Genomic DNA, 57671 nt, shown 5'->3' with positions numbered 1-57671 from the left:
TGTAAAGAGGGGCGATGCCGGCGATGAAAATACCTACGAATGCGTGGGTATGAATTTTCCGAAGGCCCTCACTCCACCTTACCGTGCCCGGCTGGTGCAGTCGGTGCGGCCGTGGTATGTGTGGGCACTGGACCAGCATAAAACCCGCAACCTCAGGAACGTCCCCACAGAGCTGCCGATCAGCATCGTCGTAGCCCGTTTCGGCGATGTGGGATTTGTCGGGTTGCCTTACGAACCTTTCGTAAAAACAGGGTTGAAAATCAAGCAGGAAGCGGCATTGCCTTGCGTGCTTACCGGTGGCTACACCGACGGCTCGTACGGCTACATTCCCGACGCCACCGCTTGCGACGACCCGGCTACTTCCGTTACCGCGGCAACGTACCGCCTTATAAGGCCCCGGGCGGCGATGCCTGCTCGGTGGTGGCTATTAACAAACTCGCCCAGTTTGCCCGGTGACCGCCGTCGAAACCGACGTGAAGGATTCCACAAAGATTTAAGGTCCGGATTTACCGTGGGGCCACAAAATGCTAATGAGATGCAAAACGTCCCGGAAATGAGAAATTGCCGGATCGGCCCTGATGCGGGAATCGAGCCGAATGTAATGCTGGGTTATCGATACCCGGGCTGGCGCAAGCCGCTGGTAATCGGCGCCGGGGTGCGCGTGCACAGCGGAACGGTCATTTATGCTGATACCGTTATAGGCGACCATTTCACATGCGGGCATAATGTGCTCATACGCGCGGAATGCGAAATTGGCGACAGGGTAGTGATCCTCCATGGTACGACGCTGGAAGGAAGGCTGCGGATCGGGAAGGGCGTGAAGATCATGGCGCACGTCTACATCCCGAGCCGTACGGTCATCGGTAATATGGTATTTGTTGGTCCGGGTGTCAATTTTCTGAATGCCATGATGCCGATGCGCGGGCCGGAAGTGACCGGTGCGATCATCGGTAACCATGCGGTGATCGGCGGGGGCGTCACGATCGGGCCCGGAGTGACCATCGGCGATAACGTTTTCGTAGGGGCCGGAGCGGTGGTAATGAGCGATATCCCGCCGGATTCCCTGGCTTATGGCGTTCCCGCCTCATATCGTCCGCTCCCGGAGAAGTTCGGTAAAGGGAATGATCCGAGGCAAATCTTCGAAGGCGCCGATCTGTGGGACAACCGCCCGGGCGATGGCTCGTGGCAGGAGGAGGATTGGCCGGGTAAGCGACTTTTTTAGAGGATTGTTCGAATTACAACAGACGACAGATGAGGTATATCTTAAAAAAAGAACTGTTTGCTACATTAATGCTCGCCTCGCAAATGGCGATGGCCGGCATGCCCGCCGACAGCGTACCGGGCATTCGAAAGGTGCGTGATGTGGTTATTTACGAAGACAAGCAATTTTACTCCACATTTCCTTCGGTAGTAAAGAAAAAAGACGGAGAAATCCTTGTCGCATTCCGGCGTGCGCCGGAGCGACGGCAATTCGGCGAGAAATCGAGCAGTCACGTCGATCCCAACAGCTACCTTGTGACGGTAACGTCCAGGGATGGCGTCAACTGGTCGAAGGAGCCCGGTTTGCTGTACGCACATGCCTGGGGTGGGTCGCAGGACCCGTGTTTGCTGCAATTGCGCGACGGCACGCTGCTCTGCGCGAGCTACGGCTGGGCATTCCTGCGCCCCGATGGTATGGAAAAACTGAGACAGCCGTATTTTGAAACCGGCGGAGCAGTTTTCCTTGGCGGCTACCTGCTCCGTTCGACCGACGGCGCCAAAACGTGGAAAGGGCCCGTTTATCCGCCGCATATCGAGCCTGAAATCAATCTGGACGTTTTTGGAAAACCGGTTGCGGCTTATAACCGCGGAGCGATGTACGAAGGAAAGAACGGACGTATTTTCTGGGTAGTTGCGGCAAGCGAGTCCAATAAACCGAAAAGAACCTCCAATCATCTGCTTGTGTCGGACGATAAAGGCCTTACCTGGAAATATTCGTCCGTGGTGGCCTCCGACGAGAAAGCGTCATTCAACGAAACTTCGGTTTACGAGACACCGAAGGGCGACCTGGTGGCCTTCCTGCGCACCGCCGACCTGGATGATCAGGCTTGCATCGCACGCTCTGCCGATGGGGGCAAAACGTTTGGGAAATGGGAAAAAATGGGCTTCCAGGGCCATCCGTTGCAAGCCATGCGCCTGCCAGACAAGCGCGTATTGCTGGTTTACGGTTACCGGCACAAACCATTCGGGATTCGGGCACGTGTGCTGAACGCCGAATGCACCGACTTCGCGACTGCAAAGGAAATCGTACTGAGGGAAGATGGGGGTGGTTACGACATCGGCTACCCGTGGGCCGTTCAGTTGAACGACAAGCAGGTGCTGGTAACCTATTACTTCAACATCGATAATGGTACAAGGCATATTGCAGGAACGATTCTCGAAATTGGCAAGTGATTGATTTCTAAATTAATAATCAAATGAAAGAGCTGTTTGACCTGACCGGGAAGCGGATCTGGGTTTTCGGTGGGGCCGGTTATCTGGGCCAGCCGGTCGTAACGGCATTACACGGGCTCGGCGCTGAGGTTTTGTGCGTGGACCTGGATGATCGGGCGGGTACTTTTGCCGGACAGGCGGGGCTCGAAGGAAAAGTGGCAACCGCCGGTGCGGATGTGGCCGATATCTCCGCCTGTGAAGGTCTGGTGCGGGAATGGATCGCGAAAACGGGCGCGCCGCACGGGCTGGTAAACCTGACCGCATTTACTACGGCGAAGGCTATGGACGCATTGACCGAATCCGATTTCGACCGCGTCAATCATGGCAACCTGACTGCCACATGGGCGCTTGCACGACAGGTAGGCGATGCGATGGCCGCGGCGGGAAGGGGTAGTATGGTGTTGTTTTCGAGCATGTACGGGTCGGTATCGCCTTATCCCGAGATTTATGAACAGCCCATGCACCGCAATCCGGTCGAGTATGGCGTCGGCAAGGCCGGTATCATCCAAATGACACGCTACCTGGCCGTTCATTACGGTAAATCGCAGGTTCGCTGCAACTGCATTTCGCCCGGACCGTTCCCTAACCCGAAGGTACAGGAAGAACACCCTGGTTTTATCGCCCGGCTCTCCGCCAAATCACCGCTGGGCCGTATTGGCCGCGCACCCGAAATCGCCGGGGCGGTGGCATTCCTGCTTTCCGGTGCTTCGACTTATATTACCGGGCATAACCTTGCGGTAGACGGCGGCTGGACGAGCTGGTAATGCGAAAAAACATGCGCTTCGGTATCATCTTCCTGGTTATGGTTATTTCAAACAACGTTGTCGCGCAGGAACCGGTAAAACCCGAAGCCTGCGTAGCGCTGCTGCGCAAAGTGCTGAACGAACAGGCCGAATGGGTAAAAGTTCACGCAGCGGAATACCTGCTTTGGGCCGGTTATCCCGACGGTGTGAAGCAGGTGTTCCTGAATGAGGAAAAGTACCATGGAACGGAGCCGCCATACCGGGTCGGTATCTGGCGGGTGTTGTTTCAATGTGCTGATAGCGAGTATGAAAGGGTGGTTTGGTTAAACCGGATCAAGGCGGCTTTTCTCGATGAAAACGGCCCGGACCGTATTCATGCGGCTGAAACGCTGGCTAAACTCCGCACTTCGGTGCAAGCCGAAGCGCCCGGTGTTACGATGCGGGCGCTCGGGGGCAGTCAACCGGCCCTGGCGATCTATACTCTGTGGAGCACCGCATTCGACCCGGCGCTGCGGCCCGATGTGGTGAAGAATGAATTGATAGAAAATTTAACACCGTTATCGGGTTCGGATTGGACAAAAAAGTCGATCTCTGCCTACGCGCTCCGACAGTTTGGAGACCTGAATGCGGCACAATGGGAACGGCTGGCCGAAGCCGCGTCGAGGGAGCCGGAAACTTCGCCTGCCCGAGTATTCCTGCTGAGCGCAGCATGGCTGACGGCGTCAAATGCAGCCGGGGCGGCCGTTTCGGCGATCAGGTCGTCCGTTTTGAAATACCATTCAGCCAAAACAAAAGCAGAACGCTCCGAAATGGCCATGGCATTAGCCGCTAAGGGAAACAGGGATGATCTGCCCTTGTTGGCAGGGATGTTTGAAAACAGAGACCCGTTAGGCGATACCGTAGCTGATTACGATGTAATGGCTGCGGCGGCCTATGCGATTTTGAAAATTGAACAACGCTAATATTCAATTTGTTTGGCTTGGACCATTGATCAGCACGGATTGCAGGGCGCTGCTACCCATGATTTCTTCCTGTTTATAGTGCCGGCTATCACATCTTTATAGCCTTTGTAATACTGCGCTTCTCCCTTAATTACTTCGCGGATGAGGTCGTTGGAACATTCACTGTGCCGCTCCTCGGCAAACCTGGAAGCGGAACCGTCATGAACGTGCGATTTGATACTATCTTAAAGTAACGGATTTGCAGCGCATTCGCAAATGTGAAAGATAGTATCAGAATCAACCATAAAAGTAATAGCGGACCAATTGGCGAGCCGCTACTTTTGGGTTACATTACATCCGATTAATATTAATCCGAACATCCATTGAAAATGCGTGCGAGCCGGGTACTGCGCAAATTGCGGGCAGGCGAAACTGTCAGTTGCTTCAAAATGAATCTTTCCGAACCAAGGGTGGCCGAAATTGCTGGATTAAGCGGTTTCGACTGCGTTTGGGCCGATCAGGAGCATATCGGGCTCGACTGGTCGACGTTGGCGGCGTGTGTGTGGGCCTCGAAATCGCAGGATACGGACCTGCTCGTTCGCGTGCCGCGCGGGAGTTACAGCGATTATGTGCGACCCCTGGAAATGGACGCCACGGGCATTATGGTACCGCATATCATGGGTCTCGAGGATGCCCGTAAAGTCGTTGAGATGACCAGGTTCCATCCCGTCGGCCGCCGGCCGATAGATGGCGGTAATGCCGACGGCGCCTATACCGCGATGGATTTCAATGCTTACCTCGACGAAGCCAACCGGGAACGGTTCGTTATTTTCCAGATCGAAGACCCCGAACCGCTCGAAGACCTTGAAGCGATTGCCGCATTGGATGGTTACGATATGCTTTTCTTTGGTCCCGGTGATTTCAGCCAGGGCATCGGCGCGCCGGGCCGGTGGGACCATCCCAAGTTGCTCGAAACGCGTAGGCGCGTCGCGGAGGTGGCGCGTAAATACGGCAAGTTTGCGGGAACGGTAGGCGGCCCGGGCAATCTCGGCGACCTGGTTGCGATGGGCTACCAGTTCGTGAGCGTGGGCGCGGACGTAGTGGGACTTACGAGGTATTGCCAGGAATTGGCAAATGCCTTCGGTTCGTCGGCCGCCGCGCGATCTTCTTCCTATCTCGAAAACCAGAACGCCGAATGAGACGCAAGGCATTGGGACGGACGGGTCTGGAGGTCTCGGAAATCGCCTTCGGCGGTGTGGAAATCGGTGTTCCGTATGGCATAGGCGTTCGCAGTCACGCGGATATGCTTTCGGAGCGCGAGGCGATCGCATTGTTGCACGAGGCGCTGGAAAAAGGCATCAACTTCTATGACACGGCGAGGTTATACGGTAAGAGCGAAACCATTATGGGCAAGGCCTTTGCCTCGAAACGGAAGGATATCGTGCTGGCGACCAAATGCAGGCACTTCCGCGATTCAAGCGGCGCCCTTCCGCCGGATCATGCACTCAAAAATTTTATTCAAAACTCACTAAAAGAAAGCCTCCACGAGCTGCAAACGGACTTTGTGGATATTTACATGCTGCATTATGCCGATTTGGAAATACTTGGAAACGAGGCGATTGCCGATGCTTTTCAGGATTTGAAAAAACAGGGCGTTATCCGTGCGACGGGCGTTTCGACATATCTGGCTTCGGAAACCGCCTCAGCTATCGCCAGAGGGCATTGGGATGTGATCCAGCTGCCGTTCAACCTGATGGACCAGCGGCATGCGGCCTGTTTCGGGGATGCCGGCAAAAGCGGGGTGGGCATTGTGGCGCGGTCGGTGCTGATGAAGGGTTTGCTGAGCGATCGTGGAAAGGGCCTGCATCCGGCTTTGGCGGATGTAGAGCGGCATATTGCCGGCTACCATTCGTTATTGGGCGGTTCGTTTTCCGACTTGCCTACGCTTGCCACCCGTTTCGCGCTGTCGTTCGAAGGTATCGCCTCGGTGCTGGTAGGGATCGACAAGCCGGAATACCTGTACCAGGCGCTGGCGACCGCAGGCGGCCCGGACATGGACCACCAGACCTTGCAAACCGCCAGCCGCATGGCCTACCCCAACCCCGAGTTCCTGGACCTGCCGCATTGGGACAGGGAGGGGTGGCTTAGGTAGCCTATAAGCTTTAAGCTGTATGCTTAGGTAGATTTTATTCGGAGAATTTTTATTGTGGACAGTTTTAACCGTGAGCATAAGTTTAGAGCCTATTGCTTAAAGCTTATTGCCTAAAGCCCAACTATGAACATTGGCATCATCGGCATGAGCGCCGGCAATGCGCATCCTTACTCCTGGTCGGCGATTATCAATGGGGTATTTGACGGGGAGGAAATTGCCCGGGTAGGGTATCCGGCGGTGACGGCTTATCTCGAAGCTAACCGCGATACGCTGGGTATTCGCGGGGCGCGGGTCACGCATGTGTGGGCGCAGGAGGCGGAAATCGCTGAAAGCATCGCGAAGAGCGCGGGCATCGAAAACGTGAGCGAGAGCCTGGCGGAGATGGCCGGCGAGGTCGATGCGGTGATCCTGGCGCGCGACGACCCTGAAAACCACCGCGAAATGGCGCGGCCATTTCTCGAAGCCGGTGTGCCGGTTTTTATCGATAAACCCCTGGCTTATTCCCGCGAGGACCTTGCCTGGTTCGCGGAGCAGCACCGCGCCGGGAAGTTCCTGATGTCGTGTTCGTCCATGCGTTACGCAAACGAATGCCGCATTGCGCGGCAGGAGATCCGGTCTTTCGGCAGGCTGGAACTGGTGACGGCGGTAGGAAAGAAAGACTGGAAAAAGTACGGTGTGCATTTACTGGAAGGCGTTTTCGCCATTCTCGGCGATCCCATACCGCATTCGGTGCGACATATCGGCGGACCCGACAGGGAGATTATTCAGTTAAGGATACAGGACGGGCCTGACATTATGCTGCATTTATTTATGAACATAACAGGCACCTTCCAGATTTCGCTTTTCGGAGAAAACAGCTGGAAACTGATCGATATCCGCAATTCCTACTCGATGTTCCGCGACACTATCATCGAGTTTGTCCGCTCGCTGGAAGAGGGCAGGCCGCGCCTGGATTTCGAGAAAACCGAGCGGATCATGCAGGTGATTATCGGAGCGAAGGAAAGTCTGGAGCGAGATGGACAGGAGGTTTTTGTGGGGCTATAAGCTTTAAGCTTTAAGCATTAGGCTTTAAGCGATTCCGGGGCCGTTCAAGATCGTCCAAGAATTAAATTACTATAAAACTTACAGCTTACAGCCTACGGCTTACAGCTTACAGCTAATTCCAATGAACGTCAAACAACTACTAAGCCTTAAAAACAAAGTTGTACTTGTTACGGGCGGTTCGGGAAATTATGGGAAGTGCATTGTGGAGGGGCTCGGGGAGGCCGATGCCACGGTGATTACGACGTCCAGGGAGCTGGCATCGGCGGAGAAAACGGCGGCGGTGTTCCGTGGGCGCGGGCTGGATGTGCACGCGATGGAGGCGGATCAGGGCGTGCATGAATCGGTGATGGCGTTGAAAGCCGGCGTTATGGAGAAATTCGGAAGGCTGGATTGCTTCGTGAACAACGCGGTGTCGCGGCCGATGAGGGGTTACCATGCGCCGCTGAGCCAGTTTGAGGAATCGATGCAGGTGAATGCGACCGGAATGGTCGACATCCTGAGGGAAATGACGGATTTGATTGTTCGGAGCGGAGGCGGAAGCGTAATCAGTATTGCCTCGATGATGGGCATGTTCGGTCCCGATTTATCCAACTATGAAGGCATCGCAGGTATGGGCGATCTGCCGCCCGACTACTTTTTTCATAACGCCGGACTCATCAATCTTACGCGCTACATGGCGCAGATGAATGCCGGAAAAAACGTGCGGTTCAACTGCATCAGTCCCGGCGGGCTGTTCAACAACCAGCCGGAAGCGTTTTTAAGCAACTACTGCAAAAAAAGTCCCGCTTCGTCGGATGGCGAATCAGGACGATATCAAAGGACTGGTGGTACTGCTGGCGTCCGATGCGGGGGCCTACATCAATGGCGAAAATATCCTCATGGACGGCGGTCTGAACGCCTGAAAGCGGGTAAAAAATAGTATCAGTAATCCAGCGAAAAGTAGGAGAACGCGAAGAGGGGTGATATGTACTTTTGTGAAGATGATATTTTATAGAATTATATTTTGTTTTCATGAAAAAAATAGCTCATCCTGATCGTGATCCCGACTTCGCAACCGGCGCCTATTCCGACGGCGTGGTGGTGGATGGCTTCCTGTTTGTCAGCGGCCAGGCTTCGGTCGATTTCAAAACGTCGCAGTTCATTCTCGGCACGATCGAAGAGGAGACCGCACGCACACTGGACAACATCGCGGCGATTATCCGTGCAGCCGGAGGAACCATAGAAAATGTGGTCAAATGCACGGCACACCTGGCTGATATCGATGACTTCGACCGCTACAATGCGGTTTACGCCTCCTATTTTCCGGGCATCAAGCCGGCCCGCACGACGGTCCAGTCGGTGCTGGCCGAAAATATCAAAGTCGAAATAGACTGCATCGTCAAACTGCCCGCCTGATCCATCGCTATGAACGAACCGTCGAAATTGGCTCCGGTGGGCGTGGTGGGGCTGGGGCTGATGGGTAGCAGCATTGTCGCGGCGTTGCTTGCGGCGGGGCACCCGGTCAAAGCCATCGCGCCCATCGCGCCGGAAGCCGGGGAAGCGCCGGAGCGGATTGCGGCCCAGCTGCGGCAATGCGTCGGAGCAGGGCTGATCGGTTCGGTACAACCTTGCCTGGACGCTCTGACCGTTTCGGAGGATTATTCGGTTCTGAGCGACTGCGTTCTCGTGATCGAATGCGTGATCGAAAAGCCTGAGATAAAATCTGCTGTGTATCAAAAAATTACCGGTTCGGTCGGCCGCGACTGCGTTATCGGCAGCAACACTTCGGCGATACCGATCAGCGAGCTTCCAGAAGTATGTGGAGCACCCCGCACGGTTCCTCGGTATTCATTGGGCCGAGCCGGCATTCATGACCCGCTTTCTGGAAATTACCTGCGGCGGACAAACCGATCCCCGGTTCGCGGAGCAGGTTTTTGAAATGGCGCACCATTGGGGCAAGGAGCCTACATTGCTGAAAAAAGACATCCGGGGCTTCATTACCAACCGCCTGATGTACGCCGTTTACCGGGAAATATTTCACCAGCTCGAAGCCGGAAATGCCACCCGTGAGGAAATCGATAAGGCCTTCCGTTACGATGCGGGTTCGTGGATGACGCTCATGGGTATTTTCCGGCGCCTGGATTACATGGGGCTGAATGATTATGAAAAAATACTCGCCCGGATTTTCCCGCAACTCGACAACAGTACCGACGTCCCGGCGGTCATGCAGCGTATGGTACGGGAAGGTGCGCGGGGTGTTCACAACAATCTCGGACTTTATCCCTACGAAAATGGGGAAGGCCGCCGGTGGGACGAAGCATTTGCCCGGTTCAACCAGGAGATCCGTGACCTGGCGGAAGAATACTCAGCCGAAAAAGTTAAAGCCTATTTGCAATGAAAACCTACCAGAAATCCGCCGAATTGCTTGAAAGGGCCAAAAAAAGTGCTCGCCAGCGGCGTTTCTTCCGAATTCAGGAAATACAACCACCCGCACGCACTCTTTTATACGCACGGGCGCGGGAGCCTTATATACGATGTCGATGGTAACGAGTACCTCGATTTTACGCTCAGCCAGGGGCCCCTCATTCTCGGACATTCCCATCCCGAGGTGCTACGGGCCGTAGAGGAATATTCCCGGGCGGGACAGCTCTTCGCCGGTCAGCATATCCGCGAAGTGGAACTCGCCGAAAAGCTGAACCTGCTGATCCCCTCGGCGGAGATGATGCGGTTCTGCCTGGACGGGTCCGAGGCTGTACAAACCGCTTTTCGCGTGGCGCGCGCCCGGACCGGTAAAAGCAAGTTCTTGCGTTTCGAGGGGCATTACCACGGCTGGATGGACAACGTCTGCTGGGGCGTCAGTACGCCGTCGGCGGAGGCGTTGGGCAGCCGCGAGCAGCCTAATGTCTTTCCCTGGACAGAGGGGTTGCCGGAAGGTGTGGAGCACGAGTTCATTATTTTACCCTGGAACGACCTGGCGCTGGTTGAGCGGACCGTCGCCCGGCGGGGCCACGAAATTGCGGCCGTCATCACGGAGCCGGTGATGTGCAATAACGGATGCATCGAACCAGGACCCGGCTTCCTGCAGGGATTAAGGGATATTTGTTCCCGGAATAATATCGCATTGATTTTCGACGAGGTCATTACCGGTTTCCGGTTGTCGCTTGGGGGCGCGCAGGAGTATTTTGGCGTCACACCCGATCTCTCGGTTTTCGCCAAGGCCATAGCCAGCGGCTACGCTATCAGCGCCATTGTGGGTAAGTATGAGTGGATGCGGCTGATCGAGCAGGCGAAAGTGATCCACGCGGGCACAATGAATGCCGGTAACCCGACGGTCGCCGCGGCATTGGCTACGATTTCGGTGCTGGAAAACGACCGGCCTCACGAACGAATGTTCCGGCTGGGGAGAAAGCTCATGGCCGGTTTGCGGAAAGCCGCAGCCGAAAGCGGGCACCCCATGCTCGCAGAAGGGCCGGGACCGATGTTTGCGACAAGTTTCACCACCCTCGAAAAAACCAGCGATTATCGCGACACGCTGACTGCCGACAAAGCCAAACTTGGCAGATTCATCGCCGCCATGCACGAGGAAGGCGTGCGGGTAATCGGGCGGGGGCTTTGGTACATCAGCGCTGTACACACCGACGAAGATATCGAAACGGCGATCGCCGCCGCCGGAAAAGCATTGAAACAAATCTGAAAACCGGGCCGCGGGCCTGTCAGCCGATGAAAGAAAGCAGCCATGAACCGGCGCTCCTGCTGGGGACACATCCCATTGCGGACAGTATCGCAAGCTGCCTGAACGGGGCCGGGTTTCGGGTACTGACGGAGTTGAAAGGAGAGCGGTTACAAGAGGCCGGCCTGGTGATCCTGGTAACCGAAGAAAACGAAGCCGTTAAAACGGACTGGATTCGGGCGATCGAAGGAGCGGTGCCCGGCGAAACGCTGATCTGCGTGAATACGGAGTCCATCGGCCTGGACGTGTTGCAGGAAAACGCCTTGTATCCCGAACGCATCATAGGTCTGAACTGGACGGAACCTGCCGATACGACGTTTTTTCTCGAAATCATCGCCAACGACATAACCGGTACTTCCCGGGCCGCCTGGCTCGAAGAACTCGCGAGGCGGCATTGGAACAAAGACCCTTACGTGATACGCGGGAACACGGGCATACGTATGCGTCTCCTGGGCGCGCTCATACGCGAGGCCTTTTTTCTGGTGCAGAATGGCTATGCCAATGCAGAGGACATCGACCGCGCCTGCCGGAACGATGCCGGGTACTATCTCCCTTTTGCGGGAAACCTGCGTTATATGGACCTGATGGGCACCTATGCCTACGGAATGGTAATGAAAGACCTGAACCGCGAACTGGCAACCGATGCCGTATTACCGGCTTTTTTCAGTGAAATGATGGAAAAGGGTAAGTGGGGAATGGCGGAGGGAGAGGGATTTTATAGTTACCGGCCCGGTGAAGCGGACAAATGGAAAGCGCTGCTGGGCAAATTCAGCCTCGAAATCCGCGACCTGATCGGCAGATACAACCAACCCGAAGAAGTAGCCTTACAACTTAAAAACGGATCGAATTGACGATGGGCCGATGGATATTCGACGCTCACCTCGACCTGGCGATGAACGCGATCGAGTGGAACCGGGACCTTACGCGCCCGCTGGACGAAATCCGGCAGCGGGAAATGCACATGACGGATAAAAACGACCGCGGAAAGGGCACCGTTTGTCTGCCCGAACTGCGAAAAGGCAATGTAGCCATCGTCGTGGCGACGCAGTTGGCCCGGTACACACCCTTCGGCAGCGCGCTGGCAGGCTGGCATTCGCCGCAACAGGCATGGGCGATGACGCAGGCGCAACTGGCCTGGTACCGCGAAATGGAGGCGTTAGGCGAAATGGCGCAGATTACCGATCTTACCGGCCTGGAAGCCCATTTAAAACTTTGGGACAAACCTTTAACAGAAGGCGAGAAACGGCCTGTTGGCTATATTCTGAGCCTGGAAGGCGCCGACTCGCTGGTGGATGTATCGTACCTGCACCGTGCTTACGCGTACGGTCTGCGGGCCGTCGGGCTTTCGCATTTCGGGCCGGGGCGGTATGCGCCGGGGACCAAAACCCGGGGGCCGGTAACGCCGTCGGGTTTTGAGCTTATGCGCGAAATGTCGAAGCTCGGCATGATCCTCGACACCACCCATTTAACGGACGAGGGCTTTGACCAGGTGATGGATTTTTATGAGGGGCCGGTCTGGTCGAGTCACCATAATGTGCGTAAAATTGTGCCCAACCAGCGGCAATTGACCGACGAGCAGATTAAACGGCTGATCGGCCGCGGCGCGGTGATCGGGGGGAATGCTCGATTGCTGGGCAATGGATATCCGGTTTATCGATATGGTTTCCGATCCGTGGCAGCTGGATATCCGGCTGGCCAATCTGATCGACCACTGGGACCATATTTGCCAGATTGCCGGGAACAGCCGGCACGTGGCTATCGGGAGCGACCTCGACGGCATTTTCGGAACCGAGCAGTCGCCCTGGGACCTTAACTCCATCGCCGATCTGCAAAAATTCGAAAGCATGCTGGCCGACCGGGGGTACAAGGACGAGGACATCGATAACATATTGAATCAAAACTGGCTTCGTTTTCTGAGAAATGCCTGGAAATGAGTTAGAAATCCTGTTTTAGTTAAACCAAATGAACTTCGTAACCCCATTCCTGGCCGGCGCCGCCGAGGTTAAAACCACGCCACCTCTCGGCACGCGCATCAATGGCGATTTTATAACACATTACGCAACGCACATTCATGACGATCTTTTTGCGAAAGCGCTGGTCATGAAAAGCGGAGAAGAGACGGTCGCGCTCGTGATCGTCGATATTTGTGTAATGCCGAAGGAATTTGTAGACGGTGTAAAAACGCTGATCGCTTCCCGCACGGGCATTGCCCATTCCCATGTGCTTATAGCGAGCACGCATACGCACGCGGCGGGCTCCGTGGCGGATGTACATTTGGGCAGCCTCGATCCCGCTTACGAGAAAATGCTGCCCGGGCGTATTGCGGAGGCTGTTCAGGCGGCCTTGCAGCAACTTCGCCCTGCCCGGGTCGCGTTCGGCTCGGTGGCGGCGCCGGAGCACCTGCGATGCAGGCGTTACACGATGAAGCCCGGCTACATGCCCCTGAACCCGGTAACCGGCGGGACCGATCAGGTAAAGACCAATCCGTTCGGCGTGGAGGCATATATCGACCATAGCGTGGCTCCCACCGATCCCGAGCTGGGTTTTCTGGCTGTTCAGGGGCTTGACGGCCGGTGGATCGGCATTTTGGGAAATTATTCGCTGCATTATGTGGGAGATTGGGAAAACGGTAACATCTCCGCGGATTATTTTGGTTGCTTTTCCCACCGTTTGCGCGAGCGGCTGAATGCCGGCGGGGAGTTCGTTGGAATGATGAGCAACGGTACCAGCGGAGACGTCAATATTTGGGATTTCGTGGATGGGGGGCGTTACCCGCAGGCACAGTTTGAAAAAAGCAAGTTCATCGGCCACGACCTGGCCGACCGGCTGGTGGATAGCCTCGGCAGCCTGGAATGGCAGCCCGAACCCGTATTGGAGGCAATATTCGAATCCATACCCTGCGAAATCGTAAAACCGTCGGCACAAGAACTGGAAAATGCCGCCCGGATGATAGCGGGGGCGCGTTTTGAAACCATTGACTGCGACGACGAAGGTTTGAAGCGGATTTATGCACGAGAACAGCTGTTGCTGGCCGAAATGCCGGCTATCCGCGAATGCCCGGCGCAGGCGATCAGGATCGGAAGCGGGATTATAGGTGGCTTAGCGGGCGAATTTTTCTCCGAAACCGGACTCTACCTGAAAACACAGGCCGGTACCGGCAGCTATTTTACCATTACGATGGCCAACGGGAATGCCGGCTACGTGCCGCCCCGGCATGAAATGGAACGCGGCGGCTATGAAACCTGGCGTTGCCGGTACAGTTGTATGGCGCCGGGAACGGAGGCGAAAATCCGCGAGAAGCTGCTGGCAATGATCCGGACGCTGCGAGCCTGATACTATATTTCACAATGCCTCCCCGGCCGTTACCGGATGATAAGCGTCTTCCGGTAATCGCTGGGCGTCATATTTTTGAGTTTCTTGAACTGGCGGTTGAAATTGGCCAGATTGTTGAACCCGCATTCGTAGGCGACTTCGACGACATTGCGGTCGTGCTGGGAAAGCAGCTTGCAGGCGTGCCCGATGCGCACGGTGGTGAGGTATTCCACAAAAGTGACGCGGAACTGTTCCTTGAAAAAGTTACAAAAAGCGGTGACGCCCATATTGCCGACGGACGCGATTTCGGCGAGGCTGATGTCCTTGTCGAAATTCTGCATAATGTAACCCGTGATTTTTTTAAAGCGATCCGACGAGCCGAAATGGAAATTCTGGACGAAGCGCGGGCTGGCCAAAAGGTCGAATTCGGTGGTGCCTGACATGATATCGAAGATCAGCATCAGCGACGATAACCTTTGCAGGCCATTCTGTGCGGGCATTTGGCGGATCAGCGCATTGATTTTGTCCCTCGTTTCCCCTCGCAAAGCCATACCGCGGTCGGCCAGTTTGAGCACTTTTTTAAAATCATCGATTTCCGGAATATTCATAAAATCCTCTCCCAGGAAATCGTCCGTGAAGTGGATCACCAGGGCATCGGCTTTTTCCGGTGCGCGGCGCTCGAGGTAGATCGGATCGTTGACCCACACATGCGGCAGCAACGAACCCATAAACACAAGGTCGTTTTCCTCGAAGTATCCGATATGGTCGCCCACCATCCGCCTGCCCGTGCTTTTGTTGACCATAACGAATTCGTAGTGAGCATGATAATGCCACGGTGCAGGGAAGAAATCGCCCGTTTCGCGAAATACAATGAAGGACTTGTCGACGTCCTGTGGCAAATGGAATTCAACAGCTTTCATAAGGTGGGTTTTGGATTGTATTGTAAACTAATACAATTTTTCAAAACCTGCTATTTTGTGAAAGATAGTATCATGATTGAGCAGGAAAGTAGCACTGCCTCAATGATTTTTGGGGTTTGAAAAATTGTATTACAAACCGCTATAAAAGTAATAGCAATGCGGCGGCGGGAATTTTACTTTTGAATACCAAAAATACAGTTCCAAATATGGCAACCATTATAAAAGCGGGCAAAAGCGCCGCCGAGCAGCATGAGGCCGACGAAAAGGTGAAAGCAGTCGTGGCCGGGGTTATCAGGGATATCGAAGCCAACGGCGACGCCGCCGTCCGAAAATATTCCGGGCAGTTCGACAACTGGTCGCCCGGTTCGTTCAAGCTGAGCGAAGAGCAGATCGGCGAAATTATAGCGACGGTCCCGCGGGAGGTGATCGACGACATTGCCTTCGCGCAACGGCAAATCCGTTTTTTTGCCCAACAGCAGCGCGAGTCGATCCGCGACATCGAGGTCGAGACTATTCCCGGTGTCATTTTGGGGCACAGGAACATCCCTGTCGCCAGTGCAGGCTGCTACATTCCTGGTGGGCGCTACCCGATGGTCGCGTCGGCACATATGAGCGTTCTTACCGCCAAAATAGCAGGTGTAAAGCGGGTAATCGCCTGTACGCCGCCTATCAAGGGGCAAATCCCCGCTGCGACTGTCGCCGCGATGCATATGGCGGGTGCGGACGAGATTTACCTGCTCGGCGGCATGCAGGCTATGGCTGCCATGGCGTTGGGAACGGAAACGATCCCTGCCGTGGACATGATCGTCGGACCGGGCAACGCTTACGTGGCAGAGGCCAAGCGACAACTTTACGGCCGCGTGGGGATCGATTTGTTTGCCGGACCGACGGAAATCCTGGTCATCGCCGATGAAACCGCCGACGCCGAAATGGTCGCCTGCGATCTTCTGGGCCAGGCCGAGCACGGGCCAACGTCTCCGGGCGTGCTGATCACCACTTCCGAAAAACTCGCCCGGAAAACGCTGGCCGAAATAGAGCGGCAACTGGAAACCCTGCCCACTGCCGACATAGCGGGCGTAGCATGGCGGGACAATGGTGCGGTAATCCTGGTTGCTGACGAAGCGGAGGCACTTGCGGAGGCCGACAGGCTCGCTTACGAGCATGTGGAGGTGCTCACCCGCAATCCCGACTATTTTCTTGAAAATATGACCAATTACGGGGCGCTTTTCCTGGGGCCGGAAACGAACGTGGCGTACGGGGATAAGGTGATCGGTACAAATCATACGCTCCCGACCCGCCAGGCGGCCAGGTATACCGGCGGACTGTGGGTCGGAAAGTTTCTGAAAAACTGCACTTACCAGCGTTGTACGCCGGAAGCGAGCGTGGTCATCGGGGAATATGGCATGCGTTTGTGCGAAATCGAGGGATTTATGGGGCACAAGGAGCAGGCCGCATTGCGCGTAAGACGTTACAAAAATGCGGCTACTCCGCAATTTTGATATTTTTGATCTTCATGGGCAGCCACACCTGCATCGGGCTCCGTTCGCGGTTGGCCCAGGTGTAGTAGGGGATGGCCGTTACCGTTTGCGGCTCCGTTCTGATATTTAAACCGTCCGGTGCGGCTTTGACAACTTGCAGGTTGGCCTGAATCGTGACGACCGGTTCGTTGAGTACCCGGCCTGTTCCTGTAGTAAACGAGGCATTTGCCGGAACGAGCAGGTTCCACACCTCCCCGGCGTTGTCGACGCCCTCCACACAATACACGATCGGCCCGCGTTGGAGTGCGATGCGGTCTTCATCGGCCTTGACCTCCTTGCGCGCCCTGATTTGCCGGACGTCCATCGGCAGCCGCACTTCGATCTCGTCGCCGTTCTGCCAGGTGCGGTCGATCACCGCGTAACCTTTATCCATTTCATAATTAACCGGTTTTCCGTTCAGCAGGATCTCCACTTTTCCATTGCCGGCGGCCGCGAAATTGTACAACCCGCCGGGTACGGGCGTGTCCGTGGCCCAGCCCGGAATGCGGAGATTCAATGCATACTTTACTTTTTGCGCCGGCGTAACCCTGATTCTGACGTTGCCCTCCCACGGATAATTCGTCTCCATTTTCAGCGGCACCGTGGTTTTCCCGATCCGGAAATCGGTATTGCTTCCGATAAACAGGTTTACCCATATCCGGCTTTCTGATTTTCCGTAAATATAATCGCCCACGGAAGCCACCAGCCGGGCGACGTTCGAAGGGCAGCAGGCCGTTCCAAACCACGCGCTCCGGGCATTGTTGCCGGCCGACGATAGCGGGTTACCATAGAAAAAGCGGTCGCCGCCAAGGCTCAGGCCGTCCAATGCGCCGTTGTAAAGACTTCTTTCCAGAACATCGATGTATTTGGCGTCGCCGGTGAGCGAGTTCATGCGCTGGTTCCAGAAAACCATACCTACCGAGGCACAGGTTTCGCTGTAAGCCGCGCCATTGGGCAGGTCGTAGTCGTCGGTGAAGCCTTCGTTATGGCCCGATGAGCCGATTCCGCCGGTAAGGTACATGTTGCGGTACACCACATCTTCCCAAACGGCCGTCATGGCGTTCAGATAGCCAGGGTCTCTGGTCACGGAGGCGACGTCGGCCGCGCCTGTGTACTGGTACATCGCGCGCACGGCGTGACCAGTGATTTCTTTCTGTTGTTTGACCGGCACATCGTCCTGGCAGTATTTGGGATCTTTCCATTCGTCCCAGATCTTGCCTTTGCCGTGGCCATGCCCGCGCTGTTCGAGAAACCAGTCGGCGAGTTTCAGGTAACGGTCTTCCCGCGTGAGATGGTAGAGTTTCATCAATGCCAGTTCGATTTCCTGGTGTCCTGATACCCACGGGCGGTTGGCGACGCGGAAAGTGGAATCGATATGGTCGGCGAAGCGGATCGCGACGTCGAGTAACTTCCGTTTGCTGGTTGTGTTGTAATAGGCGACGGCCGCTTCGATCAAATGTCCTGCACAGTAATCCTCATGCTTTTCCATGTCGGTCCAGCGTAGTTTGAGGTCGGTCAACGTGTAATAGGTGTTCAGGTACCCGTCCGGAAGCTGGGCAGCGGCGATTTTGTCGATCCATTCGTCGGCTTTACGTTCCAGTTCGGCGTCGGGGCGGTTTTTGAGCGAGTAAGCCATGGCTTCGATAGCCTTATACACATCGCTGTCGTCGTAGTAGATGCCTTCGTGTTTTTCGCCCTGCCTGCGGCCCGCTTTTTCGAAGTTCCGGATACGGCCCGACTTCTCCTCTGTCTGGATAATACAGGCATTCAACGTCGCGGTAGCGACTTTCTCCTGTTTGGGTTTCCAGAAATGATCGGTAATGGTCACTTCCGAGAAATGCACGGGCTGGACGCGCTGCTGTGCTTCGGCCGGGAATACCTGAATGCACCATGCGACGGTCGCGCCAAGGTATATTTTAATGGTATGCTGCATATGAGATTCTGTTTAATCAAAAATCCTGCTTTTTACGGATAACCGGGAATTGCGAAATGCGAAGGTTGGTACAACCGTAGGGGATGAGCACGATATCCTCCTCCTTGTCTTCGGTTTCGAGCTGATAAGTAACGCTGTACGGGACCGGGCCGGCCATTTCGTTGTACAGTCCCCACGACGGAATGCGCCGGGCCCTCGTTTTGATCCGCGAAGGTGCGTTTTCGGGGTTCCACGGATAATGGGAAAACGGTTTGACGACCTCCCATTTATATTGCTCTTCCAGCTTGCTGTCGGGCGTGAGGATCAGTCCGTAATTCCATGGGGTCGTCGGGCGAATCTCCGTATAACTGGCGCCGTAGTCGACAGGGTCTTTGTCGTTCTTCACCAGTTTCGACGTTTCCCCGATTTTCAATGCATACGTAAGCGGCCCGCGTTCCACGGAAATTGAATTTTCCGCCCACGTGCTTTTGAAAATGTGCATTGGAAGCGTCAGCTCCACGATGTCGCCTTTCTCCCATTCGCGGGTTAATTTCACAATCTGGTTGCCTTCCGGTTCCAGCCAGCGCTTTCCGTTTACCTTTATCGCACCTTTTTTACACCAGGCCGGAATCCGCAGATGGAAAGGGAATACGGCTTTGGCGGTTGGATTCACGGTAAATCTGATGGTCTCTTCAAAAGGATAGGAAGTCTCCTCCTTTACAGCTACCCGGACACCGCCCGGCAGGTCGATATTCGCTTCGCTCGCCGAATAGGCCAATGCGGCAATGCCCTTGTCGGCCGTGGCGTACCAGAGGTTTTGTACAAATTTCGGCCAGCCCTGGTGCATGTTGGAAGTGCAGCAGGGATAGCCGGTAAGCAACCCCATGCAGAGGTCGGTGCCGCCGTGGTTTACGTCGAAATTGCGCTGGTGCCGTGTCATCATCACCTGGTTGGCCTGCTGGAAGTATTGGCGCGTCATGAAATCGTCGGAAGCCTGCGTCGGCAATGCATTGAAAGCTACTTTTTCGAGCATGTCGGCATAACCCGCGTCGCCGGTGATTTCGAGAATACTTTCCAGGGAGAACATCATCTCTACGGCGGAGCACAGTTCGGAGCCTTGCGTAGGGTCGTTGCCGTGCAGCGCCTCGTCGCCGCCGTACAGCCCGTGCGCCATGCCGTTGAATTTGCGGATGTCCGCGAAACCCTTTTTTGTGGCATCGAGATACTTCTGTTCCGGGTGATGCTGGAAATAAATCAGCGGCGCTTTGATCCCCTGGGCCAGGTTTACGCAATGGATGCTGCCCGTGGTCGAGAGCAGGTCGGTGTTGAGAAAGGCATGGGTGTAATCGAAAGTCTGCCGATGGATTAGGTCGCCCAGATCTAACAAAAACTCCTCGCCGGTAATGTTGTAGAGCCAGTAAACGACCATCAGGTTGTCGGCCCCCCCGGTACTTTGCCCAGAACGTCCAGTTATCCAGCGGTTTCGAGGGCAGTTCCCGCAACTGGTATTTGAAGTAGTTGGTCATCAGCGCGATCACTCTTTGATCGCCCGTAGCCGAATAGTACTGTTTCAGGATTTTGAGCATGACCATTTTGGGCCACCAATCGCGGCTGTTATCGCGCTGGACGCCCGGTTCATGGCCATAATCTTTCGAAGGACCGAAATAGCCATCTGGTTGCTGACTGGCGATGGCCCATTCTATCCAGGGTTTCGTTTTGGCGATGAGTTCCCGGTCGTCGAGGATGTAGGCGAGGGGAAGAAGGCCGTCGATCCAGTAGGGGCCACGTTCCCACTGGTCGCCGTCTCCGCCGAGCCATCCATTGCGTTTCCCCATCACGAGCGGGTAAAGCTCGTCGAGTTTGCCGGTGGCGCCGTTTTTCTGGCGAATGAGCATTTCTTTAAGCCAGCCGTGGGGTTTGATGGTGCCCAAAGGCAGCTCGCTGTAAGGGTTGGAGCGCAGCGGGGCTTTGGCCGGGGTGTAACCGGCTTCTCTCTGGGCGGTGGCTTGCAGGGTGATCAGCAGGGCTGCGAAGAACAGGCGTTTTTTCATTGCGGTGGTTGCGTGTGGTCAGGTTTGGTCAGGTGTTGTCAGGTTTGATCGGGTGTTGTTGGAGGGGATCAGGGGGGTGTTTTGGGCTCGTAAATCTTTGGAGGTGGCTAATGCGATGACGCGGCCCTGATCTCCTACGGCGTTATAGAAATGGTATACGACGCCGTTCCATTTGATAACCCAGGGCTTGTGGGCGTAAGTTTTATCGTAGGGCTCGGTGGGGGAAATGAGGTCGGGACCGGTCCAGTCGGTCCAGTTCACGAGGTCGTACGAGCAGGCGAAGCGTTCGAATGCGCCCGGTTTCCAGAATGCCCCGAAATAGAACATCACATAAACAGCTCCGATCCCGGCGATCTGGGCGTCGCCGCAAATGCCGGTATTCCGGGTGATCAATGGCTTGTCGCCGAAGCGTTTCCAATGCTTCATGTCGTCGGAAACAGCCATGGCGATACTTTCGAAACCCTGGCCTTTCGCGTCGCCCTTTTCACCCTTGGCATTGTAATACATCACAAACGGATGGCCGGTTTTGCGAACTTTGTCGCGGATGACCAGACTTTTGTAAATGGTTTTATCGTCATACCAGCGGGCATCTTTATCTGCGGCGGACAGTACCGGTCCGGGCAGGCGCGTTACTTCGCCCGCTTTGGTCAGATCCGTGCTCGCGGCGACGCCAATGCCGAGCCGGCCCGCTTCGTAGCCTTTTTTCTGAGCCGCCGAGATATGAGAGCCAGTATTTGTTTTCAAACCTTTCGGCCTCGTAACTGCCTCCCCATTGCGTATCTACCAATGCTACATAGCCGGCTTTCTGCGTAGCATCCCAGGTGTCCTCGGTGAATGACATGATCCTGCCGAGCTGCGTCCATAGCAACAGGTCGTCGCTTTTGGCGAGCCAGGTTTCGTAACCCTTACCATCGAAAACGATGTAGGTCATGTACCAGACGCCGTCCTTGCGGAACACCGTCGGGCTGTCGACCATCCTGCCGCTGTCGGGCTGGGGGATTACTACGCCGTATTTGTAGGGTGTCTTGATTTCCTCGAATATTTCCTGCATTACCTTTTGGGAAACTTCGGTGTTGCCGGTACTCTGCGCAAAGCCGAAGCCCGCGGTGGTCAGCAAGACACATGCCGTCAGCACTCGTTTCATATTGCTAGTTGTAGTCGGGGTTTTGTTTGAGTTCGGGGTTTGAATTGATGGCGATCTGCGGGATAGGGAATACCGCCCTGAAATCGCCGTTGGGCTTGTGCGACAGCCAGCTTTTGGTTGTATACACTCCGAAGCGGATCATATCGCGGCGGCGGAAGCCCTCCCAGGCAAATTCCCAGCCCAGCTCGTCGAGCATCCTGCCGTACTGTACCGCCGCCGTGTTGCCGGGATCGACCACTTTGTAATTTTCGACATAACCATAATGGTAAGTGCTGCCCTCCTGCAAATCGGCTCCGGTAACCGTTGCTTTGGCGGGTTCGGCGAATGCCCGTGCGCGCACCTGCGACACCACCATGGCGGCATCGTTTGCCTTGCCTGTGCGCAGAAGGCATTCGGCTTTCATCATTAGTACCTGTGCGTAACGGAAAACCGGGAAGTCGTTACCCAAACTGCCCTGGGCCTGCACTTTTACTTCGAATTTATTCATCCGGTAACCTTCCGCCTCGCCGGTATAGAGGCCGTCGGGGAGTGCGTTGGTGAGTACCACATCCTTGCCCGCCTGGTCGTACGATCCTTTCAAGGGCGTGATACCGTCGGCAGCAAACTGCGGGCCGGTCATCCACGTGGCCTTTAACCGTTGATCGTCGGCGTCATAAGTATCGATAAACTGCGGAATGCCTTTTGCCGAGCCCGCACCCCAGGGTGTGGCCAGCATATTGACCTTCGCTTTCAGCGCCGCGTGCCATGAGAACATGTGCGCGCTGAACCCCCCGGCCAGGTTTTCTTCAAAAGGAATGGCAAACACGATCTCCGCGGAATTTTGGTTTTCAGTCACAAAAGGCGCGGAGAGGCTTGTTTCTAACCGGTATTTGCCGGAAGCGATCACCTCGTTGCATTGGGCGAGGCATTCCTCCCAGCGGGTTTCGCCTGCGTATACGCTCGCGTTCAGGTATACGTTCGCGAGCAGCGTTTTGGCCGCCCATTTGTTGAAACGCCCGTACATCAGCGTGTTGCGCTCTTCGCTCAATGCAGGGATGGATTCCGTGAGTTCTTTTACGACGAACTGGTAAATTTCCTTTCTGCCGGTTTTCCCGGGAAGGCCCTCGGACCGCGTGGTGATAAGCGGCACGTCGCCGAAATTGTCACAAAGCATCCAGTAAAAGAATGCCCGCACCGTCCGCATTTCGGAGATCAGAGCTTCCCTCGTGATACCCGCAGGGACCGTGATTTTATCGTTCTGCAACTGGTCGATCACCCGGTTGGCATTGATCACACCGGAATAGAACGTGTTCCACATGCTGTTGATCTGCGGGTTTTCCGAATTCCAGGTGTGCAGGTGCATGCGTTTGTAAATGCCGCCGTCGTCCCAGCCCGAAGCGTTGGCAGGCATCACAATGCCGTCGGCGGTGGATTCCTGCGCCATGTACCAATGCGTGTGGGAGATCAGGTTGCGCATGTTCGCATAGGCGATGCTCATTGCCTGGTAAGCATTGGAATAGTTGTAGGTGTCTTCCGTCACCTCTGAGTAAATTTTTTCGGTGAGGTCGTTGTTGCAGGAACTCGCGCCGATGGTCAGGAGCAGAGCCGTTCCTATGTATGTTTTCAATGGTTTCATCGGGATTGACATTTGGAATGGAACAAGTACTAGAATGTGAGCGTGGCGCCTGCCGTGAAACTGGTAGTGGCCGGGTAGCGGTTCTTGTCGTCGACGCCCGGCGCGAGGCCGCTTATACCGACTTCCGGATCGATGCCCTTGTAGCCGGTGATAGTGTAGAGGTTGGCTACGGCCAGGTAAATGCGCGCATGACGGAGGTATTTGTTTTTCAACCGGAGATTGTACCCCGCCGTAATGTTGTCGATTTTCCAGTAATTGCCGTTTTCGATGTAATAGCTCACATAGTTCAGCGACTGGTCGTCGGCGAGCGGGCGTTTGCCGTAAACCGGGTCGTAGGCGTTGGCCCGCAGGTTACCTCGGGTAAGCATTACCGGCGCGCTCCAGAACATTTCGGTCATATTCAGGATCTGGAAGCCGAACGCGCCGCGCATGGTGATGTTCAGATCGAAATTTTTGTAAGCCAACGTATTGTTCCAGTTGAGGTAGCGTTTCGGCAGGCCATTGCCGATCACCTGTTTGTCGTCCGCCTGCTGCTGCGCAATGGGTTTCGGCTCGCCGTTTTTGCCCTCGATGATCCAGTGGCCGGTTTCGTCGATGTCGATGGTTTTGAAACCCCAGAAATTGCCGAGAGGCTGGCCTACCTGGACGCGGTGGGTGGTTTGCTGGATAGGCTCCCCCGTATTGCCGGTATCGAAATAGCCGCTTGCCAATGCAAACTTTTCGTTCGAAAGGGAAAGGATCTTGTTGGCATTCGTCGAGAAATTGACGGAGGTGGTCCACCTGAAAGCCGCCGTTTGCAGTGGAATCGCATTTACCTGTATTTCAACTCCCTTGTTTTCCATCGAAGCCGCATTGGCCGTGATGGTGCTGTACAGGTAAGGCGGGGTCGGCACCGGGAAATTGGCGATCAGGTCGCGGGTGGTGCGGCGGTACAAATCGACCGAGCCCGAAAGGCGCTCGTTCAGAAAGCCATAGTCGATACCCACGTTCACTTCCTCCTTGCGTTCCCAGCGGAGGTCGGGGTTTGCGTTGTTGGATGGGTTGATAGCCTGCACCCACTCGCCGTCGATGAGCACATTGGTATTGAAATTGATCTTGTTCAAGGAAATATAGGAACTGCCGGGTTCGGTACCGGTTACACCGTAACCTGCCCTGAGTTTGAGGTTCGAAACGGCGCGGGAGTTTTCCAGAAATGCCTCTTTTTTCAAATTCCAGCCTACCGAAAACGCCGGGAAGCTGCCCCATTTGTGATTGGCCCCGAAGCGCGACGAACCTTCATGCCGCAAACTGGCCATCAACAGGTATTTGTTCATGAAGCTGTAATTGACCCTGAAAAAATAGCTGATCAGCTTGTTCTCCGATTGGAGCGAATACTCCGGCGCTTGTCCCCGGCGCAGCGCGAGCCCCGCGCCGATATTGTTGTAGGAAAAATTGTCGGTCGGGAAATCCCAGTTCTGCATCCAGTATTCCTCCGTGTTGTAGCGCCGCCAGGTATGGCCGGCCAGGATCACGAAATTGTGGTCCCGAATGGATTTGTTATAGTTGGCAGTGAATTCGAACAGGTCGTCCTGTGAGCGCGTGGTCCCGCGCGAAGCGAAGCCATTGCGCCCGTTTCGGCTGGTGGAATAGTGGTTTTTGGTTTCATAGTAGCCCCGGGTGCCGTTGAACATGTCCCTTGCAAACAATGCCTTGACTTCCAGCCCTTCTACCGGCGTCAGCGAAATGGTGCCGTACGTCCGGAGGTTGTTGTTCCGGTTCTGTCCGTGCGACTCCTCGATGAGGGCCACCGGATTCATATAGTCGGTTTTGTCGGTGCGCTCCGTCCATTTTCCGTTGGCGTCTTTCAACGGCTCGGTCGGATTGAATGTCAGCGCGTTGCGATAGACCAGCCCGGAGTAGGGACCTCCGTCGACCGAGAAGTATTTCTGCTGGTAACCGCTCAGGTTCGCATTGATTTTCAGCAAGCCATTGAACATCGAATGATTGACTTCGATACGGGGAAATACGGTGGCATTGTCGGATTTTTTCATAATCCCGTTCAACCGGCGGTATTCCATACTGACGATGTAGTTGGTTGTCCGGGAGCCGCCCCGGAGGCTGACATTGTGGACCTGCGACAATGGTTTCCGGGTGACCGCTTCAAGCCAGTCGGTGTTGTGGCCGTAATCGATTGCGCCGGGTTTGCCCTGTGCCGCCAGGGCGCGGTATTGGTCTACATTCATGAAATCGAGCTTGCGGGTAAGTCTTTGCGTGGTGAAGTAGGAGTTTACTTCCAACGTTGCCGGCGTTTCGCCTTTTACTTTTCTGGTGGTGATGAGGATTACCCCGTTTGTCCCGCGGGTTCCGTAAATAGCGGCGGCGGAGCCGTCTTTCAGCACGTCGATGGACTCGATGTCCTCGGGCGCAACGGTGTTCAACGCGCCCGGAACACCGTCGATCAGCACGAGCGGTTCGGAACTTGCGTTGATGGTCGCATTGCCTCTTAGCGAAATCTGCGCAATGGCAGTGGGGTCGCCACTGGGCGTGATCACACTCAAACCGGCGACTTTGCCCCGGATAAGCTGGGCTGCATCCTGGACTGGGCCTTTTACAAAATCCTCCGCCTTGACGCTCGCGATAGCGCTTGTAATCTGCTCGCGCCTTTGCGTACCGTAGCCCACCACGACCACCTCTTCCAGGCTTTTCAGGTCGGGCAGCAGAGTAATATCGATGGTCGAGCGCTTACCGACGGCCACTTCCTGATTTTGATAACCCACATAGGAGAATACGAGTGTGATTTCCGCTTGCGGGTCGTCGCCGATGGAAATGCTGTATTTGCCGTTCGCATCGGTGGTGCTTCCGCGCGTGGTGCCTTTGATGAGCACGCTCACTCCGGGCAGTACTTCTTCGCCATCGCCTTTCACCACGCCGCTGATCGTCCTGTCCGCAATTGGGTCGGCAGTTTCGGCGCTAAGCGTATGGCGGGTGCCGGAGTTGAAAAGCGCGGGCTGCGTTGCCGGCGGAGCTTCTTCGGGCGTGCCGGGCTGCGTTTGTTGCATGGTTGATTTGGGTTCGCCGACCGTCGTAAGGATAAGATAGGTCTGTTTGCTGACCTTTTTATAGCGGAGGCCGGAAGGCGCTAGGACACTGTTCAGCTTATGCTCGACGGTTTGCCCCGACTGCACCTGCGCCGGTGCGACAAAGATGCCTTCCAGCAGCTTTTCCTCGAACAGGATATCCACTTTATATTGCTTCCTGACCTGCATAAGCGCATCTCTCAGGCTAAGCCTGGAAATCGGCACAGAGGTACGTTTCGGGCGGTTTTGGGCCATTAACTGGGCTTTCAGCGGCGCCACGTCCAGCAGGCAGCCTGCCATCAGGATGACCAGCATTTTAAAGTGTAATAGTTTCGTCATGGTTTATAATGGATTAAGGATAATACGGATGGTTGACATCGAGGATGAAGGTTTCGGGGCCGTCGTCGTCCGCCGCCGACCGGGTGACCCGTGCATTCAGGACGTCGGACAGGACTTTCAGGACATTGGCGGGATCACTCGCATTGAATGTGCCGCCGATGGTTCGTCTGGCGAGGGTCGAGTCGGCCACCACCACATTTACGCCGAAGTATTCGCTGATCTGATATGCGATTTCGGAGACGGGAGTATTTTCGAACATAAACCTGCGTTGTTTCCAGGCCTGGTACGCCGACAGGCTCTGGCTGCGGCGCAGGGTCAGTTTTCCCTGTGCCGACATTGTGGCGATGTCGCCGGGTTTCATCAGGACGGGCCTTGGTTCGGCTTCATGGAGCGAGCGCAACTGTACGCTTCCCTGGCTCAAAACCACCTTTGAGCCGCGCTCCCGGCTGTAAACAATAAACTCCGTGCCCAATACCCGCACTTCCAGCTGATCGGGCGTGCGGACGATGAATTTGCTGTGATTGACGGTGTGTTTCACCGCGAAATCGGCTTCTCCCCGCAACTTCACTTCGCGTGTGCCCCCGCCGAAACCGAACCGCGGGACGCTGAGGACGGAGTTGGCATTCAGTGTAACGCGGCTGCTATCGGGCAATACGATCGTCCTGATCTCCCCATAGCCCGTCTCGTATTGTTTATAAAGCCAGAAATCGGAAAGAAGGTATGCACCGAGGATCAGCGCCACGGAAGCCGCCGCCCATTTGAACACAAAAAGCCGCCCGGCGGGCGCACCGGGGAATGACCTTCGCGGAGCTGGTTCCGGTACCGGAAAACCGGCGCCGTCTTGAACGGTATGCAATGAACGTTGGTAGGCCAGTTCCACATCGGGCGTAAACTGCGGATTTTCTGTTTCCCATTCGTCCAGCCATTGAAAATACAGTTCGCGGTTGGCGGGGTTTTCCAGCCACTCGCGGATCAGAATATTCTGCATCCGGGTAGTTTTTCCTTCGAAGAAGTTCTGGATCACCTGTTTGGAAAGTATTGATTTTTTCATGTTCATGGAAGTTCTGTATGACATATATTGATGGCCGTGGGCCCTCAAATGAATAGGAGTAAAATCTGGATAAGCGAGAGCAGCCCGTGGTCTTGCAATGCTTTCCGCAGGACTGCCAGTCCCTTGGTAATATGTCCTTCCACTGTCTTAACGGAGATTCCCAGTTCCTCGGCGATGGCGGCGTTGCGTTTTCCCTCGAACCGGCTCATCAGGAATACTTTCTGATTTTGACGAGATAGCGAGCGGATCACTTGCTCGATTTTGAGCACCAGTTCCTGAAACTGCAATTCCTGCTGGGGCGAGCTCTCGGGAGTGGCCAGATGCAGGTCTTCCAGTTCTCCGGTAACCGCCTCTTTCCCGAAGTTCCGTCGCATATAATGGAATGCCGCATGCCTGACCGTCGTGAACAGGTAAGCCCTGAATGACGTCGTTACAGAGGTATGGAGCTGTTTGGACCAGAACTGACTGAAAACTTCCACCACAATGTCCTCGGCGACATCCCGCGCATACACAAAACGCACGGCATGGCTGCAAAGCTGCTTGTAATAGCGTTTGAAAAGCAACTCGTATCCCCGCACCGGATCTGTGTCAAATGCTTGCTTGATAAACAGTTCCGAATCGACAAAATCCGTCTGTATTTTCTTGACGTCCGGGAATTCGGGATACGGACCGCCTGTGTCGTTTGTGCCTGTTTTGCTCTCTAAGGTATACTTGTGATTCATGCGGACGTTGAAAATAGGTTATTCACAAGAGTATGTTCTACCGGGCATACCCTCGCCTGTTTGTGAAATTTTTATGTTTTTTTGTGACTATCGGGGATGTATTGTTCAGAAAGCCATAGTCCGGGTGCGTACATGCGATGTCCGGATACGGACACCCGTTCGGGCTGCCGGGAACCGAAATTTTGTGCTCGGGGCTAAAAACGCGTTAGCCATAGCACAGGCCTGCTTTTTTAGCATGAAGAGCTACCGCCGACCGGCTATTCCCGAACTTCTAAATTCCTCGAGCCATGCTACACAATTACCTGAAAATCGCCTTTCGTCAATTGGCCAGGAACCGGGCCTATTCGTTTATCAATATCGGCGGCTTAGCTGCCGGAATGGCCGTTGCCATGCTCATCGGTTTGTGGGTTTACGACGAACTGTCGTTCAATACCTATCACGACAACTACGACCGCATTGCACAGGTACGTACGCGCGAGTTCGGCGAGCATGGGGTAGGGATCAATTCCTCACTGCAGTACCCGCTGATGACCGAGCTCAAAGCCCACTATTCGGCATATTTCAAACATATTGTGAGTGTTTCATGGGATGTCGATATGGTACTTTCCGCGGGTCAGACCAGGATTTCCCGGCCGGGGCTGTTTATGGACCCCGGCGGGCCGGAGATGCTTACGCTCGGAATGGTGTACGGCACCCGCGCCGGTCTGAGCGATCCGCATTCGGTGCTGCTTTCCCGATCGACGGCCCTGGCACTGTTCGGGGATGCCGATCCCGTGAACCGCGTGATGCGGCTCAACAACAAACTCGATGTGACTGTAACCGGGGTGTATGAAGATCTCCCCGAGAACACCCAGTTCAGCCGGGTCAAATTCGTGGCTCCGTTCGCGCTCTGGGAGCTCGATAACCCCTGGATCCGGGAACGGGCCATGACCGACTGGCGAAACCACTTCATGAAAGTGTACGTCGAACTTCGTCCGGATGTGGACCTGGCGCGGGTTTCGGCGGATATTAAAAATGCGGAAATGAAAAATCTCGCCGACTTTCCCGAAGTGGCCAAAAACAGGCCCGAGGTCTTTCTATTACCTATGCGCGACTGGCATCTGCGTAATTTTAAAAGGGGAGAGCCCGATACAGCCCCAATGCAAATGGTATGGCTGATCAGCATCATCGGCGCGTTCGTGCTGTTGCTTGCCTGTATTAATTTCATGAACCTTTCCACTGCCCGTTCGGAAAAGCGCGCGAAGGAGGTCGGCATCCGCAAGTCGATCGGGTCCGTGAAGGCGCAACTGGTCAGCCAGTTTTTCAGCGAATCGTTCCTCGTGGTGGGCTTTGCATTCGTGCTTGCGGTCTGGTTCACTTCGCTCGCTTTGCCGTGGTTCAATCAGATCGCCGCCAAGCAGATGGTTATACCCTGGGCGAATGCATGGTTTTGGGCCATCAGTCTGGCGTTTATTATGGTAACGGGCATCCTGGCAGGCGGATACCCGGCATTATACCTGTCGTCGTTCCAGCCTGTAAAGGTGTTGAAAGGCACATTCCGGGCGGGGCGTTTTGCGTCCTTACCGCGGAAAGTACTGGTAGTGGTGCAATTTACAGTTTCGGTTACCCTGGTAATCGGTACGATCGTCGTCTTCCGACAAATACAATTTGCCAAAAACAGGCCCGCCGGATACACGAGGGAAGGACTTTTGATGATCGAAATGAAATCGGCCGACTTCTACGGCAAACATGAGATACTTAAAAACGAGCTCCGCCGGAGCGGGGCGGTTACCGATATCGCCGAATCGATGGGAAAAGTGACGGAGGTGTGGTCGGGTAACGACGGCTTCGAGTGGCGTGGAAAGAATCCCGCCGCCAATAAGAGTTTCGGAACGTTGATGGTTACCTCCGAATACGGACGTACGGTCGGCTGGCAGTTTGTACAGGGAAGGGATTTTTCCGAAAACCTCTCTTCCGATTCCTCGGGTATGGTCATCAACGAAGCAGCCGCACGTTACATGGGCCTGCGTAAGCCGGTCGGAGAACCCGTGAGCTGGAAATTCCAGGACCGGCCTGTAATGCATTACCGCATTCTGGGGGTCATCCGGGACGTGGTAATGGAATCGCCTTATGAACCTACGCTCCCGACCATTTTCATGATCAAAGCACACGGAGGCCCGAACTGGATGCATATCCGCATTAACCCGAAGATGAGCATCGGCGAAGCGCTGCCCCGGATCGAGGCCGTATTCAAAAGGCTGGTCCCGCTGGCACCATTCGAATACAAATTTGCCGACCAGGACTACGCATTGAAGTTTGCCGCCGAGGAGCGTGTCGGTAAGCTGGCCTATTTCTTCGCGGTGCTGGCGATCGGTATCTCCTGCCTCGGGCTTTTCGGATTATCCTCGTTTGTCGCCGAGCAGCGCACACGGGAAATCGGTGTAAGGAAGGTGCTCGGCGCCTCGGTTGCAAGTGTCTGGCGGCTCCTGTCGAACGAATTTATCTTGCTCGTTACGATAGCGTTCGGTATCGCCACGCCGCTTGCCTATTATTTGCTGAATACCTGGCTTCAAAAATATACTTATCGGATCGAGCCTTCGTGGTGGGTTTTCGCGGCGACGGGCGTCGGGGCGATGGCGATCACGCTGGGTACGGTGAGTTTCCAGAGCATCCGGGCGGCGCTCGTCAGCCCGGTCGTTTCGCTGCGAACGGAGTAGAGGACCGGGCCGCGGATGCGCAACGCCGGCCGGGGCACCTGCGTTGCGCGAGAGGGCGAAAAGCGAAGGGTAAGCGTAAAAATTGTGGCGATCAGAATCCGAGGGTTTCCGTGTTTGGATATGAACCGGAACGCAAATATCTTTGCAGCTAAGATATTTAGCTTTTGAGATATAATGAAAGAGGAACTGGTAACGCGGGTACGGAGGCTCAGCCAAAGGTACGCATACGACTCCATTCGAATGCACGAGGCCGTCGGCCGCAGGGCGGGACTTTCGGGTACCGATCATAAATACCTTGGGTTTTTAATACAAAAAGGACAAATGTCGGCCGGCGAGCTTGCCGGTCTGACTGGCCTCACTACCGGCGCGGTTACGGGTTTGATCGACCGTTTTGAAAAGAAAGGCCTGGTTAAGAGGCGTTTCGCGGAGGAGGACAGACGAAAAGTGCTTGTCGAGCCGGACACGGAGAAGATCATGGCCTTGCTGGAACCTCTCTACCGGGAGTTTCGAAGGCAGTCGGAAGCCCTGATCGCCTCGTTTTCGGAGGAAGAAATGCGGGTTATCGAGACCTATTTCCTGAAAGCGATCGATCTGATGAATGAGACAACCGCAACGCTCAACAAACAATAACCGCAGCATGGACAAGTATGTAATCGATCTTCGGGAGATCGGCAAGGAAATGCTGCCCGAGGCCGGAGGAAAAGGCGCGAACCTAGGCGAATTATGCCGCATCGAAGGGATACATGTACCGGCGGGATTCTGTGTTTCCACGGAGGCTTTTCAAACAATAATGCGGGAAGCGCGGGTACAGGCGGAACTCGATCGGCTGTCGGCTCTGACCGCCGAAAACAGCGACGAGATCGCCGAACTGGGCGCTAAAATCCGCCGGACCATCGAGGCGACGCCTGTTCCGGATGCGATCCGCGACGGAATCGCTCACCAACTCGCCGGTTCCGGCCCCGATGCGGCCTATGCCGTGCGTTCCAGTGCAACGGCGGAGGATTTGCCGGGTGCATCATTCGCCGGGCAGCAGGACAGCTATCTGAATGTCGTCGGAACAGAGGCCGTTTTGAAGCATGTCGCCAAATGCTGGGCTTCGTTATTTACCGACCGTGCCATCATTTACCGGATACGGAACGGTTTCGATCATCGCAAGGTCCGGCTGGCGGTGGTGGTCCAGCGGATGGTTTTCCCCGAATCGGCAGGGATACTGTTCACGGCCGACCCCGTTACCGGGAACAGGAAGGTAGTGTCTATCGACGCCGGTTTCGGCCTCGGAGAGGCGTTGGTATCCGGCCTGGTGAACGCCGACAGCTACAAGGTTCGCGACGGCAGGATAGCAGAAAGGCAAATTTCCACCCAGAAGGTGGCGGTTTATGCAGCAGCGGACGGCGGTACCCGGATAGAAGAGGTCGAAGCCGGGCGGCAAACCAGGCAGGTGCTGACGGACATGCAGATTCTGGCGCTTGAAAGGGCAGGCAGGCGCATCGAGGCGCATTTTGGCTCTCCGCAGGATATCGAATGGTGCATCGCCAACGATGTCATATACATAGTCCAGAGCCGGCCGATCACAACTTTGTTTCCGGTTCCCGAGGCGGGCGACGACCAAAACCATGTGTACATTTCCGTAGGCCACCAGCAGATGATGACCGACGCAATGAAACCGCTCGGCTTGTCGATATGGCAACTGACGGCCACCAGGCCCATGAGCATTGCCGGTGGAAGGCTGTTTGTAGATATTGCGCCCGAACTCGCATCGCCCGCGCGCCAGAGCATGATGATGAACGCCATGGCGAAATCCGATCCCCTTATGCATGGCGCATTGACGAGCCTCCTCGAACGGGACGATTTCATCCGGTTGAATGAAGAGGAACCACCGGCGGGCGCCGGTAAGGAAGTCCCGCGGCCTATCGATTTCGATACGCTTATCGGGTACGACCCCGCTGTGGTCACCGAGCTGATTGAAAACAGCAGGGCGTCCATCGCAGCACTGAAACAAAACATCCGCTCAAAGTCGGGGCCGGAGTTGATGGATTGTATCCTGGCGGAGATCGGGCAATTGCGGAAAGATTTATCGAACCCCAAAACGCTCGGGGTGATCATGACGGCTATGAACGCCGCATTCTGGCTGAACGACAGGATGGACGAATGGCTGGGTGAAAAGAATGTCGCGGATGTGCTTTCGCAATCGGTCCCGAACAATGTTACGTCCGAAATGGGCCTCGATCTGCTGGACGTCGCCGATGCGATCCGTCCCTATCCGGAGGTAATAGACTACTTGCAAAATGTGAAAGAGGAGCTGTGCCTGGATGATTTGACACATTTGCATGGAGGCGAGGTCACGCGGGGAGCTATCGCAGGCTTTCTTGAAAAATACGGTATGCGGTGTGCGGGCGAAATCGACATCACAAAAAGCCGGTGGACCGAAAAGCCCGCGACGCTCGTACCGGTGATTCTGGGCAATATCAAAAACCTGCCCCCCGGCACCAGCAAACAAAAATTCGAACATGGAAAGCGGGAAGCGTCGAACAAGGAGGGGGAGTTGCTGGACCGTTTGAGGCATTTGCCCGACGGTGACTGGAAAGCCGCAGAGACAAAGCGGATGATCGATCTGCTCCGAAACCTTGCCGGCTATCGAGAATACCCCAAGTACGACATCGTCAGCCGTTATTTCATATACAAACAGGCGCTGCTGGAAGAAGCCGCCCGATTGGAACAAAAAGGCGTGCTCCGGGACCGGGAAGATATTTATTATCTTACTTTCGGAGAGCTCCGCGAACTGGTAGAGACACAAGAAGCCCGCGATACATTGATCGCCGAACGAAAAGCACTGCAACAGATTTATGAACGGCTATCGCCTCCTCGTGTGATAACTTCCGAGGGCGAAATCGTTACCGGCAAATACAGTCGCGAAAACCTCCCTGCCGGCGCTATCGCGGGACTGCCCGTTTCATCCGGTGTGACCGAAGGCCGGGCACGCGTGATTGTGGATATGAAAGACGCGGACCTGGAAGAGGGGGATATATTGGTTACCACGTTTACAGATCCCAGCTGGACGCCGTTGTTCGTGTCGGCCAGGGGCCTGGTTACGGAAGTGGGCGGGTTGATGACGCATGGCGCTGTAATCGCCAGGGAATACGGCTTGCCGGCCGTCGTAGGAGTGGAAAACGCCACCCGCCTGATCAGGGACGGGCAGCGTATCCGGGTAAACGGAACGGAAGGATTCGTCGAGATTTTGCAGGACTAGTTTTTAAGCCATGCCTCGTTCAATTTCCGTTTGGAGTCGTCGCCGAAACGGAAGCCGTCACCGTCTTTATAATTGAGTTTGACCGTGCCTTTCAGTTCCATGTCCTGGCCGTTTCTGTTGACCTTGACGGTGACCGGGCTGTCTTCGTCGAGGTCGTAACCGAGGTAAACGACCGACATCAGGTTTTTCGGGTCCACCGGAATGCCGTTGAATTCGAGCAGGACGTCGTCATCCTGAATGCCCAGGTTATTGTAAAACGCGTTCTTGTTATCGGCTACATTCGCGAGCACGTGGGTGCGGGAAGCATCGGGTTTAATGTAAATGACTTCCTCGCGCAGGAAGACGATCGGCTCGGCGAACGGGACTATCTGTTTTTTCAGGCCCACCTTGGCGAGGAAGTTTTCATAAGGGATCGGTTCGCCCTGCACCACGTGTTTTTCGAGAAATGCCCCGGCTGCCGAGCCGGCGATGCGGGTAATCACCGGGATCAGTTCGGCGTCGTCGAAGGGTTTTTCCGGACCGAACTGCTTTGATAACTCTCCCATTAGCCATAGCAGTCCCCGTTCCCCGTTAGTCTGTTCGCGGATCACGATATCGAGGCACATTGCAATGAGCGCTCCCTTTTCATACACATTAGGATATTGGGATTTCAGCTTGGGGTCCAGGATATTACTGCTCATTTCGGTGAAGGACAGGCTATCGGAGAAGGCCTGCGATTGTTCCATTTTCTTCGCCATCAGGTCATAGAAGGCGTCGGCCTCGATCAGGTCCTGGTTTACCTGAAACAGATTGGAAAAGTATTCGGTAACACCCTCATAAAACCACAGGTGGCGGCTCATTTTAGGTGCGTTGAAATCGAAATAATGGATTTCCTTCGAATGCACTTTCAGCGGCGCAATGGTGTGGAAGAACTCGTGGCTGATCACGTGGATCAGGTCCTTGCTTTTCATCGGCTCCCTGAAAACGGCCGTGGTGGATGCGTTGTGTTCCAGCGCGCCTATGCCTTTCGCGTCGTCGGCCGCGCCGGACGAGATGTAAGTAAGCACCGCATATTTCGGTGTGTCGTTGATTTTCCCGAGAAATTTTTTCTGTGCACGCATCATTTTCTCGAGATCGGGCCGTAATGCTGAAGCGTGAACATTGCCACGGCGGGAATAGATGCCCAATAACACCTCCATGCCGTCCACTTTGAATGCCGAAGTATCGGGAGCCGCGTACATGACCGGGTTGTCGATCACGTCGGGGTAGCGCGGCAGTGTGTACACATCTTTGCGGTTGTCGTTGTCGCTGTCAACCAGCGCGGTGGTGCCATAGAGCGTTTCCGGATGCGAAACGGCGATCCGGTAGGGCGTCTCGGTTTGTCCCGAAAAATAACCCACGAATCCGGCCATGTTAAGCAAAAAGTGTTTTCCTGCGTCGATATCGGTGCCCGCGGGAGAAAAAATGGTTTTACTTTTTTCGGCGAAAGGGTCGCTTTCTTCCTCTGTGTCGAAGGTGTCGCTCACCAGGTACGAAATGCGGGCGAGTTTCTTCCCGGGCGAGATGGCCACAGTATTGGAATCGGTGCGCGTCACGCGCAATGGTTTTCCTTTTCTGTCAAATGCCTGAATATCACGCACATACCGGCCGTAGTCGGCAATGGCGTAGGTGCCGGGGATGATTTTCGGGAATTGATAGTTAGCTACCTCGCCAGTCTGAGCCGGAGGCCTGACCGTCACGCGTACTCGGTCGGCGGTGACATTGACGAGGTCGATATCCACTTCTACCGGTTGGTTGGCGTTCGATACCCGCCCCGGCTTGCTTCCGGCGCAGGAGTACAGCAATGCGGTAAGCAGCAAGCCGGGCAAAAAATGTGATTTCATATTCAGTTTAACAGCGTTCAGTGAAACCGGTATCCGATTCCGAGATTAAGATAAATGTTGTGCAGGCCGAAGCCGATGCTTTTAAAATGCCGTTCCATGAGTGGTGTCAGTGCATAACTGAGATTGGCCGAGGCGTATAGTCGCGAAGCAAAATGGCAGTCGGCCCCGATTTCAGCACCTGCATCGATCCGGCGCACATTGCCCGAAAAATCGTAGGAAGCGACATCGATATCCTCCCGTTCGCCGACGGGTGTTTCGTTGCGCAGGTATCCGTCGCGCGCGCTGCCCGTGAAGCGCTTGCTTACCGACAGCGATACGAATCCCCCCGCTTTCAACACAAAACGGCCCGCCGGTTGGTAAGTTAAATGGAGGGGGACAGTGAGGTAACGGTTTCTGACTTTCGTTTCCACATCTCCCGTAAAATAGCCCGTTACGCTGTCATGGTCCCCATTGCTGCCTTCGTTGAAAGTGGTGTAATAGCCCTTGACCCGTGCCTCCGTGGTCATTCCCTTTTGTTCGAACCGGATTGCCGCGGCCACGCCGAATTTCCGGGAAAACCGGTAGCCCAGGCCAGCTTCAAGGCTCGGCAGGAAACCGGGATCGTAGGATTCTATTTTGCGAATCGAGGCCGGCATACCGATGGGCGTAGCCCCGCCCACGGCCACACCCGCACGGGCATGGAACGTCAGCTTGTCGTCAGTCTGGGCCGCCGACCCGGCTGGTAAAGCCAGTAGAGACGCCAGCGCAAGGATATAGGGGAGTTTTATCAGCATAATGGAATGTACTATTGCGTTACGACCTTCACGTTGTCGACGTACAGCTTGCTGCCGGTCGCCCCTTCGAACACCGCGCCATTCTTGCTCGACGTAAAAACAACCGCGATTTTGTATGCGAATGCGGCCAGGTCCGCTTGGTTAATTTCCGATTTGTAGTTAAATGCGAGGTCGAAGGCATGATAGCCCGGGCCGGGGGTGGGGGCGCCGGATGCGAGTTGCGCGATGGCAACCACGCTCGGATCGGTAAGCACATTGGCGCCGTTCAGATGCGGTTTGTCGGCAGATGCCTTGAAGAATACCGCGTAAATATCGCAAAGGTCCTGCCGCTCGGGGACGACGGGTTTGCCCGTTTTGTCCGTAACAGGCCCGCCGGATGTGTATTTGTAAGAGCCGGTGAGCCGTAACGGTTTCTTATTGAATGGAATGCCGAAAATAGTTGCTTCCAGCGGCGCCGTCAGGGCCTTTGACGCATCAAAACTACCGAGAAACAGGTTGCCGGGTGCAATAGGCATTCCCACCAGCGCTCCGAGCGAGCCGGTAGATTTGGTTTCGAGGTAGGCAGCGTACTGCCCCTGGGTGGCCTCGGTGGTACGCTGGGTAGGGTATGCTTCGGGCTTTTTCTCGGGTGCGATCAGCGAATAACCGCTATTGCCAGACGCCCATATGTTCTGGTGCTCGCCATCGACCAATTCATAGGGTGTATAATAATTGCCATCGGGGTTAACAGCCCAGTTTTCGAAAGGAAAATTATCGGGAGCCGTATTTTGCAGCAAGCTAATGCGGTATTCTTTTTTCCAATGGCCGTCTTCGGACGTCACCACGTAAGTGACCGGTTTGGAGAAGTCCTGCGGGGTGCCCGAAGCGGGTTGGATCGTGGCGCCTTCCGTCAGGGTAAATTGTGGCGAAACTGCCTTGATATCGAGTTTGGCGAAATTAACGAAGGCGGTAATGCTGGTATTGGTAATGGAAGGGGGAGAGATCAGTACGGAATCGGGTAACGTCATCGCAAGGATATCGGCCTCCATGTTTTCCGCTTCCGGTTTGATGCACCCGTACAAGGCCAGCATTGCGCCCACAAAAGCCGGTAGTATTACATTCTTCATATGCAATACTAAGCAATTTTTCCGCTTATCTGAACTGCGATAGCACACCGGTTACAAAGTCCGACGGATTTTCAGAGTGTGCGCCCGCGTCGGTTTGCCCGGAAATTCCGTCTGCTGGTCCAGGCGTCCCGGCAGTTTTGCGGATGGTGGAAAGGAATTGTTTACTTTTGACGATCACCGGCAGTCGTTCCGTATTTTAACCCCATCATATATTTCAAACAATGAAAACCATTTCCGTTCCCGCGCGCGAGCAGGTTGGCCCGCAATCACAGGAAATTTTCGATACGATCTCCCAAAGAATAGGTAGGGTCCCCAATCTGTACGCGACGATGGGCTATTCGTCCCATGCACTGAAAGCGATGCTCGATTTTGAGGACACTCTTACCCACAGCGTGTTCTCCGCCAGGGAAAGGGAGGCTGTTTATCTCACGGTGTCGCAGGTGAATGGCTGCGAATATTGCCTGGCCGCGCACAGTATTCTCGCGAGAAAAAGGGGGTATTCCAATGAAGAAATTATAAACTTCCGCAAAGGATTTGCCACAGATCCCAGGCTGAATACCGCCATTCAACTCGCCAAAGCCATCGTAGAAAACAAAGGGAAAGCCGATGAAGCGGTCAGGGACGCGTTTTTCGACGCCGGTTACGACGAGGCAGCCCTGATGGAGCTTGCCGCATTGGCGACCTTGCGCACTTTTACGAACTATGCCTACGCGCTGACGAAGATTCCGCTTGATTTCCCCGCAGTCGAAGAGATCTGATTCCTACGATCTTTAGGGAAACCGGCCGCCTGCGACTTTACGGGCCGGTAAACTGCGGACGAACCAGCGGTCGGCTGCTTTTTCGATGTCGTCGCGACCGGCGTCATCGCCTGCGGCCCAGGCAATGATGCCGTCGGGACGTATCAGCAGGGCATCGGTGGCGGGCCGGTCTTTCGCATTGGCCGAAATGTACCCGATCTGCCCGTCATATTCGTCCGCCAGTGTGCGTAGGGAAGTATTTCCGTCAAAATCAAGGAGTATAGCCCGGCCGTCGTGCATAAACTCACCGATTCTTTTCCCGTCTTGAAACTCGAAATCGGGAACGCTGCGGCCGGTGAGCGGATGGCTGCCGCCGAGCTCGTAGCGGTTGGAAATCCCCCACAACCTTCCGGCAACGTAAGTGGCGCCATCGGTGGTATCCAGCAAGTCGCTTACGACCGTGCGTAACGCACGTGCGTGCGGGTCGGGCGTCATGATCGCAACCTGCGCCCGCGACCAGTCCAGAACCTGTGCGCCAACGGGGTGCCTTTCGATGGTGTAGCTATCCAAAAGGCCCGCCGGGGCCTTGCCCCGGATCGTTGCGGCGAGCTTCCAGCCGAGGTTCATGGCATCGCCCAAGCCGAGGTTGAGTCCCTGGCCGCCAAGCGGCGAATGGATATGCGCCGCATCGCCTGCCAGAAGGACGCGCCCGTTGCGGTAGGTAGTGGCCTGGCGCGCGCGGTCGGTCCAGGTGACCGCAAGATGCAGCGCCGTTACCGTGACGTCGGTGCCGGATATGCGGCGCAGTACTTCCTGTATATGTGCGGCTGTTACCGGCGCTTTTGAATGGTGAAAAGCGCCGTTGTCAAAATCCTGCATGATTATATAACCCGGTTGCGATTGCAGGTACATGCCTGCGGGCGTTATATTTCGGCCTGGCCTCAGTTTTTCGGGGTCGGCAACCTCAATTCGGGTCGAATAGCCGGTAAATGTCGGTTCGGTCCCCTCAAATTCGAAGCCGCCTGCTTTCCGGACCACGCTGCGCGCGCCATCGCAGCCCACAAGCCATCGGCAGGCAAACGATTGCCCGTCCGAATGCACTGTCACGCTGTCCCGAGATTGTTCGAGGCCGGTAATTGCAAGCCCGCGTCTGATTTCCACACCAAGACTCGCTGCGCGGCGGGCCAGTATCGTTTCCAGCTCCTCCATTTCCGAAAGCAGATGTGTGCCGGCGGGGCCGGGCAGCCGGAGCGTCCAGCGGGAGGTATCTATGTTTTCTTCATAAATGGTAATACCGGCAAAGTGGCCCGCCTGGGCCGGACCTGGCTTTCCGTTGCCTGCGTGCGGACTTTTGATGCGTTTATGTATTTCCAGCCCATTCAGCAGACCGCGGCGGTACAATGCGTCGATGCTTGGCGCCGAAAGGCCGCGTATCCCGAACGGGAGCCGCTTCAAGGGCGAATGCGGGCTTTCATTTTTTTCAAGAATCAAAACGGAACATTGGGCCAGGGCCAGTTCACAGGCGAGCAACAGGCCCACAGGACCCGCACCGGAGATGATTACGTCGTGCATAAAACTTTTTGTGTCGTACTCGTAATGAAATGATCAGGACACAAAATTCCGGAATGCGCTTGCCTCAGGCTTGTACAAATGCGACAAAATCCTGGTTCAAGGCGAGTCTTGCTTTCCGGGCGTTTCGTGCGAATGCCGCGGGAGTGGTGCCGGTATAACGCTTGAATTCCCTGCTCAAATGAGATTGATCGGCATAACCCAGCTCATACGCCAGGGCGGCGATGCCGGAATCGGGATCGTGCCATAAACGGTTTCGTACCTGCTCGAAACGCATCAGTGCCGAGACGTCTTTTACCGTATGACCGGACGATTGCTTGAAATTCCTTTCCAGTGTGCGTACCGTCGCGTGGGCTGCGGCCGCTACCCGGCTGACAGGCAAGGTGCCGTTTGTCTGCCGCATTGCGGTCCCCGCTTTGGACAGCATGCCGTCGACAGTAACCCGGGAACGCAGGTCCGTAAAGTACTGCTCCACTTGTGACACCGCCTCGTGGATTTTACCTGTGCCGACTAATTTTTCGAGGTTGGAATGCAGGCGGGCGACGGGATGCTCGAAAACACGGACGCCATCTTTGCCGGCGGGTAGGCCGAGCAGATCGAACACAGCCCACGGAAAGCATCTGATGCCTATGATTTCCAGCCGGTTTCTCGAAGAAAATACCGCAGGCCGGTCGAGCAGTCCCACCATAAAGGGGGAAGGCAACGGGTATAGGTTTGTATCGGAAGAAATATGCAGTTCGCTTCCGAAGTGAAAGATGATCTCGGCATAGCCATCGGGGATTACCCGGAAGGCCGTCTGCGCCTTTCCGAGGTCGCGATCGTCGTACCAAAAGCATTTAATGGCGTCCTGTAAGGCTTCCGGCGGTTCAAATTCCTGGTGCTGCATTGGGAAAGGTAGTATCTTTCGGGTGAATTTGCCTATTTTTAGTTGCCGGCTCTTTCAAGGGCACGGGCGTAAACAAATCCAACAATGAGAAAAGCAATTTACATCTTTTTTGCGGGGGCGGCAGCCATTGTGGCGCCGTTCCGATCCGAAGCGCAGCAATCCCCGGTTGAAACCAAGAAGGCTAATTCGGAGTATAAGCCGGCCTTCAATGGACAAACACGCATAGGAAGCGTTTCCACCAAGTCTGCCTACGAGGGCAAAGTCATCACTTCCGCATTGGAAAGGCCATGGGGTATTACCTCGCTTCCGGACGGCCGGTTCCTTGTGACGGAGAAAGGCGGTACAATGCGCATCGTCTCGACGACCGGCACTGTGGGTAAAGCGATTAGCGGTGTGCCAAAAGTAAACAGTGATGGCCAGGGCGGTTTGCTCGGGCTTTGTATCGATCCGGACTTCCCGAAAAACAGGATGGTTTACTGGGCTTTTTCCGAACCGCTTTCCGAGGGAAATATAACATCGGTCGCCAAAGGCAAACTGTCGGCTGACGAGGCCCGGCTGGAAAATGTGACGGTCATTTACCGTGCTACGCCCGCTTACAAAGGCAACCTGCATTACGGAGGAAGGGTGATTTTTTCAAAGGACGGTAATTTGTTTTTGTCGACGGGCGAGCGGTCCGACCTCGTTACCCGGCCGCAGGCGCAGGATATCAATTCGGGTTTAGGTAAAATAATCCGCATTACCCGCGACGGAAAACCGGCGGCGGGGAACCCCTTTGCGGGAAAGCCCAATGCGCGCCCGGAACTGTATTCGTACGGCCACCGGAATGTACAGGGGATTGCCATCAACCCGGTTACCGGCGAATTGTGGGAGACGGAATTTGGTCCGAGGGGCGGCGACGAGCTGAACCGCATCGTACCCGGCAAAAACTACGGATGGCCTACCATTACGTACGGGATCGAGTACAGCGGCGATAAGATCGGCGCGGCTATTCAGCAAAAGGAGGGACTGGAGCAGCCGGTTTATTACTGGGACCCTGTCATTTCGCCGAGCGGTATCACGTTTTACAGCGGAAAACAGATTCCCGAATGGAAAAATAACCTGTTCATTTCTTCGCTTAGCGGCATGCATGTGTGCCGCCTGGTGATTGAGGGCAACAAAGTTACCGGCGAAGAACGGCTCCTCTCCGGCGAGAACCAGCGTTTCCGCGACATTACCGAAGGCAAGGACGGCGCGCTTTACGCCGTAACCGATCAGGGAAGGTTGTACCGGATAGGTAAAAAGTAAAAAGGCAGGCCCCGGAATCGTTCTGATTCCAGGGCCCGCACTCAAAATGACACCTTATTTAAACCAGGGCAACTGCTGTGCGCTGATCCACTTTACATCGTAATCCGCACTGAAAAAGAGATACCGATTGTCCGGCGTGAGGTACGAACAATATTCGTAGGTATCCGTATTGAACTTACTCCCCATGTTTTCAGCCTGTGCCCAGGTGCCGTTTGCATTACGGACGGAATAATACAGATCGCCGCTGCCGAACGAGTCTGCACGGTCGACAGACGTGAAAATCAGGTATTTTTCGTCCTGCGAAACCATCGGGTCGTGTTCCATTTTATCGGAGTTGACGGCCTGCCCCAGGTTTTCAGGCGTGGTGTATTTCCCATTCGCGTAATGGCTTACATAAATGTCGTGTGAACCCAACGTGCCATTTCGGTTGCTGGCAAAATACAGATTACCATTGGCAGAAAGCGACACATAATATTCGGTGCTATCGGAATTGACGGCCAGGAGGTTTTCAGGGCTGGTCCAGGAACCGTCGGCCCGTGGACGAACCCGCCAGATATCGTAGTCGGGAATGCTATCCGCAAGGTCGCGCGGCCGGTTCGAAATGTAGTAGAGAGTTCCGTCGGCTGTGATAAAAGGATCGGCCTGAGAGTATTGCGGCTCATTGAATGGCGCTGGCGCAGGTTGGGTCCAGGTTCCATTCTGTTCTTCCGTCACATAGATTATCCATTTCCCTTTGCCCGACCGCGAAAAGTAAAACCGCTTGCCGTCGGGGGAGAAAGCCGAATTGAAATCCAGAGAATCGTCGCTGACAACGCCGGGAAGGAAACGCATGGCGACGGAGTCGGGCATGGGAGCGGGGTAGCCGATCGGGCGCTGACCTTCCCTTCCGCAACCACCCAGTACCATGGTTACGGCGATCATGAGAATGCCGGTGACGGCGCTGCCTGAAAACATAGGTGTCACCATTTAAATACTGTAAAAGAAACGCCGTAATTCCGCCGCGAAAATGTCGGGTACTTCCAGTGCCGCGAAGTGCCCGCCTTCGGTCATCATCCGGAAGCTGACCACGTTGACGAAGCGTTCGGCCCATTCTTTCGGGAATTGCGCTTCCCTCGGGAATACGGCCACACCGGCTGGAACATTGGATTTCTGCAACGGCCGGGCCCCGCTCCATTGCGCAATGGCGTCGGCTTTGTACATCCTCACCGACGTCGCGATGGTTTGGGTAACCCAGTAGATCATCACGTTGGTGAGCAAGGCATCGCGCCCGCCAAATGCCGCTTCCAGGATTTCGGGAGATGCGCCTGCGTTGCCGAAGCTGACCATCCACGCCGCCAGTCCGGCAGGCGAATCGTTGAGCCCGTAGGCCAGCGATTGCGGCTTGGTGGCTTGCACCATTGCATAAGCCCCTTCACTGTACCACCATTGCTGCACAAACTGCGCGAATTGTTTCTCGGCTTCGGTCATGGTGGCGGGGTCTTCCTGGCCCATGGGATAGCCCACATCGGTAAAGTGTACGCCGGCCACGACATCGGGATATTTCGATGCCAATGCTTTGGTTACGCCCATCCCCACGTCCCCTCCTGCTGCGTAGAATTGTCTGTAACCCAGGTTCCCGGTCATCAGTACTTTCCACAAATCGGCTACTGCTTCGCTGGTAATGGCTGTTTTCTCGGAAAACCCGAAGCCCGGGATAGACGGGATCACAAGGTCGAAGCTCTGGTCACCTTCGGTGAGGAGCGGGATAATTTTGTGGAACCGGTAATAGCTGTCGGGCCAGCCGTGCGTCAGTATGAGTGGTTTGGAATTCCCGCCTTTTCCTTTAATGTATTGAAAATGGACTTTTACGCCATTCACATCGGCGATGTATTGCGGGTATTTGTTGAGTTCGGCTTCCTGTTTTCGCCAGTCGTAATCTATGAGCCAGTAGGCGACGAGGTCTTTCAGGTAGGATTCGCTGGTGCCGAAATGCCAGCCGGACCCTTCCGCTTCACCGGGCCATCGGGTGTTCTGCAAACGGTTTTTTAAATCATTCAACACTTCTTCCGAAACAGCTACTTTGAATGCTTCTGCGTTTTTCATGGTTGATGTTTTCGTTTTGTGAATACGGAACGGTTTTGCCCTGAGAGAGCGGAATTGTAAGAGAATGCCGGATTTGTTCATGGCGCTCCCTTATTTTTTGTTTAACAAAGGTATCGCCCCGGACCGGCGCGCTGTTAGGAAGGATGTCGGGAAAGATGGTAAAAAATTCCGAAGATTTCGCTACCCTTTCCGATATTCGGTAGGCGTGGTGTTTGTCAGCTTTTTGAACGATTTTGTGAAATGGGAGGCGTCCTCGAAGCCCAGCCAATAGCATATCTCCTGGACGGAGAAGTTTGTTTGTCTCAACAGGCTTTTCGCTTCCATCATTACATACTCGTCGATGAATGTTTTAGCGGGTTTGCCGAGCTCGGCCTGCAATACTTCGCTGAGGTATTTCGGCGTGATATTCAATGCCATGGCGTAGAAAGCCACCTCTTTGTGTTCGGGGAAATGCTCCGCTACCAGCCGCCTGAACACCCGCGCTATTTTTCCTCCATTGGAGATTTTTCCATTGCCGGCGGCGGCGTCAGGATCGGCATGAAAGGATTGCGTCAGCATCAGCAGCGAATGAACAATGCCCGGTACCGCGTCCTTGTCACCTTTCAGTTCTTTCAATAAATTGAACAGCGACGCGATTTTTGCGAGCTGGTCGTCGGTCAATGCGATCACATGTTTGCCGCCGTGAAAAAAGAAGGAAAGCGATTGCAAAAAGGCATTACCCTGCATTCCTTCGAACAAGGCTTCGGTAAAATAGACCGTGTCGTGTTCCGCCGTGTAGTTGCCGGTCCACTGGCAAACCATGCCAGGCCCGACGGTCGTAAGGCACCCGGCAGTCACCAGGTAGTCGGTACTGCCGATCCTGAACACATCGCCCCCGCCCGAATAGGTAACGCCCAGTCCGTAGGCGAACGTCCTGAAGGGAAAGTTGACGTGGGCATTTTTATAGGTATGCCGGTCGGCCAGAAAAAACGGAACCTGCAGACTGTGGGAATTCTGGTGTTTGAGGAATTCGTAGAGGTTGAAGGACTTCAGGTTGAATTTCTTCTGCATGCCGGTTTGGTACGGACAATGGGTTGAATGGCGTTTTACATTTCGGGGCCTCCGGCTATGCGATCGCTCTTTTTGAGCGCGGCCCAGTTGATTTCTGAAATCAACGTCCCCGCAAATATAAGCGAACCACCGACGAGAAGCCGCCAGGAAAGTGTCTCTCCCAGGATAATAACCGACGCTACGGCGGCAAAAATTGGCTCGAACAGGTAAATGATGGCCACTTTTTCCGCTGAAATGTATCGCTGTGCAACGTTGGACACCGTATACACGTAAGCGGTTGAAAACAATGCGCAATAAATTACGCCGATCCAGAACGACCGCCTTTCGGGAAGCCATTCGGCCGAGCTGTCGGCCATGGCAATACAAAACATGATCAGCGTGCAAGTCGCGAACATGGGAACGATCGTGTGCACTATATTGCCCGACGCCGAGAATTTTTCGACGCGGATCAGGTAAAAGGCGAACCCGAATGTAGCGATGACGGTGTACATATCGCCGACGCCGACCGTGAAATCGGACCTGACCGACACGATGAACAATCCCGCCAGCGCGACCGCCGCCGCAAGCCAGGTGTTCATCTCGACCTGTTTTTTGTAAATGAGAAGTTTCAGCACGGGGATCAGAATAACGCCGGTACCCGCTACGAAGGCGCATTGCGACGCCGGTGCGTATTTGATTCCCAGCGTCGAGAAATTGATGCTGGCCGTCAGCAGGATCGCCAGCATTATACCCTGTACGATGCTGGTAGGGCCGGTATTTTTCAGTTGCCGATAAAAAGCGACGGACAGGACGAGCGTCGCCAGCAAAAAACGGTAGAGCAGGAAGGTCGATTGCGACAGACCGCCTACGGCCATTTTGGTAACGGAAAAAGAAATGCCCCAGAATGCCGTGCCGAGTATCAGCAGGGCCGTAAGTAAAAGCTTTTTATTCATTGGACTGATCGCTGCTTCAAAGGTTTCTTCATCAGGATGTCGGTTTGCACGTCGTTCCCCAGTTTGAAACGATGCTGGCCAAATTTCGAGAAACCGTTTTTCTCATAAAAACGAAGCGCCCGCACATTCTTTTCCCAAACACCCAGCCAGACATAGTCCAGGGCTTTTTGACCGGCGATCTCAATTGCCTGTTCGTAAAGCAGTTGTCCGACTTTTTTCCCCTGGTACTCCTGCAATACATAAATACGTTCGATCTCCAGCGCATTGTGATCCTGTATTTCCGTCTGCGAGGAGCCGAAGTTGATTTTCAGGTAGCCTACTACGCGGTTTTCGTGCGACGCGAAGTAAAATTCGGAACCCGCACGACCGAGCTCCCGGGCGAGTTTTTCGCTGGAAAAGCTCTCGTTCAGGTAATGCTGCATGTCGCTTTCGCTGTTATGCTGCGCGAATGTCTCAAAAAAGGTTTGCCTCGCTATTTGCCGAAGTGCTTCCAGCTCATGCGGCGATACGCTTGAAATGTGAAATTTATTCATGTTTTTTGTCTTGGTTTTCAGTTCGTTACAATCGGTTGGGCCCAAACGTGGGTGGTCCAGGTGCTTCCGACAGGTCCAAAATTAGAAAGGTTATCGAATGATCCGCCCCGGAACGGGGAATGATCCGCCGGGGAGTGGGAAATATGCGGCTGGGGACTGGTGATTTTGACTGAGTGGTGCCGTAGCAATGAAAAGGTGAAAAAGTCGGTGGTGTGTTGTCTTTATAACAACACTTGCGACGACCGGTTAATAAGTTTTCTCCCGGATATTTGAAAGTTGAAATAAATTGAGACGATGAACACCAGCTTCTCTAAACCCTCGATAGCATGCCTACTTTCAAAACTTCTTTTACCGGAATACGGAGCTCGCGGCGCATTATCAAAATTGGGACGCAGGAACGAGTCATTGGCTTTCCGCTGTCGACATTGCAAGGGAAATGGATTGGCAATCGGGGTTGCTGATTGCCTACCGGGGAATAGGTCTTCATTACCAGCGGAAGGGCGCTTTCCTGGAAGCGGCCTATTACTTTCAGAAAGGACTTCTCATCGCCGAAAAAACTAACGACCGCAATTATCGGATAGAAACTTATAAGTCTTTGGGAGCAGCATACAGCGCTGCCGGCGATTTCAAAAGGAGTATGGATGCGTTGAAAGCGGCGGAGAAAATTGCGATCAGGTTTGGCAAGGAAGCCTATATTTCCGTAGCGAACGAAATTGGAAATACACACTTTTCAGCCAAAGAGTTTCTGCTTGCAAAAGGGAGGTACCTGCAATGTATCCGGCTGAATGTCCCGATAGATTCGGCCCGGCAGTGTTGGTTCCTGATCAACCTGGCGGGCACTTACCAGGCATTACACTTGTACGACCTCGCCATCGGTACTTACTCGGAACTATTCCGCTATGACAAATACCTCACCCGGGAGGACAGAATCGTTTCCATGGCCAATTTCGGCCGGCTCTACAATTCGCTCGGCAACCCGAATAAAGCTCTTCGGCTGGCTCAAACGGCAGAGCGATATGTGCAGGGAAAAGAAGGCCATTACACGCTGCAGCTGCTCTACCGTACCCTGGCCGAGGCGTTGAAAGCAAAAGGCGAATGGAGGAAAGCCTACGAAGCGCAGGCAAGGTCTTACCAGTATCGCGACAGTATGCTGTCGCAGGACCAGAGACAGCGGCTGGAGGCGGTAAAGGTCGGTTACGAGAGCGAAAAACGGCGTGCCGACCTTGAAATAGTCAGGGAGGAAATGAACCTGCAGCGGGAACAGAATACGCTTTTGTGGGCGGGCACCATTGTGTGTGCATTGATGGGAAGCGTGGTGCTGTTTTTTTATATCCAGGTTAGAAAAAAACGTGCGCAGATTGAGCGGCAAAAAAATGAAATATCTGTTCTGAACGGTTTCCTTGAAGAGCGGATCGAACAGCGAACGGCAGAACTGCAGAGAGCCAACCTTGAACTTGCATATAAAAACAAGGATATTCAGGAAGCGCTGCTGACGGGCCAGACGCTGGAAAGACAACGGGTCGCCGCCGAATTGCACGATAACCTCGGTGGAACGCTGACGGCCATTCAATGGTACCTCGATGCCATGGCGATACGGAGCGAGCCGGGGAGGGGCGGGAACAATTACGTCGAGCTAAACGGCATGGTCAGCAGGGCATACTCGGAGGTGCGTTTGCTGGCACACCATATGATGCCGGAAGTTCTGCAAAAGGAAGGTCTCGAAAACGCTCTGCAACAACTTTCGGTACCGATTAACCAGTCGGACCGGTTAAAATTATCGCTGAAAATCGATGAAGTAAGTCAAAACCTTTCTACGAAGCAAAGGTTTGAACTTTACAGTATTGCCCTTGAACTGTGCACGAACGTACTCAAACACTCGCATGCGACACATGCCTTGCTGGAACTCTATCGATTTGAAAATGAGGTCATTTTAAGGGTTTCGGACAATGGCATCGGCATCACGAGCGAGAATCGCGCTAAAAGGAATGGGTTTCAGGAACATCATGGTGCGGGTCGAATCGATTGCGGGGAAATTCACGGTTCACTCGGTTCCGAACGAAGGAAGCAATTTCCTGGTTACGGTACCTATGCAGGATCAGTTACCGGTATTGGCGGCAAGTTCCGGTCGTGAAGAAGCAGGAAGCTGAAACCAAGCAAACCGGGCGCCTTCATCTACCTGAACCCGAATGCGAAAAACGAGTTTTTCAGCGTGGAAAGGTTCGACCCGGTACTTGGCGGCAAGGTGGTGATTTACTGGATTTCCGACTTCTCTCCCTTCTCTTCCGACAATGCAAACCCTCTGTTCCGTGAATTGCGGAAAGGAGAGAAGATATCGGTACACAATTGCGTATTCGTCCGGAGCAACAAATTGCAATGCTTTTTCGGGTCGAAGCCACGTTCGAAGACGAAGTTTTCGGTGACTGTGAAAGTCGTGGGCGGCAAGGTGGTGGAAGAGCAGGTAAAAAGCGAAGAGGAAAATAATTCCTCGTTCAGGACATACGGATATTATTTGTCCGATTTCAGCGCGGAAGTCCGGGAGAACGGCGAATATTCCTTTACGATCACCGCCAATGCGGACTCGACCGTGAAAGAGAAAGATTACAGTGACAACCGTTATGTCACACGAGGACAAAAATTTTAGTGTTCCGATCAGGCAAATCACCCTATTTTGCATGATTAATTTGTAATAATGCACAAATACGAGCGGATTACAGCAACCCTCCCTTCAAACAAATTCCTGCTATTGCCGCAATTCCGATGATGTACGGTTCCTGCAATTTTTTCACATAAACCAGCGCCAGCACGGTAACAAGGGCAATTGCAGCCGAAGGGACATCCACGATGGACCGGCTGGCGATCACGAATACCGAGCCCACGAGCGCGCCGATCACAGCGGCGGTAATGCCGTCCACGAATGCCTTGATGCTTTCGTTTTTTGCGATCCTTTTAAAATAGGGAGCGGGAAGGACGGTGAATATGAAGCAAGGAAGAAAAACGCCCAGCGCGGCGACGGTAGCGCCGGGGAAGCCGGAAACGAGGAAGCCTATGAAACCTACGGTAATCACGACCGGCCCGGGGGTAATCATAGCAACGGCAACCGAATCAAGGAATTGCTGCTCGTCGAGCCAACGCAGCTCGTTGACGATACCCGCGTGCAAAAAGGGAATAATCGCAAGCCCGCTGCCGAAAACGAAGGCGCCGGCTTCCGTGAAAAATAATGCGATGCGGATCAATTTGTCGCCGTCGGTTTGCCAGAAGCCTGTTCCTGCAAGCAGGATCGCGGATACGGAATGCGCATTGCGGCGAAGCCCGCGGGGCGGCGCCTGGATAACCATATACACGAGTCCGAGGATAATGAAAAGCCATACTTCTTCGCGTTGGGTGACGGCCGTTACCACGGCCATGAGCAGAAAGAAGAGCCATAGCAGCCAGCGGTCTTTGATAGCACCCGGTTCGAGCTTGCTGACGGATTTGACCGTCAGCTTATAGCAGCTCACGGCGATAATGCCGATCACCGCCGAGCCGACGCCGTAAAAGACGGATTGCATCCACGGCAGCCCGCCAAACAGCTGGTAGGCGATCCCGAGCAGCACAACCATGACAAACGATGGCAATACGAAGCTCAGGCCGGTGAGCGTAGCCCCCCCAGATGCCGTAATGCACATACCCGAGGTAAATGCCGAGTTGCGCGGCGAGCGGGCCGGGGGCGAGCTGGGCGAGTGCCAACCCTTCGCGGTATTCGTCCTCGCTGATCCACTGGCGCTGCTCCACCAGGTCGCGGTGCATATAGCCGATCAGGGCCACGGGGCCGCCGAAGCCGAAGGTGCCCAGTTTGAGAAAATACCGGGTAAGGTCGCCCAGGGTGTACCGCGGGGCGTGGTTTTCGGGAAAAGGTTGTCTCATGGAAGCGTTCATTTATACCATCCGCATCGCAATGTTAGGCAGCCGGTTCTTCAAAAAATAGAACGGAATTGACGGTTTTGTACGGAGTTTACTTTTGTACGGATTTTCTCCCAAACATCCCGGCAATGGAATGACGATTTGCACCGGAACCTCTCCCGCTCACCGGATCAGATAGGCATTTACGCTCTTCCTGACCTCTTCCAATGTCCGGGTCGGTCGGGCGTAAATGGCGGGAACGGGCTGCCGTGCGAACGTCTGCAAGTACAGCACCCAGGCGTCACGCCACCATATCGCTTCCCGGTATTGCTTGGCAAGCCGGGTTTTGACATTGGCAAAAATCTCAGGGTCTATCGACGGCTGCACCCGGGTCCATTGTCGCTGCATCCATAATACCGAGTCTGCACCGGTGTAGAACCTGTTGCATAGTTCCTCCCACAGGTTTCTGCCGGTGCCCAGCTTTTGTGTCCAAGGCACATGGTGAAACCAGAGCAGATAGGGGAGCGGGCAGGTCCGGGGATCTTGCCACACCTCGCGCGCCCGACCGCTGTATTGCTGCAATGCATTGCTGCCGCTGGCGGTACGGTCGAACCCGAGACCGAGTGAGTCGGCCCGGTGGTAATATACGGCCGTCCAGTCGGGGCGGGAACTGCGGTTTTGCCAGGGTTCCGGCGCGTAATGGCTGCCCGTCCATGGGCGCGAGAGGCCGAGGGGCGTGTTATAGCCGACATAAATCTCACGTGACCGCTGCATGATCTCCGAAACGGTCGCTACGTCCTCTGCCCGATGCGTCAGTGTAAGTCGTATCCATTCTTCTGCGATCGTTTCGGGGCTCAGTGTGTGGTTCCAGGCCAATCGCCCGAATGCGTACCAGTTGGCCTGCGCCATCGGGTGGCCCGTCCAGTTGCGGTCGGAACCGGTGTTGGCTACGCCCGCCATGCAGGTTAGCGGATAATTATGCAACGAACCGTCGACGACGCGGGCAACGGTCGATCCTTTACCGTTCACATAGGTATCGGAATCGAGGCATTCCTTGAAAACCGGAGCTTCGTAAACCCAGTGCGTCGCGAAACCCAGGTATTCCTGCGTGAGCTGGTACTCCATACCGAGCGGCGTTTTGGGCATATTGCCGAACAATGGCGAAAAAGGCTCCCTCGGCTGGAAATCGATGGGCCCGTTTTTGACCTGCACGATCACATTCTTCGCAAACCGGCCGTCCAGCGGGACAAATTCTTCATAAGCGGCCTTAAACCGGTCAGCCGCCGGGTCTGCCTTGTACACGAATGCGCGCCAGATCACCACGCCGCCGAATGATTCGAGCGCCTGCGCCAGCATGTTAGCGCCGTCGGCATGGGTACGCCCGTAATCCTGGGGACCGGGCTCGCCTTCGGAGTTTGCCTTCACGAGAAAGCCGCCGAAGTCGGGGATGATCCGGTAAATTTCTTTTACTTTGTCGGCCCACCATTTCCTTACCTCCGGGTCGAGCGGGTCGGATGTTTTCAGGCCGCCGAGTGTTTTGGGGGCTGCAAAGTGGACGGACAAGTAGGTTTTGATACCATACTGCCTGAAAATGCCTGCCAATGCCGCCACTTTTTGCAGATATTCGGTCGTCAGGAAACGGGCGCTGGCATTCACGTTATTCACTACTGTGCCGTTGATGCCGATGGACGCATTTGCCCGGGCGTAGTCGTAATAGCGGGGATCGGTCGTCTCGGGCAGCTCGTACCATTTCCACAACGACGAGCCCGCATAACCCCGCTCGATAGTGCCTTCGGGATTATCCCAATGGTTCAGCATCCGTAGTTGTACCTTCGGATGCGATTCGCCGACCACTTTTTCCAGGGGCAAATGCTGTTGCAAATGCCGTAGCAATGCGAAGCTGCCATATAACAGGCCTGCCGGGCTTCCGGCCGTAATAATGGTGTTGCCGGCTTGGAGGTTAATCGCGAAGCCGTCGCCGCTTGCTTGCCCGCGCGGAGAAATAGCCAGAATAATGCCCTTTGCATTCGGTTCCGGGGTTTTAACCAAGGGTATTTGCTTCCCGGTTAGCCCCGAAAGACCCGCCCGAAGTTCCTGCACCGCGTGACCTGCGACCGCGCCGGTATCCGTCGTTGCGATAAAACGGAACGATTTGATATAATCCTCTCTCACAGCCGCATTCCCGATCAGCTCATATTTGAGCCACAAACGGTAACCGTCATCGGCATATGCCGTTTTGCAGGCAGCCAGGAAAGCCAGTAAAAGCAGCCACCCTGGATTTTTGGCAGTTCGGAAAAGGAACTTTACAGATAGCATAAAAGGGGTTATTGGATGACGGTTTGGATTATGTCTGCCTGGACGGGCGTTTTCCGTTTCACGGCTTTGTATTCCGAGGGCAGCATATTGAATTTGGCCTTGAACGATTTGGTAAAATAATTGGGCGTGGCAAAGCCGGCCGTATAGGAAATCTGCGAAACGTTCATGTCGCTCTTTTCCAGTAATATAGCCGCTTTTTCGAGCTTGATCGACCGGATAAATTCAATTGGCGTCTGACCGCTCATTTCCAGCACCCTGCTGTACAGCGTACCGCGGCTCATTCCCACGTGCCGGGCCAGGTTTTCCACGCTTAGCTGCGACGAGTTCAGATTGTCCTCAATATAGGAAAGCATGTCCCTGAGCAGCTTCACATCGCCCGATTCGATTTCAACATTCCTGCCTGTGACGGTAATCTGCCTCGAATACACGTTTTTCAGAAGGCGGTTGAGCAGCAGCAGGTTATTGATCTTGACATTCAGTATATCAAAATTGAATGGCTTGGTCAGGTAGTCGTTGGCTCCCGAACTGAGTCCTTTAAGCTGTTGCTCTTCGCCGGTCGAGGCCGTGAGGAGGATAATCGGAATGTGGCTCGTGCGTTTGTCGGCCTTGATTTTACGGCTTAAACTGATCCCGTCCATCCCGGGCATGGCAATGTCGCTTACGATCAGTTCCGGGTGATATCCGAGCGCTTTTTGCCAGCCTTCTTTACCGTCGGATGCTTCCAGGACCTGGTAGTTCGGTTCGAGGTGCTCTTTCAGGTAATGCCGGAACTCCGCATTGTCTTCCACGATCAATACCTTGCGCATTTCCCCGGCATCCGGTTCGTGCACGGTCTCCGCAGGTTCGGAAGGCGGGAGGGGTATTTGCCGGAAATGGGGAGCAGCTGGCGTCTCCGCTGCGCTGCAAGGCGCCGCAGGGCATGGAAGCCCGACTGTGAATACGCTGCCTTTGCCCCGCTCGCTGCCGACGGTTATAAACCCGCCGTGCATTTGCACAAATTCCCGGACGATCGACAGGCCGATGCCGCTGCCCTGGTTGAGTACCGGGTTGTCGGCCTCGTCCTGAAAAAAACGCTCGAAGATCTTCTCGTGCTGCTCCGGCGAAATGCCGATGCCGGTGTCGGAGACGCGGATATGAAGCCAATGCCGCCCGGCGTCATCCGGGCCGCAGGTCAGTTGCAGGCGTACCTGGCCCCCCTCGGGCGTGAATTTGAATGCGTTGGAAAGCAGATTGAACAGAATCCGTTCCATTTTATCCGCGTCGAAATCGATCGGCAGGTGTTCTACGGCGCTGTCGAAAACAAAGCCGATACGCTTTCGCTGGGACAGGTCGTTGAACGAATCGCAGGCGTCGCGGACGAACGGCACAATGTCGTCCCGTTTCAGGTCCGCTTTGAGTTCATGGTCCTGCAATTTCCTGAAATCCAGTAGTTGGTCGACCAGGTTCAGCAGCCGTTTCGCATTGCGGCGAATGGCGAGGATTTGCGGCTGCGAATCGGGGGAAGTGGGCTGGGCCAGCAGATTTTCCACAGGTGCCAGAATGAGGGATATGGGCGTCCTGAACTCGTGGCTGAGGTTTGTCAGAAACTTGATTTTCAGCCTGTCCAGCTCCTGCGCGCGCTCGGTTTCCCGCCGCTGCTGCTCTTCGCGGAATTTCCGTTGCAGCCTTCGGATACCACGTCGCCGCATGAAGAACACCGAGGCGAGTGGTGCCGCTACATAAAAGAGGTAGGCGTAAATGGTCAGATAAAAGGGTGGTTTCACGGTTACGTCGATGGTGGCGGCCGGGCTCCAGTCGGTGTCGTTGGTACTGGCCTGCACTTCGAAACGGTAATCGCCGGGACTAAGGTTGGTGTAGCTGGCCGTGCTGCCGGGCCCTGCCTGCTGCCATTCCTGTTGCAGGCCAGCCAGCCGGTACCGGTAGACGGTCTGCTTTGGGTTGGTGTAATTCAGCGCAGCGTACCCGATCGAGAAGTTCTGCTTGTAATCCAGCCGGATGGACCTGGCGACCGAAATGTCGGCGTCGATCAGGTTGGAATCCCCGGAAGTAATCGTGCGGTTCCCGACTTTGAGGTCCTTCAAAATAACCGGCGGCACACCGGCGGTCTTTTTCAGGCTGCGGGTATCGAGGTAATTGAACCCCGCGATGCCGCCGAAAAAAAGCAGGCCGTCGGAGGCGCGCAGGCCGGCTCCCTGGGCAAATGTGTTGTTTTGAAGGCCGTTATAAGCCGTGTAGTTGGTGAATTTCTTTTTAATGGGGTCAAAAGCGCTGACGCCCTCGTTGGTGCTCACCCAAATGCGCCCCTGCATGTCCTGCAAAACCTTGTTGACCATCCCGCTGGGCAATCCCTCCCTTGTTCCGTAGGTGATGAACTTCTTTGTCTTGCGGTCATAAAACGCCAGCCCTTCGCCGCCGGTACCGGCCCAGATGTTGCCGTCACGGTCTTCCAGAAGGCTTAGCACATTGTTACCCGGCAGCCCGGAGGTCTCGCGGTCGAGCAAGGTCGCCCGGCGTTTTTCGGGATCGAGAACGGCGATGCCGGTGCCATGCGAGGCGATCCAGATATTCCCGTGCCGGTCTTCCAGGATGTCGCGAATGTATGCATTCAACGGAATGAGCCTTCGGCTCCGGTCCACATTGGGTGCGAACAGCCTTTCAAAGCGCCTGGTTTTCAGGTCGAGAAGATTGACACCCGCGCCGTTGGTCCCGATCCACAGCCGTCCCTTGCTGTCTTTGGTAAGCGAAAAAATGTCGTTGCTCGCCAGCGACGCGGTGTCGGCCCCCTGCGTAAACTGTTGAAAGCGCCCCGTTTCCGGATTCAGCACAAACAATCCATCCTGAAAGGTGCCGATCCAGAGTTCGTCCGGGGCGGTGAGCGCCAGCGAAAGGACGGCCAGTCCCGAAGATGCCGCCTTGTTCCTGGGGTTGATGACGTATTTGCTGAACAGATTGGTCTTTCGGTGGTAAAGGTTCAATCCGCCGTCGTCCGTACCGACAAAAATATCACCGTTCGCGTTCTCCGCGAAAGAGGTTACAAACGGAGCGTTTAATCCATAGGGATCGTAGGGATCGCAACGTTTCAGACCAAAAATAGTCAGGTTACGATCGTATTTATTGACTCCCCCCTTATAGGTCCCCAGCCAGCAGATGCCGGCGGGGTCCGGGAGAATGCTGCGTATAGACTTATTCGTTATGCTGAACGGCCGCCTGGGGTCGGGTGAGTGCCGGGTAACCTGGCCGGTTCTGGTATCCATGATGTTCAACCCGCCATCCGTACAAATCCATAGCTCATGACGGCCCTGGACCCCGATTGCGAAGACCATATTGTTGCTGATCGAATGCCGGTTGCCGTGCTGGTAGTGAAAACTTTGCAACCAGGTCCCGTCCGCCGAAAGTTTATGCAAGCCATCCTGGGTACCGACCCACAAATGCCCGACGCTATCCTGGGCAATGGCGGTTATGAAGCGACTTTCTTTTTTTGCGGACCGTTCACCGGATATTCCACCCGCACAAACCGGTCATGCAGAAACCGGAAAAGGCCATTGGCGGTGCCTACCCACATTTGGTTGTCACGGTCCCGGAATATCCGGTGAATATGCTTTTCGGCCAACCTGGCGGGCACGCTGCCGCTTTTGCCGGACGTGGTAGCTACAAGGTTCCGCGGATCGATCACGATAAGCCCCTGGGTTGTCCCTGCCCACAATTCGCCGCGCCCGTCTTCACAAATCGAATTGATCGTATGGTGCGTTCTGATCCGTGCGAACGAATCTTTCCGGCGGTCGTACAAATGCAGGGAACCCATGACGGTACCGATCCAGATCCGGCCCGCCGCGTCTTCGTACAATGTGGAAATGTCGTTGGACGCGAGCGAAGTCGTATCCGCTTTGCTATGTCTGTACACGGTAAATCCGGTTCCGTCAAATTTGTTCAGCCCGTCGTCGGTCGCAAACCAGATCAGTCCGTACCGGTCCTTCAAAATGGCGGTCACGGTGTTCGACGACAACCCGTCCATCGAGGTA

Annotated in this window: 44 protein-coding genes and 4 pseudogenes (2 of these 48 cut by a window edge); 24 read left to right on the top strand and 24 right to left on the bottom strand. The window is 54.9% G+C overall.

Translation table 11 applies throughout. The annotated features are described in order from the left end of the window. From ABV298_RS30860 to ABV298_RS30785, 16 genes and pseudogenes are all read left to right on the top strand, one after another. Positions 1-1222: the 3' portion of an acyltransferase gene (locus tag ABV298_RS30860; protein ID WP_353719957.1), read on the top strand. The gene continues 1028 nt to the left of window position 1, outside the view; the window shows 1222 of its 2250 coding nt (coding positions 1029-2250); its start codon lies beyond the left edge, outside the window; the stop codon is at positions 1220-1222. A 29-nt stretch (positions 1223-1251) separates the two neighbouring features. Continuing rightward, positions 1252-2433: a sialidase family protein gene (locus ABV298_RS30855; RefSeq protein ID WP_353719956.1), complete on the top strand. Its 1182-nt coding sequence runs from the start codon at positions 1252-1254 to the stop codon at positions 2431-2433. A 23-nt stretch (positions 2434-2456) separates the two neighbouring features. Beyond that, positions 2457-3236 (top strand): SDR family oxidoreductase, encoded by a 780-nt coding sequence (locus ABV298_RS30850; RefSeq protein WP_353719955.1) that lies wholly within the window; start codon positions 2457-2459, stop codon positions 3234-3236. Positions 3237-3247: 11 nt separating this feature from the next. Then, positions 3248-4177, top strand: coding sequence for a hypothetical protein (locus tag ABV298_RS30845; RefSeq protein ID WP_353719954.1), 930 nt, complete (start codon positions 3248-3250; stop codon positions 4175-4177). Positions 4178-4545: 368 nt separating this feature from the next. Then, on the top strand, positions 4546-5355 hold the full coding sequence (locus ABV298_RS30840) for an aldolase/citrate lyase family protein (protein WP_353719953.1): 810 nt from the start codon (positions 4546-4548) through the stop codon (positions 5353-5355). Beyond that, the gene (locus ABV298_RS30835; RefSeq protein ID WP_353719952.1) at positions 5352-6308 is read left to right on the top strand and encodes an aldo/keto reductase; all 957 of its coding nucleotides are present in this window, start codon (positions 5352-5354) and stop codon (positions 6306-6308) included. The genes ABV298_RS30840 and ABV298_RS30835 overlap by 4 nt, the downstream gene beginning before the upstream one ends. Positions 6309-6431: 123 nt before the next feature. Further along, positions 6432-7352 carry a Gfo/Idh/MocA family oxidoreductase gene (locus ABV298_RS30830; RefSeq protein ID WP_353719951.1) on the top strand — a complete coding sequence of 307 codons (921 nt, stop codon included), beginning with the start codon at positions 6432-6434 and terminating at the stop codon, positions 7350-7352. A 121-nt stretch (positions 7353-7473) separates the two neighbouring features. Next, positions 7474-8022: pseudogene (locus tag ABV298_RS30825) on the top strand (SDR family NAD(P)-dependent oxidoreductase); the annotation flags it as partial. Between the two features lie 124 nt (positions 8023-8146). Continuing rightward, entirely contained in the window at positions 8147-8254 is a 108-nt protein-coding gene (locus tag ABV298_RS30820; RefSeq protein ID WP_353723276.1) for an SDR family oxidoreductase, read from the top strand. 109 nt (positions 8255-8363) lie between these two features. Beyond that, positions 8364-8747 (top strand): Rid family detoxifying hydrolase, encoded by a 384-nt coding sequence (locus ABV298_RS30815; protein WP_353719950.1) that lies wholly within the window; start codon positions 8364-8366, stop codon positions 8745-8747. A 9-nt stretch (positions 8748-8756) separates the two neighbouring features. Further along, positions 8757-9269, top strand: coding sequence for a 3-hydroxyacyl-CoA dehydrogenase NAD-binding domain-containing protein (locus ABV298_RS30810; protein WP_353719949.1), 513 nt, complete (start codon positions 8757-8759; stop codon positions 9267-9269). Next, positions 9202-9729 carry a 3-hydroxyacyl-CoA dehydrogenase family protein gene (locus tag ABV298_RS30805; RefSeq protein ID WP_353719948.1) on the top strand — a complete coding sequence of 176 codons (528 nt, stop codon included), beginning with the start codon at positions 9202-9204 and terminating at the stop codon, positions 9727-9729. The genes ABV298_RS30810 and ABV298_RS30805 overlap by 68 nt, the downstream gene beginning before the upstream one ends. Positions 9730-9756: 27 nt before the next feature. Continuing rightward, positions 9757-11025, top strand: a complete 1269-nt coding sequence (locus ABV298_RS30800) for an aspartate aminotransferase family protein (protein WP_353719947.1) — start codon at positions 9757-9759, stop codon at positions 11023-11025. A 26-nt stretch (positions 11026-11051) separates the two neighbouring features. Beyond that, the gene (locus tag ABV298_RS30795; RefSeq protein WP_353719946.1) at positions 11052-11912 is read left to right on the top strand and encodes a 3-hydroxyacyl-CoA dehydrogenase family protein; all 861 of its coding nucleotides are present in this window, start codon (positions 11052-11054) and stop codon (positions 11910-11912) included. Positions 11913-11914: 2 nt separating this feature from the next. Next, a pseudogene (locus ABV298_RS30790) lies at positions 11915-12995 on the top strand (membrane dipeptidase). A gap of 28 nt (positions 12996-13023) precedes the next feature. Further along, on the top strand, positions 13024-14394 hold the full coding sequence (locus tag ABV298_RS30785) for a hypothetical protein (RefSeq protein WP_353719945.1): 1371 nt from the start codon (positions 13024-13026) through the stop codon (positions 14392-14394). A 29-nt stretch (positions 14395-14423) separates the two neighbouring features. On the opposite strand, the gene ABV298_RS30780 is transcribed toward ABV298_RS30785, so the two are convergent. Further along, entirely contained in the window at positions 14424-15293 is an 870-nt protein-coding gene (locus tag ABV298_RS30780; protein ID WP_353719944.1) for an AraC family transcriptional regulator, read from the bottom strand. Between the two features lie 206 nt (positions 15294-15499). On the opposite strand from ABV298_RS30780, the gene hisD reads away from it, so the two are divergent. After that, on the top strand, positions 15500-16792 hold the full coding sequence (gene hisD / locus ABV298_RS30775; RefSeq protein WP_353719943.1) for a histidinol dehydrogenase: 1293 nt from the start codon (positions 15500-15502) through the stop codon (positions 16790-16792). On the opposite strand, the gene ABV298_RS30770 is transcribed toward hisD, so the two are convergent. The 8 genes and pseudogenes from ABV298_RS30770 to ABV298_RS30735 form a co-directional block, all read right to left on the bottom strand. Continuing rightward, positions 16776-18743, bottom strand: coding sequence for a beta-L-arabinofuranosidase domain-containing protein (locus tag ABV298_RS30770; RefSeq protein ID WP_353719942.1), 1968 nt, complete (start codon positions 18741-18743; stop codon positions 16776-16778). The genes hisD and ABV298_RS30770 overlap by 17 nt on opposite strands. A gap of 16 nt (positions 18744-18759) precedes the next feature. Beyond that, a complete protein-coding gene (locus tag ABV298_RS30765; protein WP_353719941.1) occupies positions 18760-20151 on the bottom strand; it encodes a beta-L-arabinofuranosidase domain-containing protein in 1392 nt (463 codons plus the stop codon). A gap of 118 nt (positions 20152-20269) precedes the next feature. Further along, a pseudogene (locus tag ABV298_RS30760) lies at positions 20270-20557 on the bottom strand (hypothetical protein); the annotation flags it as partial. A gap of 234 nt (positions 20558-20791) precedes the next feature. Beyond that, positions 20792-21517, bottom strand: coding sequence for a hypothetical protein (locus tag ABV298_RS30755; protein WP_353719940.1), 726 nt, complete (start codon positions 21515-21517; stop codon positions 20792-20794). 404 nt (positions 21518-21921) lie between these two features. Further along, positions 21922-23532 (bottom strand): RagB/SusD family nutrient uptake outer membrane protein, encoded by a 1611-nt coding sequence (locus ABV298_RS30750; RefSeq protein WP_353719939.1) that lies wholly within the window; start codon positions 23530-23532, stop codon positions 21922-21924. Between the two features lie 29 nt (positions 23533-23561). Then, positions 23562-26927, bottom strand: a complete 3366-nt coding sequence (locus ABV298_RS30745) for a TonB-dependent receptor (protein ID WP_353719938.1) — start codon at positions 26925-26927, stop codon at positions 23562-23564. Positions 26928-26940: 13 nt separating this feature from the next. Further along, positions 26941-27978, bottom strand: coding sequence for a FecR domain-containing protein (locus ABV298_RS30740; protein WP_353719937.1), 1038 nt, complete (start codon positions 27976-27978; stop codon positions 26941-26943). Between the two features lie 44 nt (positions 27979-28022). Continuing rightward, complete coding sequence (locus tag ABV298_RS30735) at positions 28023-28700, bottom strand: RNA polymerase sigma-70 factor (protein WP_353719936.1); 678 nt, start codon at positions 28698-28700, stop codon at positions 28023-28025. Positions 28701-28987: 287 nt separating this feature from the next. Between ABV298_RS30735 and ABV298_RS30730 the strand changes: the two genes are divergently transcribed. The 3 genes from ABV298_RS30730 to rph all read left to right on the top strand — a co-directional run bounded on the left by ABV298_RS30730 (position 28988) and on the right by rph (position 34643). After that, the gene (locus ABV298_RS30730; RefSeq protein WP_353719935.1) at positions 28988-31396 is read left to right on the top strand and encodes an ABC transporter permease; all 2409 of its coding nucleotides are present in this window, start codon (positions 28988-28990) and stop codon (positions 31394-31396) included. Positions 31397-31570: 174 nt separating this feature from the next. Then, positions 31571-32026: a MarR family transcriptional regulator gene (locus tag ABV298_RS30725; protein WP_353719934.1), complete on the top strand. Its 456-nt coding sequence runs from the start codon at positions 31571-31573 to the stop codon at positions 32024-32026. Positions 32027-32033: 7 nt separating this feature from the next. Continuing rightward, entirely contained in the window at positions 32034-34643 is a 2610-nt protein-coding gene (gene rph / locus ABV298_RS30720) for a rifamycin-inactivating phosphotransferase (protein WP_353719933.1), read from the top strand. On the opposite strand, the gene ABV298_RS30715 is transcribed toward rph, so the two are convergent. From ABV298_RS30715 to ABV298_RS30705, 3 genes are read right to left on the bottom strand one after another with little or no spacing between them, the layout of a single operon-like run. Continuing rightward, positions 34640-36505, bottom strand: coding sequence for a hypothetical protein (locus ABV298_RS30715; protein WP_353719932.1), 1866 nt, complete (start codon positions 36503-36505; stop codon positions 34640-34642). The genes rph and ABV298_RS30715 overlap by 4 nt on opposite strands. A 17-nt stretch (positions 36506-36522) precedes the next feature. Continuing rightward, positions 36523-37278, bottom strand: coding sequence for a porin family protein (locus tag ABV298_RS30710; protein ID WP_353719931.1), 756 nt, complete (start codon positions 37276-37278; stop codon positions 36523-36525). Positions 37279-37289: 11 nt separating this feature from the next. Continuing rightward, positions 37290-38384: a PCMD domain-containing protein gene (locus ABV298_RS30705; RefSeq protein ID WP_353719930.1), complete on the bottom strand. Its 1095-nt coding sequence runs from the start codon at positions 38382-38384 to the stop codon at positions 37290-37292. A gap of 221 nt (positions 38385-38605) precedes the next feature. On the opposite strand from ABV298_RS30705, the gene ABV298_RS30700 reads away from it, so the two are divergent. After that, on the top strand, positions 38606-39142 hold the full coding sequence (locus ABV298_RS30700) for a carboxymuconolactone decarboxylase family protein (RefSeq protein ID WP_353719929.1): 537 nt from the start codon (positions 38606-38608) through the stop codon (positions 39140-39142). A gap of 12 nt (positions 39143-39154) precedes the next feature. Here ABV298_RS30700 and ABV298_RS30695 read toward each other — a convergent pair whose 3' ends face one another. Both ABV298_RS30695 and ABV298_RS30690 read right to left on the bottom strand, forming a co-directional pair. Further along, on the bottom strand, positions 39155-40693 hold the full coding sequence (locus tag ABV298_RS30695; RefSeq protein ID WP_353719928.1) for an FAD-dependent monooxygenase: 1539 nt from the start codon (positions 40691-40693) through the stop codon (positions 39155-39157). A gap of 64 nt (positions 40694-40757) precedes the next feature. Next, positions 40758-41576: a helix-turn-helix domain-containing protein gene (locus ABV298_RS30690; protein WP_353719927.1), complete on the bottom strand. Its 819-nt coding sequence runs from the start codon at positions 41574-41576 to the stop codon at positions 40758-40760. A gap of 84 nt (positions 41577-41660) precedes the next feature. On the opposite strand from ABV298_RS30690, the gene ABV298_RS30685 reads away from it, so the two are divergent. Beyond that, positions 41661-42860: a PQQ-dependent sugar dehydrogenase gene (locus tag ABV298_RS30685; protein ID WP_353719926.1), complete on the top strand. Its 1200-nt coding sequence runs from the start codon at positions 41661-41663 to the stop codon at positions 42858-42860. 54 nt (positions 42861-42914) lie between these two features. On the opposite strand, the gene ABV298_RS30680 is transcribed toward ABV298_RS30685, so the two are convergent. The 5 genes from ABV298_RS30680 to ABV298_RS30660 all read right to left on the bottom strand — a co-directional run bounded on the left by ABV298_RS30680 (position 42915) and on the right by ABV298_RS30660 (position 47457). After that, the gene (locus tag ABV298_RS30680; RefSeq protein WP_353719925.1) at positions 42915-43814 is read right to left on the bottom strand and encodes a hypothetical protein; all 900 of its coding nucleotides are present in this window, start codon (positions 43812-43814) and stop codon (positions 42915-42917) included. A gap of 12 nt (positions 43815-43826) precedes the next feature. Then, positions 43827-44942 carry an epoxide hydrolase family protein gene (locus tag ABV298_RS30675; RefSeq protein ID WP_353719924.1) on the bottom strand — a complete coding sequence of 372 codons (1116 nt, stop codon included), beginning with the start codon at positions 44940-44942 and terminating at the stop codon, positions 43827-43829. 180 nt (positions 44943-45122) lie between these two features. Next, positions 45123-45992 (bottom strand): AraC family transcriptional regulator, encoded by an 870-nt coding sequence (locus ABV298_RS30670; protein ID WP_353719923.1) that lies wholly within the window; start codon positions 45990-45992, stop codon positions 45123-45125. A 35-nt stretch (positions 45993-46027) separates the two neighbouring features. Continuing rightward, positions 46028-46924, bottom strand: coding sequence for a DMT family transporter (locus tag ABV298_RS30665; protein ID WP_353719922.1), 897 nt, complete (start codon positions 46922-46924; stop codon positions 46028-46030). Continuing rightward, positions 46921-47457 (bottom strand): GNAT family N-acetyltransferase, encoded by a 537-nt coding sequence (locus ABV298_RS30660; protein ID WP_353719921.1) that lies wholly within the window; start codon positions 47455-47457, stop codon positions 46921-46923. Before ABV298_RS30660 ends, ABV298_RS30665 begins: the two co-directional genes overlap by 4 nt. 436 nt (positions 47458-47893) lie before the next feature. On the opposite strand from ABV298_RS30660, the gene ABV298_RS30655 reads away from it, so the two are divergent. Together ABV298_RS30655 and ABV298_RS30650 are read left to right on the top strand one after the other, a co-directional pair. Further along, entirely contained in the window at positions 47894-49588 is a 1695-nt protein-coding gene (locus tag ABV298_RS30655; RefSeq protein ID WP_353719920.1) for a tetratricopeptide repeat protein, read from the top strand. Between the two features lie 78 nt (positions 49589-49666). After that, positions 49667-50098, top strand: coding sequence for a hypothetical protein (locus ABV298_RS30650; RefSeq protein ID WP_353719919.1), 432 nt, complete (start codon positions 49667-49669; stop codon positions 50096-50098). A 67-nt stretch (positions 50099-50165) separates the two neighbouring features. Here the strand turns inward: ABV298_RS30650 and chrA are convergent, their stop codons facing one another. From chrA to ABV298_RS30625, 5 genes and pseudogenes are all read right to left on the bottom strand, one after another. Next, complete coding sequence (chrA, locus tag ABV298_RS30645) at positions 50166-51122, bottom strand: chromate efflux transporter (RefSeq protein ID WP_353719918.1); 957 nt, start codon at positions 51120-51122, stop codon at positions 50166-50168. Positions 51123-51204: 82 nt separating this feature from the next. After that, positions 51205-51360 (bottom strand): annotated as a pseudogene (locus ABV298_RS30640) (chromate transporter); the annotation flags it as partial. 159 nt (positions 51361-51519) lie between these two features. Next, positions 51520-53652 carry an alpha-glucuronidase family glycosyl hydrolase gene (locus ABV298_RS30635; RefSeq protein WP_353719917.1) on the bottom strand — a complete coding sequence of 711 codons (2133 nt, stop codon included), beginning with the start codon at positions 53650-53652 and terminating at the stop codon, positions 51520-51522. A gap of 8 nt (positions 53653-53660) precedes the next feature. Then, the gene (locus ABV298_RS30630; protein WP_353719916.1) at positions 53661-57056 is read right to left on the bottom strand and encodes a two-component regulator propeller domain-containing protein; all 3396 of its coding nucleotides are present in this window, start codon (positions 57054-57056) and stop codon (positions 53661-53663) included. A 53-nt stretch (positions 57057-57109) separates the two neighbouring features. Further along, on the bottom strand, positions 57110-57671 hold the 3' portion of the coding sequence (locus ABV298_RS30625) for a two-component regulator propeller domain-containing protein (protein ID WP_353719915.1). 110 nt of this gene lie beyond the right edge of the window; only the last 562 of its 672 coding nucleotides appear in the window; the start codon falls outside the window, past its right edge — the gene reads right to left on this strand; its stop codon occupies positions 57110-57112.

Source organism: Dyadobacter sp. 676 (assembly GCF_040448675.1).
In the GTDB taxonomy this organism is placed as follows: Bacteria; Bacteroidota; Bacteroidia; order Cytophagales; family Spirosomataceae; genus Dyadobacter.
This window is presented reverse-complemented; position numbering and strand designations above follow the sequence as displayed.

What these genes read in the sequence shown, in the direction of transcription:
- ABV298_RS30680 (WP_353719925.1), bottom strand. Translation starts at nt 43,814, where the DNA reads ATGTTTTCAGGCAGCGCCGTCACCGGCATTCTCATGATCGCCGTAACC.
- ABV298_RS30785 (WP_353719945.1), top strand. Translation starts at nt 13,024, where the DNA reads ATGAACTTCGTAACCCCATTCCTGGCCGGCGCCGCCGAGGTTAAAACC.
- ABV298_RS30855 (WP_353719956.1), top strand. Translation starts at nt 1,252, where the DNA reads ATGAGGTATATCTTAAAAAAAGAACTGTTTGCTACATTAATGCTCGCC.
- ABV298_RS30665 (WP_353719922.1), bottom strand. Translation starts at nt 46,924, where the DNA reads ATGAATAAAAAGCTTTTACTTACGGCCCTGCTGATACTCGGCACGGCA.
- ABV298_RS30750 (WP_353719939.1), bottom strand. Translation starts at nt 23,532, where the DNA reads ATGAAACCATTGAAAACATACATAGGAACGGCTCTGCTCCTGACCATC.
- ABV298_RS30725 (WP_353719934.1), top strand. Translation starts at nt 31,571, where the DNA reads ATGAAAGAGGAACTGGTAACGCGGGTACGGAGGCTCAGCCAAAGGTAC.
- ABV298_RS30715 (WP_353719932.1), bottom strand. Translation starts at nt 36,505, where the DNA reads ATGAAATCACATTTTTTGCCCGGCTTGCTGCTTACCGCATTGCTGTAC.
- ABV298_RS30840 (WP_353719953.1), top strand. Translation starts at nt 4,546, where the DNA reads ATGCGTGCGAGCCGGGTACTGCGCAAATTGCGGGCAGGCGAAACTGTC.
- ABV298_RS30770 (WP_353719942.1), bottom strand. Translation starts at nt 18,743, where the DNA reads ATGCAGCATACCATTAAAATATACCTTGGCGCGACCGTCGCATGGTGC.
- ABV298_RS30660 (WP_353719921.1), bottom strand. Translation starts at nt 47,457, where the DNA reads ATGAATAAATTTCACATTTCAAGCGTATCGCCGCATGAGCTGGAAGCA.
- ABV298_RS30820 (WP_353723276.1), top strand. Translation starts at nt 8,147, where the DNA reads ATGGCGAATCAGGACGATATCAAAGGACTGGTGGTACTGCTGGCGTCC.
- chrA (WP_353719918.1), bottom strand. Translation starts at nt 51,122, where the DNA reads ATGTGCATTACGGCATCTGGGGGGGCTACGCTCACCGGCCTGAGCTTC.
- ABV298_RS30810 (WP_353719949.1), top strand. Translation starts at nt 8,757, where the DNA reads ATGAACGAACCGTCGAAATTGGCTCCGGTGGGCGTGGTGGGGCTGGGG.
- ABV298_RS30695 (WP_353719928.1), bottom strand. Translation starts at nt 40,693, where the DNA reads ATGCACGACGTAATCATCTCCGGTGCGGGTCCTGTGGGCCTGTTGCTC.
- ABV298_RS30670 (WP_353719923.1), bottom strand. Translation starts at nt 45,992, where the DNA reads ATGCAGAAGAAATTCAACCTGAAGTCCTTCAACCTCTACGAATTCCTC.
- ABV298_RS30745 (WP_353719938.1), bottom strand. Translation starts at nt 26,927, where the DNA reads ATGACGAAACTATTACACTTTAAAATGCTGGTCATCCTGATGGCAGGC.
- ABV298_RS30805 (WP_353719948.1), top strand. Translation starts at nt 9,202, where the DNA reads ATGACCCGCTTTCTGGAAATTACCTGCGGCGGACAAACCGATCCCCGG.
- ABV298_RS30835 (WP_353719952.1), top strand. Translation starts at nt 5,352, where the DNA reads ATGAGACGCAAGGCATTGGGACGGACGGGTCTGGAGGTCTCGGAAATC.
- ABV298_RS30675 (WP_353719924.1), bottom strand. Translation starts at nt 44,942, where the DNA reads ATGAAAAACGCAGAAGCATTCAAAGTAGCTGTTTCGGAAGAAGTGTTG.
- ABV298_RS30655 (WP_353719920.1), top strand. Translation starts at nt 47,894, where the DNA reads ATGGATTGGCAATCGGGGTTGCTGATTGCCTACCGGGGAATAGGTCTT.
- ABV298_RS30795 (WP_353719946.1), top strand. Translation starts at nt 11,052, where the DNA reads ATGAAAGAAAGCAGCCATGAACCGGCGCTCCTGCTGGGGACACATCCC.
- ABV298_RS30735 (WP_353719936.1), bottom strand. Translation starts at nt 28,700, where the DNA reads ATGAATCACAAGTATACCTTAGAGAGCAAAACAGGCACAAACGACACA.
- ABV298_RS30765 (WP_353719941.1), bottom strand. Translation starts at nt 20,151, where the DNA reads ATGGTCGTTTACTGGCTCTACAACATTACCGGCGAGGAGTTTTTGTTA.
- ABV298_RS30710 (WP_353719931.1), bottom strand. Translation starts at nt 37,278, where the DNA reads ATGCTGATAAAACTCCCCTATATCCTTGCGCTGGCGTCTCTACTGGCT.
- ABV298_RS30815 (WP_353719950.1), top strand. Translation starts at nt 8,364, where the DNA reads ATGAAAAAAATAGCTCATCCTGATCGTGATCCCGACTTCGCAACCGGC.
- ABV298_RS30700 (WP_353719929.1), top strand. Translation starts at nt 38,606, where the DNA reads ATGAAAACCATTTCCGTTCCCGCGCGCGAGCAGGTTGGCCCGCAATCA.
- hisD (WP_353719943.1), top strand. Translation starts at nt 15,500, where the DNA reads ATGGCAACCATTATAAAAGCGGGCAAAAGCGCCGCCGAGCAGCATGAG.
- rph (WP_353719933.1), top strand. Translation starts at nt 32,034, where the DNA reads ATGGACAAGTATGTAATCGATCTTCGGGAGATCGGCAAGGAAATGCTG.
- ABV298_RS30780 (WP_353719944.1), bottom strand. Translation starts at nt 15,293, where the DNA reads ATGAAAGCTGTTGAATTCCATTTGCCACAGGACGTCGACAAGTCCTTC.
- ABV298_RS30705 (WP_353719930.1), bottom strand. Translation starts at nt 38,384, where the DNA reads ATGAAGAATGTAATACTACCGGCTTTTGTGGGCGCAATGCTGGCCTTG.
- ABV298_RS30730 (WP_353719935.1), top strand. Translation starts at nt 28,988, where the DNA reads ATGCTACACAATTACCTGAAAATCGCCTTTCGTCAATTGGCCAGGAAC.
- ABV298_RS30850 (WP_353719955.1), top strand. Translation starts at nt 2,457, where the DNA reads ATGAAAGAGCTGTTTGACCTGACCGGGAAGCGGATCTGGGTTTTCGGT.
- ABV298_RS30685 (WP_353719926.1), top strand. Translation starts at nt 41,661, where the DNA reads ATGAGAAAAGCAATTTACATCTTTTTTGCGGGGGCGGCAGCCATTGTG.
- ABV298_RS30740 (WP_353719937.1), bottom strand. Translation starts at nt 27,978, where the DNA reads ATGAAAAAATCAATACTTTCCAAACAGGTGATCCAGAACTTCTTCGAA.
- ABV298_RS30845 (WP_353719954.1), top strand. Translation starts at nt 3,248, where the DNA reads ATGCGCTTCGGTATCATCTTCCTGGTTATGGTTATTTCAAACAACGTT.
- ABV298_RS30830 (WP_353719951.1), top strand. Translation starts at nt 6,432, where the DNA reads ATGAACATTGGCATCATCGGCATGAGCGCCGGCAATGCGCATCCTTAC.
- ABV298_RS30635 (WP_353719917.1), bottom strand. Translation starts at nt 53,652, where the DNA reads ATGCTATCTGTAAAGTTCCTTTTCCGAACTGCCAAAAATCCAGGGTGG.
- ABV298_RS30690 (WP_353719927.1), bottom strand. Translation starts at nt 41,576, where the DNA reads ATGCAGCACCAGGAATTTGAACCGCCGGAAGCCTTACAGGACGCCATT.